54 protein-coding genes and 1 pseudogene (2 of these 55 cut by a window edge) are annotated in these 56,209 nt (G+C 63.2%); 23 read left to right on the plus strand and 32 right to left on the minus strand.

From position 1 onward, the window contains the following. Both BJ6T_RS29345 and BJ6T_RS29350 read right to left on the minus strand, forming a co-directional pair. A protein-coding gene (locus BJ6T_RS29345; RefSeq protein WP_014496175.1) for a TerB family tellurite resistance protein crosses the window boundary here: on the minus strand, positions 1-396 show its 5' portion. Its footprint begins 78 nt before the window's first position; only the first 396 of its 474 coding nucleotides appear in the window; its start codon is at positions 394-396; the stop codon falls past the left edge of the window. 554 nt (positions 397-950) lie between these two features. Continuing rightward, a complete protein-coding gene (locus BJ6T_RS29350; protein WP_014496176.1) occupies positions 951-1,331 on the minus strand; it encodes a nuclear transport factor 2 family protein in 381 nt (126 codons plus the stop codon). 175 nt (positions 1,332-1,506) lie between these two features. Here BJ6T_RS29350 and BJ6T_RS29355 point away from each other — a divergent pair, with 175 nt between their 5' ends. The 4 genes from BJ6T_RS29355 to BJ6T_RS29370 all read left to right on the plus strand — a co-directional run bounded on the left by BJ6T_RS29355 (position 1,507) and on the right by BJ6T_RS29370 (position 6,171). Continuing rightward, the gene (locus BJ6T_RS29355) at positions 1,507-3,264 is read left to right on the plus strand and encodes an MOSC and FAD-binding oxidoreductase domain-containing protein (protein ID WP_014496177.1); all 1,758 of its coding nucleotides are present in this window, start codon (positions 1,507-1,509) and stop codon (positions 3,262-3,264) included. Between the two features lie 64 nt (positions 3,265-3,328). Then, a complete protein-coding gene (locus BJ6T_RS29360; RefSeq protein WP_014496178.1) occupies positions 3,329-3,925 on the plus strand; it encodes a redoxin domain-containing protein in 597 nt (198 codons plus the stop codon). Between the two features lie 51 nt (positions 3,926-3,976). Next, the gene (gene pdxR / locus BJ6T_RS29365) at positions 3,977-5,467 is read left to right on the plus strand and encodes a MocR-like pyridoxine biosynthesis transcription factor PdxR (protein WP_039229468.1); all 1,491 of its coding nucleotides are present in this window, start codon (positions 3,977-3,979) and stop codon (positions 5,465-5,467) included. A gap of 74 nt (positions 5,468-5,541) precedes the next feature. Continuing rightward, a complete protein-coding gene (locus BJ6T_RS29370) occupies positions 5,542-6,171 on the plus strand; it encodes an FMN-binding negative transcriptional regulator (RefSeq protein ID WP_014496180.1) in 630 nt (209 codons plus the stop codon). A 1-nt stretch (position 6,172) separates the two neighbouring features. On the opposite strand, the gene BJ6T_RS29375 is transcribed toward BJ6T_RS29370, so the two are convergent. From BJ6T_RS29375 to nhaA, 3 genes are all read right to left on the minus strand, one after another. Then, positions 6,173-6,658, minus strand: a complete 486-nt coding sequence (locus BJ6T_RS29375; protein WP_014496181.1) for a hypothetical protein — start codon at positions 6,656-6,658, stop codon at positions 6,173-6,175. Then, positions 6,655-7,251: a hypothetical protein gene (locus BJ6T_RS29380; protein ID WP_141378712.1), complete on the minus strand. Its 597-nt coding sequence runs from the start codon at positions 7,249-7,251 to the stop codon at positions 6,655-6,657. Before BJ6T_RS29380 ends, BJ6T_RS29375 begins: the two co-directional genes overlap by 4 nt. A gap of 289 nt (positions 7,252-7,540) precedes the next feature. After that, on the minus strand, positions 7,541-8,776 hold the full coding sequence (nhaA, locus tag BJ6T_RS29385) for a Na+/H+ antiporter NhaA (RefSeq protein WP_014496184.1): 1,236 nt from the start codon (positions 8,774-8,776) through the stop codon (positions 7,541-7,543). A gap of 193 nt (positions 8,777-8,969) precedes the next feature. On the opposite strand from nhaA, the gene BJ6T_RS29390 reads away from it, so the two are divergent. From BJ6T_RS29390 to BJ6T_RS29405, 4 genes are all read left to right on the plus strand, one after another. Further along, positions 8,970-9,800: a class II glutamine amidotransferase gene (locus BJ6T_RS29390; protein WP_014496185.1), complete on the plus strand. Its 831-nt coding sequence runs from the start codon at positions 8,970-8,972 to the stop codon at positions 9,798-9,800. Positions 9,801-9,820: 20 nt separating this feature from the next. Then, positions 9,821-11,047 (plus strand): carboxylate-amine ligase, encoded by a 1,227-nt coding sequence (locus tag BJ6T_RS29395; protein WP_014496186.1) that lies wholly within the window; start codon positions 9,821-9,823, stop codon positions 11,045-11,047. Between the two features lie 63 nt (positions 11,048-11,110). Next, on the plus strand, positions 11,111-11,296 hold the full coding sequence (locus BJ6T_RS29400; protein ID WP_014496187.1) for a hypothetical protein: 186 nt from the start codon (positions 11,111-11,113) through the stop codon (positions 11,294-11,296). 346 nt (positions 11,297-11,642) lie between these two features. Then, positions 11,643-12,782 carry a hypothetical protein gene (locus BJ6T_RS29405; RefSeq protein ID WP_014496188.1) on the plus strand — a complete coding sequence of 380 codons (1,140 nt, stop codon included), beginning with the start codon at positions 11,643-11,645 and terminating at the stop codon, positions 12,780-12,782. A gap of 155 nt (positions 12,783-12,937) precedes the next feature. On the opposite strand, the gene gor is transcribed toward BJ6T_RS29405, so the two are convergent. From gor to rpiA, 3 genes are all read right to left on the minus strand, one after another. Beyond that, on the minus strand, positions 12,938-14,326 hold the full coding sequence (gene gor, locus BJ6T_RS29410; protein ID WP_014496189.1) for a glutathione-disulfide reductase: 1,389 nt from the start codon (positions 14,324-14,326) through the stop codon (positions 12,938-12,940). A 140-nt stretch (positions 14,327-14,466) separates the two neighbouring features. Continuing rightward, the gene (locus tag BJ6T_RS29415; protein ID WP_014496190.1) at positions 14,467-15,015 is read right to left on the minus strand and encodes a DUF2059 domain-containing protein; all 549 of its coding nucleotides are present in this window, start codon (positions 15,013-15,015) and stop codon (positions 14,467-14,469) included. Between the two features lie 2 nt (positions 15,016-15,017). Continuing rightward, the gene (rpiA, locus tag BJ6T_RS29420; protein ID WP_014496191.1) at positions 15,018-15,743 is read right to left on the minus strand and encodes a ribose-5-phosphate isomerase RpiA; all 726 of its coding nucleotides are present in this window, start codon (positions 15,741-15,743) and stop codon (positions 15,018-15,020) included. 164 nt (positions 15,744-15,907) lie between these two features. Between rpiA and BJ6T_RS29425 the strand changes: the two genes are divergently transcribed. From BJ6T_RS29425 to BJ6T_RS29450, 6 genes are all read left to right on the plus strand, one after another. Continuing rightward, positions 15,908-16,582 (plus strand): HAD family hydrolase, encoded by a 675-nt coding sequence (locus BJ6T_RS29425; RefSeq protein ID WP_014496192.1) that lies wholly within the window; start codon positions 15,908-15,910, stop codon positions 16,580-16,582. Between the two features lie 153 nt (positions 16,583-16,735). Next, positions 16,736-17,227: a hypothetical protein gene (locus BJ6T_RS29430; RefSeq protein WP_028169821.1), complete on the plus strand. Its 492-nt coding sequence runs from the start codon at positions 16,736-16,738 to the stop codon at positions 17,225-17,227. 122 nt (positions 17,228-17,349) lie between these two features. Continuing rightward, positions 17,350-18,402 carry a GTP 3',8-cyclase MoaA gene (gene moaA, locus BJ6T_RS29435; RefSeq protein WP_014496194.1) on the plus strand — a complete coding sequence of 351 codons (1,053 nt, stop codon included), beginning with the start codon at positions 17,350-17,352 and terminating at the stop codon, positions 18,400-18,402. Between the two features lie 298 nt (positions 18,403-18,700). Beyond that, on the plus strand, positions 18,701-19,240 hold the full coding sequence (locus BJ6T_RS29440) for a TRAP transporter small permease subunit (protein WP_014496195.1): 540 nt from the start codon (positions 18,701-18,703) through the stop codon (positions 19,238-19,240). Beyond that, a complete protein-coding gene (locus BJ6T_RS29445) occupies positions 19,237-20,838 on the plus strand; it encodes a TRAP transporter large permease (RefSeq protein ID WP_014496196.1) in 1,602 nt (533 codons plus the stop codon). The genes BJ6T_RS29440 and BJ6T_RS29445 overlap by 4 nt, the downstream gene beginning before the upstream one ends. Before the next feature lie 121 nt (positions 20,839-20,959). Beyond that, on the plus strand, positions 20,960-22,246 hold the full coding sequence (locus BJ6T_RS29450; protein ID WP_039228297.1) for a M20/M25/M40 family metallo-hydrolase: 1,287 nt from the start codon (positions 20,960-20,962) through the stop codon (positions 22,244-22,246). A 24-nt stretch (positions 22,247-22,270) separates the two neighbouring features. On the opposite strand, the gene BJ6T_RS29455 is transcribed toward BJ6T_RS29450, so the two are convergent. The 4 genes from BJ6T_RS29455 to BJ6T_RS29470 all read right to left on the minus strand — a co-directional run bounded on the left by BJ6T_RS29455 (position 22,271) and on the right by BJ6T_RS29470 (position 27,351). Continuing rightward, on the minus strand, positions 22,271-23,587 hold the full coding sequence (locus BJ6T_RS29455; RefSeq protein ID WP_225895035.1) for a sensor histidine kinase: 1,317 nt from the start codon (positions 23,585-23,587) through the stop codon (positions 22,271-22,273). 67 nt (positions 23,588-23,654) lie between these two features. Beyond that, the gene (locus BJ6T_RS29460; protein ID WP_014496199.1) at positions 23,655-24,329 is read right to left on the minus strand and encodes a response regulator transcription factor; all 675 of its coding nucleotides are present in this window, start codon (positions 24,327-24,329) and stop codon (positions 23,655-23,657) included. Positions 24,330-24,490: 161 nt separating this feature from the next. Then, positions 24,491-25,456, minus strand: coding sequence for an ABC transporter substrate-binding protein (locus BJ6T_RS29465; RefSeq protein WP_014496200.1), 966 nt, complete (start codon positions 25,454-25,456; stop codon positions 24,491-24,493). A 131-nt stretch (positions 25,457-25,587) separates the two neighbouring features. Then, positions 25,588-27,351, minus strand: a complete 1,764-nt coding sequence (locus tag BJ6T_RS29470; RefSeq protein WP_028169823.1) for a cache domain-containing protein — start codon at positions 27,349-27,351, stop codon at positions 25,588-25,590. Between the two features lie 464 nt (positions 27,352-27,815). Between BJ6T_RS29470 and BJ6T_RS29475 the strand changes: the two genes are divergently transcribed. Next, a complete protein-coding gene (locus BJ6T_RS29475; RefSeq protein ID WP_014496204.1) occupies positions 27,816-28,673 on the plus strand; it encodes a hypothetical protein in 858 nt (285 codons plus the stop codon). Positions 28,674-28,691: 18 nt separating this feature from the next. Here the strand turns inward: BJ6T_RS29475 and BJ6T_RS46000 are convergent. Further along, positions 28,692-29,074, minus strand: a pseudogene (locus BJ6T_RS46000) (IS5 family transposase); the annotation flags it as partial. Positions 29,075-29,391: 317 nt separating this feature from the next. Between BJ6T_RS46000 and BJ6T_RS29485 the strand changes: the two are divergent. Beyond that, entirely contained in the window at positions 29,392-30,366 is a 975-nt protein-coding gene (locus BJ6T_RS29485; RefSeq protein ID WP_014496206.1) for an ABC transporter substrate-binding protein, read from the plus strand. A 345-nt stretch (positions 30,367-30,711) separates the two neighbouring features. Beyond that, positions 30,712-32,268: a sensor histidine kinase gene (locus BJ6T_RS29490; protein ID WP_225895029.1), complete on the plus strand. Its 1,557-nt coding sequence runs from the start codon at positions 30,712-30,714 to the stop codon at positions 32,266-32,268. 62 nt (positions 32,269-32,330) lie between these two features. Here the strand turns inward: BJ6T_RS29490 and BJ6T_RS29495 are convergent, their stop codons facing one another. The 4 genes from BJ6T_RS29495 to BJ6T_RS29510 form a co-directional block, all read right to left on the minus strand. Beyond that, positions 32,331-32,735, minus strand: coding sequence for a YunG family protein (locus tag BJ6T_RS29495; RefSeq protein ID WP_014496208.1), 405 nt, complete (start codon positions 32,733-32,735; stop codon positions 32,331-32,333). Between the two features lie 520 nt (positions 32,736-33,255). Beyond that, positions 33,256-34,347: a TRAP transporter substrate-binding protein gene (locus tag BJ6T_RS29500; protein ID WP_014496209.1), complete on the minus strand. Its 1,092-nt coding sequence runs from the start codon at positions 34,345-34,347 to the stop codon at positions 33,256-33,258. Between the two features lie 193 nt (positions 34,348-34,540). Further along, positions 34,541-35,677, minus strand: coding sequence for an Mrp/NBP35 family ATP-binding protein (locus BJ6T_RS29505; RefSeq protein WP_014496210.1), 1,137 nt, complete (start codon positions 35,675-35,677; stop codon positions 34,541-34,543). A gap of 108 nt (positions 35,678-35,785) precedes the next feature. After that, on the minus strand, positions 35,786-36,223 hold the full coding sequence (locus BJ6T_RS29510) for a VOC family protein (protein ID WP_014496211.1): 438 nt from the start codon (positions 36,221-36,223) through the stop codon (positions 35,786-35,788). A 188-nt stretch (positions 36,224-36,411) separates the two neighbouring features. On the opposite strand from BJ6T_RS29510, the gene BJ6T_RS29515 reads away from it, so the two are divergent. The 5 genes from BJ6T_RS29515 to BJ6T_RS29535 all read left to right on the plus strand — a co-directional run bounded on the left by BJ6T_RS29515 (position 36,412) and on the right by BJ6T_RS29535 (position 41,146). After that, on the plus strand, positions 36,412-37,284 hold the full coding sequence (locus tag BJ6T_RS29515) for an NAD(P)-dependent oxidoreductase (RefSeq protein ID WP_014496212.1): 873 nt from the start codon (positions 36,412-36,414) through the stop codon (positions 37,282-37,284). Positions 37,285-37,306: 22 nt separating this feature from the next. After that, on the plus strand, positions 37,307-38,584 hold the full coding sequence (nhaD, locus tag BJ6T_RS29520) for a sodium:proton antiporter NhaD (RefSeq protein WP_014496213.1): 1,278 nt from the start codon (positions 37,307-37,309) through the stop codon (positions 38,582-38,584). Between the two features lie 150 nt (positions 38,585-38,734). Next, positions 38,735-40,330, plus strand: coding sequence for a sensor histidine kinase (locus tag BJ6T_RS29525; protein ID WP_028159846.1), 1,596 nt, complete (start codon positions 38,735-38,737; stop codon positions 40,328-40,330). A 44-nt stretch (positions 40,331-40,374) separates the two neighbouring features. Next, a complete protein-coding gene (locus BJ6T_RS29530; protein WP_028169824.1) occupies positions 40,375-40,578 on the plus strand; it encodes a DUF1289 domain-containing protein in 204 nt (67 codons plus the stop codon). 28 nt (positions 40,579-40,606) lie between these two features. Beyond that, positions 40,607-41,146, plus strand: coding sequence for a TIGR02281 family clan AA aspartic protease (locus BJ6T_RS29535; protein WP_014496216.1), 540 nt, complete (start codon positions 40,607-40,609; stop codon positions 41,144-41,146). A 113-nt stretch (positions 41,147-41,259) separates the two neighbouring features. On the opposite strand, the gene BJ6T_RS42715 is transcribed toward BJ6T_RS29535, so the two are convergent. Together BJ6T_RS42715 and BJ6T_RS29545 are read right to left on the minus strand one after the other, a co-directional pair. Next, entirely contained in the window at positions 41,260-41,622 is a 363-nt protein-coding gene (locus tag BJ6T_RS42715; protein ID WP_014496217.1) for a hypothetical protein, read from the minus strand. A gap of 44 nt (positions 41,623-41,666) precedes the next feature. Then, the gene (locus BJ6T_RS29545) at positions 41,667-43,130 is read right to left on the minus strand and encodes a hypothetical protein (protein ID WP_014496218.1); all 1,464 of its coding nucleotides are present in this window, start codon (positions 43,128-43,130) and stop codon (positions 41,667-41,669) included. 468 nt (positions 43,131-43,598) lie between these two features. Between BJ6T_RS29545 and BJ6T_RS29550 the strand changes: the two genes are divergently transcribed. Continuing rightward, positions 43,599-44,267 carry an outer membrane protein gene (locus tag BJ6T_RS29550; protein WP_014496219.1) on the plus strand — a complete coding sequence of 223 codons (669 nt, stop codon included), beginning with the start codon at positions 43,599-43,601 and terminating at the stop codon, positions 44,265-44,267. A 52-nt stretch (positions 44,268-44,319) separates the two neighbouring features. Here BJ6T_RS29550 and dusA read toward each other — a convergent pair whose 3' ends face one another. From dusA to BJ6T_RS29615, 13 genes are all read right to left on the minus strand, one after another. Then, on the minus strand, positions 44,320-45,279 hold the full coding sequence (gene dusA / locus BJ6T_RS29555) for a tRNA dihydrouridine(20/20a) synthase DusA (protein ID WP_014496220.1): 960 nt from the start codon (positions 45,277-45,279) through the stop codon (positions 44,320-44,322). A gap of 294 nt (positions 45,280-45,573) precedes the next feature. Further along, positions 45,574-45,756, minus strand: coding sequence for a hypothetical protein (locus BJ6T_RS29560; RefSeq protein ID WP_014496221.1), 183 nt, complete (start codon positions 45,754-45,756; stop codon positions 45,574-45,576). A 36-nt stretch (positions 45,757-45,792) separates the two neighbouring features. Then, complete coding sequence (locus BJ6T_RS29565; RefSeq protein ID WP_014496222.1) at positions 45,793-46,908, minus strand: WD40 repeat domain-containing protein; 1,116 nt, start codon at positions 46,906-46,908, stop codon at positions 45,793-45,795. An 8-nt stretch (positions 46,909-46,916) separates the two neighbouring features. Next, positions 46,917-47,225 (minus strand): hypothetical protein, encoded by a 309-nt coding sequence (locus BJ6T_RS47535; protein WP_014496223.1) that lies wholly within the window; start codon positions 47,223-47,225, stop codon positions 46,917-46,919. Further along, on the minus strand, positions 47,222-47,671 hold the full coding sequence (locus tag BJ6T_RS29575) for a hypothetical protein (RefSeq protein ID WP_014496224.1): 450 nt from the start codon (positions 47,669-47,671) through the stop codon (positions 47,222-47,224). Before BJ6T_RS29575 ends, BJ6T_RS47535 begins: the two co-directional genes overlap by 4 nt. Positions 47,672-47,685: 14 nt before the next feature. Continuing rightward, a complete protein-coding gene (locus BJ6T_RS29580; RefSeq protein ID WP_225895027.1) occupies positions 47,686-49,734 on the minus strand; it encodes a sigma-54-dependent Fis family transcriptional regulator in 2,049 nt (682 codons plus the stop codon). 120 nt (positions 49,735-49,854) lie between these two features. Continuing rightward, positions 49,855-50,349 (minus strand): hypothetical protein, encoded by a 495-nt coding sequence (locus BJ6T_RS29585; RefSeq protein WP_014496226.1) that lies wholly within the window; start codon positions 50,347-50,349, stop codon positions 49,855-49,857. A 298-nt stretch (positions 50,350-50,647) separates the two neighbouring features. After that, on the minus strand, positions 50,648-52,279 hold the full coding sequence (locus tag BJ6T_RS29590) for a molecular chaperone GroEL (protein ID WP_014496227.1): 1,632 nt from the start codon (positions 52,277-52,279) through the stop codon (positions 50,648-50,650). Positions 52,280-52,385: 106 nt separating this feature from the next. Beyond that, a complete protein-coding gene (locus BJ6T_RS29595) occupies positions 52,386-53,219 on the minus strand; it encodes an iron-sulfur cluster assembly protein (protein WP_014496228.1) in 834 nt (277 codons plus the stop codon). A 5-nt stretch (positions 53,220-53,224) separates the two neighbouring features. Beyond that, entirely contained in the window at positions 53,225-54,247 is a 1,023-nt protein-coding gene (locus tag BJ6T_RS29600) for an amidohydrolase family protein (protein ID WP_014496229.1), read from the minus strand. Positions 54,248-54,381: 134 nt separating this feature from the next. Further along, positions 54,382-54,753, minus strand: coding sequence for an MmoB/DmpM family protein (locus tag BJ6T_RS29605; RefSeq protein WP_014496230.1), 372 nt, complete (start codon positions 54,751-54,753; stop codon positions 54,382-54,384). A gap of 6 nt (positions 54,754-54,759) precedes the next feature. After that, positions 54,760-55,830 carry an aromatic/alkene monooxygenase hydroxylase subunit beta gene (locus BJ6T_RS29610; RefSeq protein WP_014496231.1) on the minus strand — a complete coding sequence of 357 codons (1,071 nt, stop codon included), beginning with the start codon at positions 55,828-55,830 and terminating at the stop codon, positions 54,760-54,762. 60 nt (positions 55,831-55,890) lie between these two features. After that, positions 55,891-56,209, minus strand: partial view of a 2Fe-2S iron-sulfur cluster-binding protein gene (locus tag BJ6T_RS29615; RefSeq protein WP_014496232.1) — the end only. The gene runs 722 nt beyond the window's last position; only the last 319 of its 1,041 coding nucleotides appear in the window; its start codon lies beyond the right edge, outside the window; its stop codon occupies positions 55,891-55,893.

Genomic DNA, 56,209 nt, shown 5'->3' on the forward strand with positions numbered 1-56,209 from the left:
CAGCAGGCGCAACAGCTTGATCGCCTGCACCTCATGGGGGTCCACGTCCTCGTCGGCAGCCGCGACGCGCTCCGACAGTTCCATCAAATGGGCCGACAGCGGCAGGTCCGAGACCGGACGCAACGTGTCGATCACCACATTGGCAAAGTCGGGCTCCTCGAGTCGTTCCGCCAGTTCGTCGAATATCGCAAACAGCCGGTCGTCACTGATGTGAGGCGCCAGTCCGCGATCCCTGATGAAGCGGATCACCTCGTCGCGCTCGACCGGCGAAACGCGCCGGTCTGCGACCGCGACGAGCGCGCCGGCAATGACCAACGCGACCGCGGCCTGCTCGTTCAGCCTGGACGGTTCGGTGATCTCGATCTCGGTCGGATTGGAATTGGCGGCGTCGGACATCGTAGCTCCCTTACGTTGCGAAATGACCGCGCGGAGCTGCGATGGGGACGATTGGTCGGAGGAAACAGAGAAGGCCCGACGATCGGCCGATCCATCGCATTCGCGCGGGACAGGTCATCCGACATCGCGAGGTTTTGCCGACGTGGTCGGCGTCCTCGCCAGAGGGGCCCGGATTCTTGTTCGCTCCAGACATAAAGATGGGTGGGCCGGAATCAAGGCGAACGGAGTGCGACCAGCCGCCGCATCGGGTTCCGTGTTGCTGAATCTGGTTAAGCAATAGTGCACGTCTCTCCGTGTCCCGGACGCGCTGCAACGCCCTTCGCGTTGCCGCGCAGAACCGGCACCCAGAAGGCCACGCATTCCGCCGCGATATGGGCCCCGGCTCAGCAGCGCACCGCAGAAGAGGCGCTGCGCTGCGTCCGGGGCACGAGAGCACCGTTTGGCGCGCAACTTAGTCAACATCGTCATTGCGAGCGCAGCGAAGCAATCCAGACTGCCACCGCGGAAAGACTCTGGATTGCTTCGCTGCGCTCGCAATGACGGAGGATGCCGACCTACCCCACCCGCTCCACCAGATGCGCGCGCGACGGTGCGGGATCGAACTTCTCGCCGAAATATTGCGTCTCGTGCGCCACAAGTCCTTCGCGAAACTCCATGATGCTCACGACATAGGACGGCACGCCGTCATAGGTCAGCACGAACTCGCTCACCCAGAGATCGCCGCCGCCGACGATCCGGCGGACCGTGAAGCGCTTCTTGTTGGGCTGCACGAACCGGCTTTCCTGAATCGTCCTGCGGCCGCGGATGCGCTCGCCGGACTGCGGATAGTCGAGCACGGCGTCCTCGCGGTAGATGTCATGCTCGGCCTCGAAATCATTCGCGTCCGACGCATCCCAATGGCGCTGAAGGGCCGCCAGTATCGCCTGATCATCCATCGCGATCTCCCGTCTTGCGGTGTCTGCTCCCCAGATCGAGGCGCAGACAGCCGGCGACAAGACCGGCTAGCAACGTCTAACAACGACTAACGGGCCAAAAATCCGACATGGATGCAGATTGGCATTGCAGCGACCTGGAATCCGCCAGAGCCGCGCCCTCATGCCGGGGAACCCCATGGCCCGTTTGCTCTCCCTCAATGTCGGCCTGCCGCGCGACATCGCGTGGCAAGGCAGGACCGTGCATACCGGAATCTGGAAGGCACCCGTCAGTGGTCCGCGCAGGGTGCGCCGGCTCAACATCGACGGCGATGGCCAGGGCGATACCGCCGGTCATGGCGGCGAGCAGCGCGCCGTCTACGTCTACCAGGAGGACTCCTATCAATACTGGCAGGAGCACCTCGGTCGAGCGAACCTCGTCCACGGTCAATTCGGCGAGAATTTCACCGTCGAGGGCCTCGCCGACAGGGACGTCTGCATTGGAGACCGTTACAAAATCGGCTCTGCCCTGTTCGAGGTGACGCAGCCGCGCGTCACCTGCTACCGGCTCGGCATTCGCATGGAAGAGCCGGACATGGCCGCGCTGCTCGTCAGGCACGGCCGGCCCGGCTTCTATTTTCGGGTGATCGAGGAAGGCGACGTCGAGGCCGGCGACGAGATCGTCCGGGTCGCTGACGGCCCCGAACGCATGAGCGTGTCCGAGATCAATGCGCTGCTCTATCTGCCGCCCCACCCGCGCGACCGCCTGGAGCGCGCGCTGAAAATTCCCGCGCTGAGCGGCGGCTGGCGTCATTCCTTCGAGGCGCTGCTCGAGCAGCAGCGCAAGGCCACGACAGCGGGAAACGCCGGGCTCGGCCCGGCGACGAGCCCGCCTCCGGCCTGGCGCGGCTTCCGGCCGTTTCGCGTGGCGCGCAAAATCGCTGAAAGCGGTAACGTGACGTCGCTGATCCTCGAACCCGCGGACGGACATCCCGTCGCCGCCGCCCTGCCCGGGCAGTTCGTCATCGTGCGGCTCGGCGCCTCCGCTGCGCCGGCGATGACGCGCAGCTATTCGCTGTCGAGCCGCTCCGATGCCGCGCCTTGGCGCATCAGCATCAAAAGGGAAGCCCACGGCGCGGCGAGCCAGTATATCGCCGACGAGGTCAAGATTGGCGACGCCGTGCAGATCGGCGCGCCGCGCGGAAGTTTCACGCTGCGGCAAGATGCGCGGCCCGTCGTCTTGCTGAGTGCCGGTATCGGCGTGACGCCGGTGCTTGCGATGCTGCACGCGCTCGCCGCGGAAGCATCGACGCGAGAGGTCTGGTGGCTGCACGGCGCCCGCAACGGTCGCGAACATGCGTTCGCCGCCGAGGTGCGCGGGCTGCTGGCAGGGCTGGCTCACCATCACAGCCATGTCTGCTACAGCGCGCCCGATCCGGGCGATCGCATCAATGTGGATTTTGACACGACCGGACATCTGGACCTCCGGGTGCTTCAAACCCTCGGCGTCCCATCAGACGGCGATTTCTATCTGTGCGGGCCGGCACCGTTCATGACCGATCTCTCGCGCGGGCTTGCCGCATTCGGCGTCGCACCGGATCGCGTTCACACCGAGATGTTCGGCGCCGGACCATCCCTGACACCCGGCATAGCGGCCTCCCCGCAGAAGCGGGCGCACTTGCCGGCCGGTGCAACCGGCCCGGGCCCGATGGTCTCGTTCGCCCGCAGCGGCCTCAATGTCTGCTGGGGACCATCATACGCCAGCCTGCTCGAACTGGCCGAAGCCTGCGACGTTCCCGTGCGCTGGTCGTGCCGCACCGGGGTCTGCCACAACTGCGAGAGCGGGCTCGTGGCCGGATCTGTCAGCTACGCGCCGGACCCACTCGACGCACCGGCGGACGGCAATGTCCTGATCTGCTGTTCACGGCCCCAGGGCGATGTCGTGATCGATCTGTGAGTGTCGGCACCCACGCCGGACATGCGAGAAGACATGCGAGAGTTCGAAGACATGGGAGAGTTCAATGCGACCTGACATGATGCCGGGAGTAACCTTCCCCGATTACGAGCTCAGCGACCACACCGGCAAGCATCGAAAGCTCTCCGAGCTCCAAGGTGGCGATCCGATGGTGCTCGTTCTCGGCCGCGGCGGCTTCTGCCCGAAGGACCGCCGCCAGGCCGAAGGCCTGCTGCAACTCCATCGCGAGATGGAGGTCGGCTATTGCCGGCTGGTCACGATCACCACCGACAACATCACCCAGACCAGCGAATATCGCAGCGGCGTCGGCGCGCACTGGCCTTTCCTGTCGGATTCCCGGCGGATCGTTCAGAAGGATCTCGACATCGCCGAATACACCGATCCCGTCCACAATCCGATGATCCCGCACGTCATCGTGCTGGAGCCCGGCCTGCGCGTTCACAAGATCTATAACGGCTACTGGTTCTTCGGACGCCCGACCGTCGAAGAGCTGCGCCAGGATCTCCGGGCCGTCAGCATGAATTGCCGTCCGGACTGGGACATCACCGCGCCCGGGCTGAAGGCCCTCTGGGATCAGGGCCGCAAAGAGCATTTTTACCCCTACGGCAAGGCTTACGTCGAAACTCTCGGCGAACGGGATTAGAACCACATTCCGGCATCGTCCGTTCGGACGAATGCCGACCCAGGAATGTGGATGATCCAGATGAAGACGATTCCCGGCGATCGCGCCGGCCGCATGGGCGCGCGCCAGATCTACGAAGCCCTGAGGGATCAGATTCTGGCGCGGGTCTACGGCATCGACGGCCTGCTGCCGTCGTCGCGGGCGCTTGCCGGGGAGATGGGCGTGGCGCGCTCGACCGTGACGGTCGCCTATGAACAGCTCGCCGCCGAAGGTTTCATCGAGACACGCCATGGCGCGCGGCCGCGCGTCGCCCGCGCCGTCGTCGAGCGCGGACGCGCGCGCGCCGCATCGCGGCCCTCGGCGCGCAAGCCGCTTCTGTCCGCCTTCGGCGAGCGGCTGCGGTCGGACCCGCCGCGCTGGACCGAGCCGCCGCGCGGGCTCATCGCCAACTTCCGCTATGGCGAGCTCTCGCCGTCGGATTTCCCGGTGCTGGCATGGAAGAAGGCCGTGACGGCTGCGATGGCCCGCAAGCCCGAGCGGCTGGCCTATGACGACCCCTGCGGCGCGCTGCGGCTGCGGACCGCGCTTCAGGGCTATCTGTGGCGATCGCGCAGCGTCCGCTGCGAGGTCGATCAGATCGTTGTCGTGAACGGCTCGCAGCAGGGCCTCGACATCTGCGCGCGCCTCCTGCTCGACGCCGGCGACCGTTTCGTGATGGAGGATCCCGGCTACCAGATGGCGCGGCACACGCTCGCCGCGACGGGCGCCGAGACGGTGCCGATCCCCGTTGACGCGGACGGACTGGAGACAGCGCGGCTCGACGGCATCGAGGCCCGGCTCGCCTATGTGACGCCGTCGCATCAATATCCACTCGGCGGCGTCATGCCGATCGGACGCCGGCACCAATTGCTCGCCTGGGCACGCAAGCACGACGCCTACGTGATCGAGGACGATTACGACAGCGAGTATCGCTACGACACCAGGCCGATCCCGCCGCTGCATGCGCTGGAGGGCAGCGACAACGTGATCTATCTCGGCACCGTCTCCAAGACGCTCTCCCCGACCCTGCGGATCGGCTACCTGGTCGTGCCCGCCGGGCTGCGATCCCTGTTCGCCGCCGCCAAGCAGATCATGGACCGGCACACGCCGCTGATCGAACAGCACGCGCTCGCTTCGATGCTCGAAAGCGGCGCCTATGACAGCCACGTCAGGCGCGTGCGCCGGCGCAACGCCGAGCGTCAGCAGGCACTGATCGGTGCGTTGCGCCGCCGGTTCGGAGATCGTGTCCGGATCGAGGGCACGGCGGCGGGCCTGCACGTGGTGGCGTGGCTAGACGATCTGCCTCGGAAGCGCGAGGATGCAGTGATCCGGGCGGCGCGCGCGAAAGGCGTCGGCATCTATCCCGTTTCTGCGTTGTTGGTCGGCCCAAGCCGGACGCCAAGCCGGACGCCGAGCCGGACGCGGAAGACCGTCGGTCTCGTCATGGGCTATTCGGCGCTGGAGATCGCGCAGATCGAGAGAGGCTGCAAGCTTCTCGCGCAGGCCGCCGCCGAACTGGACTGACGAAATCATGTAAAACTGGTCGTTTCATACAGGCCAGATTCCGGCTATCTCCGCATCAAGAACGGAGACACGCCATGTACATCCCGCCCGCCTTCAAGGACGACGACATCGAGAGCATCCGCGCGACCATCCGCGGCGCCCGGCTCGCCAGCCTCGTGACGGCGACCAGCGAAGGCCCGGTCGCCACGTCCCTGCCGCTCTTCCTCGACGAGAGCGAAGGCGAGCACGGCGTGCTCTATGGGCATGTCGCCCGGGCCAACCCGCAATGGAAGCTGCCGCCGATCGGCGATGCGCTCGCCATCTTCAACGGCCCCGACGCCTATGTGACGCCATCCTGGTACGCGACCAAGCAGGAGACCGGCAAGGTGGTGCCGACCTGGAATTACGTCGCCGTGCACGTCTACGGCCCGGTCGAATTCTTCCAGGAGCCGGAGCGCCTGCTCGAGGCCGTGACGCGGCTGACCAAGAAGCACGAAGGCGCGCGCGCCAAGCCGTGGGCGGTCAGTGACGCGCCCGCGGACTTCATCGCCGCGCAGTTGCGCGGGATCGTCGGCGTGCGCATCCCCGTGGTGCGGTTCGAAGGCAAGCGCAAGATGAGCCAGAACCGGCCCGAGGCCGATCGGGTCGGCGTCGCGCAGGGTCTCGCCGCAAGCGAGAACCACGGCGATCGCGAGGTCGCGGCGCTGATCCCGCTGCCAACCTGAGTCAGCTTGCGCAGGAATGCGCGACGACGCGCTCGCCCCTCACAACGGCTTCCGCCAGTTTGCGCCCGACGTCACCGAAATCGGACAGGGCAAGATAGCCTTGCGCGTAGGCTTCCTGCGTCAGGCGTTCGAAGCGCTTGTCGTCTCCGGTCGACCATTGCTTGGCAATGTAGTCTGCCCCGGCTTTCCCGAAAATCTTGGGGTAGTGTTCCATGTCGTTCTGACGACGATAATAGTAGTAGTCGATATGGGCGACGAATTGCTTCCGTCCCTCTCCCGCGCAACGCGATCCATAAGGGCGCTCGAACGCCAGAGCGGTCTCGCGGCGCAAGCCTGCGCGACCGTCCACGAAGATCGCTTCGTTGGAGCCATAACCCGGACCATCGACCGGTGCTGCTGGTTGCGGGGCTGTCTTCTGCGGAGCGAATGCCCAGGCGGCGACCTGCCAGATGACAAGCGCCCAGACGATGAACCAGGCGCGGCTCATTTGAAGCGCGCCGACGCCTGCTGCCGTGGCAGGCATACCGGAGACGGATCAAACAACATACCAGGCCCGGTGAACCAGAGAACGACGTCGCGGATATCCTCCGGGAAGTCTTCCTTGACGATGCCCTTTTGTTTGAACGCCTCGGCCAGCTGCGCCTTGACGCGAACGTCCAGCGGCGTGGAATACGCGGCGTTCGCCCGATCGCGCTTCTCTTCGCTGCAGAACATGCCCATTCTCGGATTTGGGCAGTCGTAGATCTTCACCCAGCCCCGCGCATAGGCCTCCGTAGCCGCCCTCAGGTTCGTCTTCATGGTGTCGTCGCACGGCGACATCGCGTAAGCGGTGCTTGCCTGCAGTGCGTCCATCCGCAGTGCGTCTTGCTTCGGGTCCTTGTCGCTTTGCAGGGTGTGCTCCGCTTCCCAATCCTTCCGCTGCCTGGCCTTTGAATGCTCATCGCCGAACGAGGAACTGAGCGTGGGCCTCAATTCACCGACCAGCGAAACGTGCGACACCGGAAATCCGCGAATCGCCCAGGAGACGCCCACGAACGTGGAGACGAACGCCATGCAGGTGAAAAGAACAAATCGGCTCATGATGCGACTCAAAATTCGCGCGCAACCTAACCGTGTCGGCGTTAAGAGACGTATTAATGCGCAGGTTCCCGCAATGCAGGGTAAATGAACGTCTAAAACACGCCTCAGAATGATCCGGACTTTGCAGAACACATCGCCGGGAACCAAACGGCGACGGCTTTGGTCTCGGCTGGTATGGCGAGCATCCGGAACCCGGCGTTTTGGCTGATCGCGTCAGCGTCGCGCGCCGGCTTGCGGCAAGCGAGGACCCCCGTGATCGCGAGGCTGCGGCCCTGATTCCGCTCCCGATCTAGTCTCCGATCTCCTTGCGCCGGCGCTGGGCATACTCAGCGCCCCATCCGAGGCCAAGCGTCACGGAGATGAGCGAGCCAAGCAGCACGCCGAATTTCGCGGCGTCGAGCAGCTTGTCGTCGTTGAATGCCAGCATGGCGATGAAGATCGACATGGTGAAGCCGATGCCGGCCAGAAGCCCGATGAGGCAGATGCCGGCCCATGTCACGTCAGGTGCGAGCCGGCATCCACCCACGCGCACTGCAAGCCAGGTCGCACCAATCACCCCGATCGGCTTTCCCGCACAAAGGGCGAGCGCAACGCCGAGCGTCACGAACTGAGCGCCACCGGCGAGCTCCATGCTCGTGAAGCTCACTCCCGCGTTCGCCAGCGCGAAGATTGGCATGATCCCGTAGGCGACCCAGGGATGCAGCGCCGTCTCCACGCGGATGACCGGCGGCACGATCTCCGGGCTGGCCGATCGCACCGGCGTGATCAGGCCAAGCACGACGCCTGCAAGCGTCGGATGAACCCCGGCCATGAGAAAGCCCGCCCAGACAATGAACGCCGGTACGATATAGGCATACGCGGAGCGAAGCCCGAGCCGCTGAAAGCCGAGTGCCAACAGAACGCCGAGCACCGCAACGGCAAAGCCATTGAGATCGAGCCCGCTGGTGTAGAATAGCGCGATGATGAGCACCGCGATGATGTCGTCGATGATCGCAAGTGCCAACAGAAAGACCCGGACGTTGCCGGGAATGGATTTTCCGAGCAGTGCCAGCACGCCGACGGCGAACGCGATGTCCGTTGCCGTTGGTATCGCCCAGCCATGCTCGCGCCCCGCAGCCGCGTTGAAGCTCAGATAGATCAGCGCGGGGACGGCGACACCGCCGAAAGCCGCCAGCACCGGCAGCATGGCCTGGTCGAACTTGCTGAGTGCGCCCTCATGGATCTCGCGACGAATTTCCATGCCGACGACCAGGAAGAAGATCGTCATCAACGCATCGTTGATCCAGAAGTGCAGCGATCTGGTGAAGACGAACTCGCCAAGCCGAAGCCGGACCGGCAGGTCCCAGACGTCATGATACGTATGGGCAAAAGGCGAGTTGGCCCACAGCAATGCGGCAGCCGCAGCCGCGAGCAACACCACGCCGCTGACGGCCTCGACATGCAGGAAATGCTGGAGCGTCGTGAGTGCCCGTTCGACGAAAAACGGAGATTTCGACAGGTCCCTGCCAGGCAGCTGATCGTTCATGGGCGCACGCTTTCCGCGTGGCGGCCCGACCATCGCTTGACCTGTCGCTGCGCAAATGCAGCGAGCACCCAAGGCTGTTCTACACAGCGACGGCCGTAAGGCAACCCCTGCTCGGTACAGGGTCTGCGCCTGGAACTCCGATGCGTTGAGGATCGTTGGTGACACTCAGGACATATCCCCGACAGGAACTCTCATGTGCCGCTGGATCGCATACCGGGGCGAGACAACTTCGTTCGAGCCCTACGTCACCGAGCCCGAGCATTCGCTGATCGCGCAGAGCATCCGCTCGCTGCAAACCACCGCGGGCTCGAACGGCGACGGCTTTGGTCTCGGCTGGTATGGCGAGCATCCGGAACCCGGCCTTTACCGCGAGACCCGTCCGGCCTGGTCGGACGAGAACCTGCGCTACCTCTGCCGCCATCTGCGCTCGCATCTGTTCTTCGCCCATGTGCGCGCCGCCACCGGTACGGCGGTGACCCGGCAGAATTGTCATCCGTTCGCCTGCGGCCAGTGGATGTTCATGCACAACGGCTTCGTCGGCAGCTGGAATCGCCTGCGGCGCAAGGTCGAGGCGCTGATCCCCGATGCCTACTACCCCTCGCGGCTGGGCACGACCGATTCGGAGGCCGTGTTCCTCGCGATGATGGGCGCGGGTCTCGACAGCGATCCCCTTGGCGCAACGCAAGCCGTGCTGCAATCGCTGGTCGGCCTGGTCAATGAGGGCGAGCTTCGTGAGCGCCTGCGCTTCACCAGCGCGATCGCAAACGGCCGGGATCTCTACGCGTTTCGCGTTGCGGTGAACGATGCCGCCAACACGCTCTATTATCGCGAGGCCGGCGGCGGCCAGGTCGTCGTCGTGTCCGAGCCGTTCGACAAGGAAACGGACTGGACGGAAGTGCCGCCGAATCACGCGCTGGTCGCGCGCGCGTCCGAAAAGGTGAGGATTGTTCCATTCGACCTTGCAATTTCCGGTGAGGTCGACGCGGAACCGGCCCGGGTCAAGCGGATTATTGCCCGCAGGTAATACCACTGCCGGGTGGCCCTATGATATTTGCTTCAGACGTTTTGAAACTGCTGCGCCTCGATTCATCCGATGACAAGCAGCACCTCGTCATTCGCTCGGCCGGCGGACGCGGCAAGGCGGCTGAATACTCCTTCGGCATCGAGGAGGAATACTTCCTCGCCGATCGCCGCAGCTTCGAGGTCGCGATCGAAACCCCCAACGCCCTGTTCGAGTCGGTGAACTGGTCCACCGGCGGCCAGGCGATGCGGGAGATGCTGCAATCTCAGCTCGAGGTCGCCACCAACGTTCACGTCGATGTCAATGACGCCCGGGAAGAGCTGCGGTTCCTTCGCCGCGAGGTTGCCAACGTCGCTGCGCAATACGGCTTCGTCATCATGGCCTGCGGCACGCATCCGACCGCGGTCTGGCGCATGTCGCAGCCGAGTCCGAAGCCGCGCTACGAGGAGATGATCGAGGATCTGCGCAGCATCGGCCACCGCAACATGATGTGCGGCATGCATGTGCACGTCCAGCTGCCCGATCCCGAGAAGCGGATGGCGGTGATGCGGGCGATGCTGCCGCATCTGCCGCTGTTTATCGCGCTGTCGGCCTCCTCCCCGTTCTGGAATTCCCACAAGACCGGGCTGAAAGGCTATCGGCTTGCCGCCTATTCCGAGCTGCCGCGCACCGGCCTGCCCGAACTTTTCGAAACCAGGCACGACTACGACGAATATGTCGGCGCGCTGCAATGCTCCGGCGTGATTCCCGACGAGAGCCATATCTGGTGGGCGATGCGGCCGTCCATGAGGCATCCGACCCTCGAGCTTCGCGCGCCCGACACCTGCACCTTCGTCGACGACGCCGTTGCCATCGCCTCGCTCTATCGCTGCCTGACGCGCCATCTTTATCTGCGGCCGCATCGGTCGAAGGAGGTCACGGTGGTCGAGCGCGCGATTGCAGTCGAGAACAAATGGCGGGCCCAGCGCTACGGCACCGATTGCATCTTTGCCTCGAAGGACGGGCCGGTGACCATCTCGGAGCTGCTCGCCCGGATCATCGACGACGTCGCCGAGGACGCAGCCGCGCTGAACTGCGTCGCCGAGGTCGAGCACTGCCGGACCATCGTGGAGCGCGGCAGCTCGGCGGAATTCCAGCTTCGCGCCTATCGCGAGAATGCAGAGGACATCGCGGCGGTCTCGCGCTGGATCGCAGCCTCGACGATCTCGGGCGCGAGCGCTCCGATCGGAAGCGTTCGTGCGCCGTCATAGCGCCCGCGCAAGCTTGGCGAACGACAATGCCGCTCCTGAATTCGGTGATCGTGGGAGGAACGCGTGAATCGCGTCACGTCTTGCGCTGGCTGCGGCCACGGACTTGTACCGCTGCTTTCGGCCAAGGGCCGCGCGGAGCTCAGCTGCCTCTGGTGCGAAGGCATCGACGCGCGAACGGTGGACATGGCGAAGTGGGCGGACAGCCCGATCGGCAAGCCCGAGCGGAGCACCCGTCAGCCGTTCGAATGAGCGGTTTCACATCCCCGGCCGCCGGCCTTTGCTGATCGGCGCGACCTGCGCGGCTGCACGCCCGCGCCGGGGCTTGCCGACAAATTAGACAAACCGCGCCCGTAGTCGGGGTTGCGGGCTCGGCGATGAGGCCCAGGCAAGCCAGCCTCACGCGCCGTCTAACCTCAGGTGCAATCTCGATTTTTCATCGCGACGTGCGGAGCCGCCGAGCCCGCGCGTCGTGCTGCATCCCGACTGGCCCAGAATTCGCAAGGCAGCGTCAGGCCTGATTCCCTGCTCCCACGAATTGGCGCAGCAAGATGCGTGCGCCCGGAGACAGGTGGAGCGGCAAAGATCGGAGAGTGCCATGAACGTGCATGCCGCCGGCGATCTCAAATTTACCGGCCTCACCCATCCGAACGGCGCGCCGCTACGCCTCAACGCTCAGGATTTCGTGGCGATCGATCGCGACAGGAATGCCAAGTTCGAGGCGACGTACCGGCCGCAAGCCCTCTACAACCGCGCGAACGAGGGCTTCCACGCCAACAACGAAACCTTCCTCCTGCACGAAGTCGCGACGAACCTCCCGATCTACCGCCCCGACACCGGCCCCACCGATTTCCATCTTCATCTTCCGCCGGGCGGCTTTCAGCTCGTTCTGGTCACCTCGGGCGCGTTCACCTTCGACTATGACGGGCGCTGGTACAATGTTGGCCCCGGCGCGGTGATGCTGCAGAGCGCGATCGTGCATCGCCAGCTGTTCTACACCTGGTCAGGGCTGTCGACTGAAGAGAACCTGAAAACACCGCAGACGGTGGTGCCCGATCCGATCTCGATGGGCTACTCGGGCAAGTTCCTCGAAGCCTTCATCACCGATCCCACCACCTTTCCAAACCCGACCATTGTCGGCCCGGGTCAGATCAATGAGGACGAAACACCGCGCGTGGCCTGGAGCCATGCGCTGCATGATCGTCCGGCCGATGCCGGCTTCTGGCTTCAGGATCCCCTGGCGCTGGACGCACTGTTCAAGCCGCTCACCGATGGTTCTGTCAAATCGGCCATGCCGGTTTATTTGCGCGATATCGGCATCGAGATTCCGAGCGGGCATCTCGTCACCGGCCACATCATCGCGACCGACCCGCGCGGCCACGCACTCTTGCCGAAGAGCACGTCTGCCGCAGCGGACGCGACCTGTTTTGCCAAGGGCGAGGTCGTGATCTATCGCGTCATTCGCGGCGCGGCCGAGTTCAAGAAGAAGTCCGGCGAGACCTTCGAGCTCGCCGCTGGCGACGTCGTGACGGCGGGCAAGGAGTCGATCAGCCTCATCGCCGTCGGCGAAAACACCCAGGTCCTCCGCCTCGGCCTGCTCAAGGGCATGAACGAGCTGCGCAGCTGGACGCCGACACAGCGCGACGAGATCGACGGCCTCGCCGGCCAGATCATCACGCGCAAGGACATCCGTCCCCTGCGCACGGAAGGCAAGCCGGTCGGGTATCTGTACGGGTAGGCCTGCGCCTGCGGCCATCCTTCGAGACGCCCGCCTGCGGCGGGCCCTCAGGATGAGGCTGTGCTTGCGGCGAGATTTTAAACCCTCATGGTGAGGAGCCCGCTTAAGCGGGCGTCTCGAACCATGCAGGCCGAGCTCGTGCGGCAGCCTCCAGTTTACTCCGCCGCTTGCCGTACATGCCGCGCCGTCGGCGTGCGCATGGTGACGAGCTCCTCGGCCGCGGTCGGATGCAGCGCGATCGTCGCGTCGAAATCGGCCTTGGTCGCCTCCATCTTCACCGCGATCGCGACCACCTGGGTGACCTCAGCGGCGCAATCGCCGACGATGTGACAGCCGAGCACGCGGTCGGTCGAGCCATCGACGACGAGCTTCATCAGCACGCGGGTGTCGCGGCCGGACATGGTCGCCTTGATCGGGCGGAACGTCGTCTTGTAGATGTCGACGTGGCTGAATTGCGCGCGCGCCTCGGTCTCCGTCAGACCGACCGTGCCGACCTCCGGCTGCGAGAACACCGCGGTCGGAATGTAGGAATGATCGACCTGCACCTCGCGCTTGCCGAACACGGTGTCGGCAAACGCATGCCCCTCGCGGATCGCAACCGGCGTCAGATTGTGCCGGTGGGTGACGTCGCCGATCGCATAGATGCTGTCGACCGAGCTCTTCGAGAAATGGTCCACGGCGATGCCGCCATTGTCAGGGTTGATGGCGACGCCGGCCTTCTCCAGGCCGAGATTGGCGACCGACGGATGGCGGCCGATCGCGAACATCACCTGGTCGGAGGCAAGGCTCGAGCCGTTCGACAGATGCGTGGTGAATTCCTCGCCGTGCCGATCGACCTTCGCCACCGTGCAGCCGGTGAGAATGGTGATGCCCTGCTTCTCCATCTCGCTGCGGACGTGGGCGCGAACGTCCTCGTCGAAACCGCGCAGGATGTTGTCGCCGCGGTAAACCACGGTGACGTCGGAGCCGTAACCGGCGAAGATGCCGGCGAATTCCAGCGCGATATAGCCGCCGCCCTGGATCACGATCCGCTTCGGCAGCTTCTTCAGATGGAACGCCTCGTTGGAGGAGATCACGTGCTCGATGCCGGGAATCGAGGCGCCGTGGTTGGGCGCGCCGCCGGTGGCGATCAGGATGTATTTTGCGGTGATCTTCCGGTCGTTCTCGAGCAGGCGGACGGTGTGCTTGTCCTCGATCACCGCGCGGCTCTTGACGACCTGCGCGCCCGACTTCTCGACATTCGTCGTATAGGCCGCTTCCAGCCGCGCGATCTCCTTGTCCTTGTTGGCGATCAGCGTCGGCCAGTCGAAGGTCGCGGGCGGAACGGTCCAGCCGAAACCGGCGGCATCTTCCAGCTCGTGACGGACATGCGAGCCGATCACGAACAGCTTCTTCGGCACGCAGCCGCGGATCACGCAGGTCCCGCCCATGCGGTACTCTTCCGCGATCATCACGCGCGCACCGTGACCGGCCGCGATGCGGGCGGCACGCACGCCGCCCGAGCCGCCACCGATGACAAAGAGGTCGACGTCGAATTCAGCCATTGTCCACTCCGACCTCTGGAGCATGATCCGGGCGGTTTTCCTCGCGACAAACGCGAAACGCGTTTGCGCGGAGATCATGCTCAAACAACAACCTAAAGCGCGATGACGCGCTTTAGGGATTTCTGATCAGATAGGTACTGTCAGATTTCCTTGCCACGCTTGCGCATCTCGGCGCGGAAGGCACCCATCACGGTCTCGGAGAAGTTCTGGGCCCAGGAGTTCATGAAGGCCATGCTCAGGCCGATGGCACGCGGCTCCGCATCGATCAGCTTCTGGCCCAGCGGCGACTTGTAGAAGGTGACGAGATCCTTCAGCTCCTGCTCGGTGAACTCGCTGGCATAGACCTGCGCCATGCCTTCGCCGATCTCGTTCTGGCGCCCGTTGAGCTGTTGGACGACGACCTGGGCAACCTCGTTGAGGTCCTTCTGGTAGTTCAGGTTCTGCTGGATCAGCGTGATCTTGGTCTTTTCGACCATGCCCGGCACCGCGCCGGCGTACATCGCATTGGCGTTCTTCATCTGCAAAATTTCCTTGGCCGCCGCAATCGCCGCCGGCGTGGCCTTCGGCTGGGCCGGCGCGGGAGCAGCCTTCTGGGCCGGCGCGGCCTGCTGCGCGATCGCCGGGACCGCCGAGACGGCCAGTCCCGCAGCAAGCGTCGCGGCCGGCAAGAATTTCAATACGCTCTTCATTCCTAGTCTCCTTTCGGCTTACGCCGTTCAATCACGCGAATTCCCTCGCCGCCCGCCAAAACGGCCGAGCTGGCCAAGCCGATGAACAACCCATGCTCGACCACGCCGGGGATCGCACTCAACGCCTTGGCGAGGCCAGGCGGGTCCACGATACGTCCGAGCTGAGCATCGACGATCCAGTGGCCGCCATCGGTGACGAAAACGTGGCCATCCTTGTCGCCGCCTTTGGCCTTGCGGACCGCCATTTGCCCGGAAACGCCGCATTCGGCAAATGCCTTCTCGATCGCGCGGCGCGTCGCGCCAAGCCCGAACGGGATGACCTCGACCGGCAGCGGAAAGCGGCCGAGCGTCGGCACCCATTTGCTGTCGTCGGCAATCACGATCATGCGATCCGAGGCGGCCGCCACGATCTTCTCGCGCAGCAGCGCGCCGCCGCCGCCCTTGATCAGGTTGAAGTCGGGATCGATCTCGTCGGCGCCATCGACGGTGAGGTCGAGATGGTCGATCTCATCGAGCGTGGTCAGCGGCACACCGCAGCGCTCGGCATCGAGGCGCGTCGCCTCTGAGGTCGGTACGCCGATCACTTTCAGCCCGGCCTGCACGCGCTCGCCGAGCAACTCGACGAAATGCTTGGCGGTCGAGCCGGTGCCGAGCCCGAGCTGCATGCCGTCACGCACCTCCTCGAGGGCGCGCGCCGCAGCCTGCCGCTTCAACTGGTCCATGTTCACGATGCGCCCGCCCCTGAATTGAGAGTGTGCCGCCGATGGGTTGCTTGCGGCGGCCTATGTAGCCTCGTTTTTCCCGCCGGAACAGGCCTCCGGGCCGATCTTATAAGGTGAACTTATGGCTACGGCCCTTGCGCCGATCCGGCCGGCCCGATAGCGCTGGGACCATGACCTCCCCTTACACCCTCGTCTTCGATCTCGACGGCACGCTTGTGGATACGGCGCCCGACCTGATCACCGCGCTGAATTTCGTGCTCGACCGCGAAGGGCTGCCACCCGTGCCGATGGCCTCGGCCCGCAACATGATCGGCGCCGGCGCCCGCAAGCTGATCGAACGGGGGCTGGAGGCCGAGGGCCGCACGGTCACCCCTGCGGACATGGACCGGATGACGGCGGATTTCATCGCCTATTACGCCGACCACATCGCGGTCGAATCCCGTCCGTTCGAGGGGCTCGAGGCCGCACTCGACCAGTTTGCGGCCCAGGGCCACCGGCTGGCGGTCTGCACCAACAAGCTGGAATGGCTGTCCAAGCGCCTGCTGGACCAGCTTGATCTCACCCGCCGCTTTGCCGCGATCTGCGGCGCGGACACCTTTGGCGTCCAGAAGCCCGATCCGACCATTTTCCGCGAGACCGTGGCGCGCGCCGGCGGAGCGGTCAAAGCCAGCATCATGGTCGGCGATGCCGGAACCGACGTCGGCGTCGCCCGGCGCGCCGGGGTGCCCGTGATCGGGGTCAGCTTCGGCTATACGGACGTGCCGATCGCCGAGCTGAAGCCGGACCGGTTGATCCATCACATGCGCGACCTGCCTGCCGCGGCCCACAGCCTGATGACTGCCTAGGAACCACAAGCCTCTGAGATAACTGCCATATTCCACGGAACCCTGCGTTAACCATCTATTATCTATGCGCAGCGCGCCGGTTGCTTGCTTGGAACGACGCTCGTAGGTTCGCCCGGGGATGTGGCGGTTCGTCGCAGTTAGAAGTGGGTGGTCATGCGTCGTTTCATCGCGATTGCGCTAGCGGGAGCGAGCCTTGGCGGCTGCTCCTCGATGTCTTGGGACATGTTCAAATCGGCGCCGCCGACCGTCCAGGTCCGGCTCGAATCCAATCCTCCGGGGGCTGACGCCACGACCTCGCTCGGTGCGGGCTGCAAGACCCCCTGCTCCGTCTCGGTTCCCGCCCCCGACGCCCCCTTCACGGTTGCTTTCGCGCTGCCAAAATACCAGCCCGCGAGCGTACCGGTGAACGTGATCAAGAATCCCGGGGATTTCACCACGCCCGCCTCGGTCACCACCGACCCGAATCCGGTGTTCGCGGAGCTTCAGCCGGCCGCCCCGCCAAAGCCGGTCCGCAAGCCGCACCGGCCCAAGAAGCCGAAACCGGCCGCGACCGCCGCTGCCCCGGCTGAGGCCGCCCCTGCCGCGGCTGCGGCCGCGCCTGCCGCGGGCTCGCCGTTCCCCGATCCGAACGCAGGCACGCGCTGATCCAGGCGCAAATCTACGTATACCACCCGATTGTCCTAGCCGCGTCCGATGCTTAGATTGCTTCCAAGGCACCGCTGGACGCGAAAGGTGCGCCCGTCGCCGTAAGTGACAAGGCATTTGGTATGAACGGACTTTCCGCGAGCCCTCTCGCAGCAGCGAGCCCCCGCGACGCGCTGTCGAGCGCGATGACCGATCCGTTCGGGCGGACCATCTCGTATTTGCGCGTATCCGTCACCGACCGCTGCGATCTGCGCTGCTTCTATTGCATGTCGGAGGACATGACGTTCCTGCCCAAAGCGGACCTGCTGACGCTGGAAGAGCTCGACCGGCTCTGCACGGCCTTCATCGCCAAGGGCGTGAAGAAGCTGCGGCTCACCGGCGGCGAGCCGCTGGTCCGCCGCAACGTGATGACGCTGGTGCGCTCGCTGTCCCGCCACCTTTCGAGCGGTGCCCTGAGCGAACTGACCCTGACCACCAACGGCACCCAGCTTGCGAAACACGCCCGGGAGCTCGCCGATTGCGGCGTCCGCCGCGTCAACGTCTCGCTCGACACGCTCGATCCCAAGAAATTTCGCGAGATCACCCGCTGGGGCGAGATCGACAAGGTGCTGGAGGGCATCGAAGCCGCGCGCGCCGCGGGGCTTGGCGTGAAGATCAACGCGGTGGCGCTGAAGAACCTCAACGAGGACGAGCTTCCCGACCTGATGCGCTGGGCGCACGGCAAGGGCATGGGGCTGACGCTGATCGAGGTCATGCCGATGGGCGAGATCGGCTCGGGCCGTATCGACCAGTACCTGCCGCTGTCGCTGGTGCGCGCGCGGCTCGCCCAGCAATTCACGTTGACCGATCTGGCCGAGAGCACCGGCGGGCCGGCGCGCTATGTCAGCGTTGCCGAGACCGGCGGCAAGCTCGGCTTCATCACGCCGATGACCCATAATTTCTGCGAATCCTGCAACCGGGTGCGCATCACCTGCACGGGCACGCTGCACACCTGCCTCGGCCACGAGGATGCTTCAGATTTGCGCAAACCTCTGCGTGCATCTGACGACGACATGCTGCTTGCGGATGCGATCGACCGCGCCATCGGGCTGAAGCCCAAGGGCCACGATTTCATCATCGACCGCCGCCACGACCGCCCCAGCGTCTCCAGGCACATGAGCGTCACGGGCGGCTGAGGGATTCGCGCCCTCCCCGCCATAAGCTTTTGACTCGGCGTCAATTTGCCCATTTTCCGATTGACGGCGCACAAGCCCGCTGGTTTGGTGCAGCCGCCTTTGCTTGCCCGGCAGCAATAAGCCGGCCCCGCCCTTTGGCGGTCGCGGTCAAGACGGCAAGGCGCGAGGGGAGGACTGACGCCGCAATCGCTCGGAATTTCATCCGTACGGTCGCGTGCTTTTCGCACGCCGGCCAGGCGATGCGTGCTGAAGCCTCCCGTAAAGTGTTAGGCCGCGACGGCGACGGAGAGAAAGTAAGATGCGTCCATTGCTGGCGGTGAGCAACGCCATCGACGCCCTCAATGAAAAGATTGGGTACGTCTGTAACATCCTGGTGCTGCTGGCGTGCCTGGTCAGCGCGGCCAATGCCATGATCCGCTATGCCTTCAGCAACTCCTCGAACGGCTGGCTGGAGCTGCAATGGTACATGTTCGCCATCCTGGTGATGTTCGGCGCGTCCTACACCTTCAAGCGCAACGAGCATGTCCGCGTCGAGATCTTCTACCTCACGCTCTCGGAACGCGGCCAGCTCTGGCTCGACATGATCGGCACGCTCTGCTTCCTCATCCCCTCCTGCCTCCTGCTCGCCTATCTGTCCTGGCCGTTCTTCATGCAGGCCTATAACGTCGGCGAGATGTCGGGCAATGCCGGCGGCTTGATCCGCTGGCCCATCAAGTTCGTGATCCCCGCCGGCTTCGTATTGCTGGCGCTCCAGGGTGTTTCCGAAGTCATCAAGCGTATCGCGGCTCTCCAGGGCTATGTGACGATCGACGCCAAGTATGAGAGGCCGACCCAATGATTACGCTGGAAATGATGCCGCCGCTGATGTTCGGCGGCCTGGTTCTGGCGATGCTGATCGGCTTCCCCGTCGCGTTCACGCTCGCGGCGGTCGGCCTCTCCTTCGGCTTCCTCGCCATTCATCTCGGATTCTTCGACCTCAACTTCCTCCAGGCGATTCCCGGCCGCGTGTTCGGCAGCGTTCTTTCCAACGAGCTGCTGCTCGCGATCCCCTTCTTCACCTTCATGGGCGCGATATTGGAGAGATGCGGACTAGCCGAGGACATGCTGGATTCGATGGGCCAGCTGTTCGGCCCGGTCCGCGGCGGCCTCGGCTATTCCGTGATCATCGTCGGTTTCATCCTCGGCGCCATCACCGGCACGGTGGCGGCGCAGGTCATCGCCATGGCGCTGATCTCGATGCCGGTGATGATCCGCTACGGCTACAACATGCGCTACATCACCGGCGTGCTCGCGGCCTCCGGCACGATCACGCAGCTGGTGCCGCCCTCGCTGGTGCTGATCGTGCTCGCCGACCAGCTCGGCAAGTCGGTCGGCGACATGTATCTCGGCGCCTGGGGCCCGTCGGTGTTCCAGATCATGCTGTTCGCCGGCTACACCTTCATCCTCGGCCTGATCAAGCCGAGCCACGTGCCGCCGGTGCCGAAGGAAGCGCGCACGCTGACCGGCTGGGCGCTGTGGAAGAAGTGCCTGATGGGAATCATCCCCTCGGCCGTGCTGATCTTCGTCGTGCTCGGCACGATGATGATGGGCCTAGCGACCCCGACCGAAGCCGGCGCCATGGGCGCGGTCGGCGCCATCGTGCTCGCCGCGATCCACCACAAGGACTTCACCTCGAACGATCGCAAGGTGCTGGTCGCGGGCGTTGTCGCCGCCGGCATCGGCACCATCGTCGCGATCCTGTACAGCGAGAACTTGATCTTCAAGCTCGCCTTCGCTGTGACCTATCTCGCGGTGGCGTGGATCTGCTTCCAGGCCGCGCGCATTCCCGACCTGCGCGACCTCATCAAGCAGGGCTACGAGTCCACCATGCGCCTCACCTGCATGGTCACCTTCATCCTGATCGGCTCGACCTGCTTCTCGGTGGTGTTCCTCGGCGTCTCCGGCGGCGTCTGGCTCGAGCATCTCCTGACCTCGCTGCCCGGCGGCGTCTGGGGCTTCCTGATCTTCATCAACCTCTTCATCTTCTTCCTGGCGTTCTTCCTCGACTTCTTCGAGATCGCCTTCATCATCCTGCCGATGATCGCGCCGATCGCGCAGAAGATTCTCGCCCCCGTGGTGGGACCGGACGCGGCGCTGATCTGGTTCGGCGTGATGCTGTGCGTGAACATGCAGACCTCGTTCCTGCATCCACCGTTCGGCTTCGCGCTGTTCTACCTGCGCGGCGTGGCGCCGAAGGAAGTGAAGAGCTCCGACATCTATTGGGGCGCGATGCCCTGGATCGGCCTGCAGATGATCATGGTGCTGCTGGTGATCATCTTCCCGTCCGTGGTGACGGGCCTGCTCGACAAGCCGCTCAACGTCGACCTCGACAAGGTCAAGATCGAGGTGCCGCAGATCGACCTGCCGCCGCTGGATCTCGGACCGCCGCAGAAGTAGCGGCCATGACCATCGCCGTCATGTTCCGCCTCGGCGGTTCATGACGCGCGCACCGCCGCGCGTGACATGCGCCGGAAACACGGGCATACCGGGCCATCCTCCAACTGATGGACCGCCGCGCATGTCCCGATCGTTCCCTGTTCCGTCGCTCGCTCCCTTGATCGCATCGTTCTGGCTGGCATGTGCCGCAACGTTTGCGCATGCGGAACCGATGACCGATGTGCATGCGCTGGCGCAAAAGGAACAGCAGCCGCTGCTCGACACGCTGCGCGATCTCGTCAGCATCGAATCCGGCAGCAAGGACATCGACGGCCTGAACCAGATCGCCGAGCGCGTTGCCGGCCAGCTCAAGCAGCTCGGCGGCACGGTGGAGATTTTGCACCCCACCGACGTCTATCGCCTCGACGACACGCCCGAGACGATCGGCCCGGCCGTGCACGCCGTGTTCAAGGGCACCGGCAGCAAGAAGATCATGCTGATCGCCCACATGGACACGGTGTACCTGAAGGGCATGCTGAAGGACCAGCCGTTCCGCGTCGACGGCGACAAGGCCTACGGCCTCGGCATTGCCGACGACAAGCAGGGCGTCGCGCTCATTCTCCATACCGTGGCGATGCTCCAGAAACTCAACTTCAGGGACTACGGCACGCTCACGGTGCTCACCAATGGCGACGAGGAGATCTCCTCGCCCGGCTGGCGCAGCACCATCACCAAATTCGCCGCGGACCAGGACGTGGTGTTCTCGTTCGAGGGCGGCGGCACCGACGGCACGCTGCGCCTTGCCACCAGCGGCATCGGCTCGGCCTATCTCACGGTGCACGGCAAGTCCTCGCACGCCGGCGCGCGGCCCGAGGGCGGCGTCAACGCGCTGTATGAGCTCTCGCACCAGGTGCTGCAGATGAAGGACCTGTCCAAGCCCGAGCAGGGCCTGAAGCTGAACTGGACGGTCTCGAAGGCCGGCACCAACCGCAACGTGATCCCGGCCGATGCCTCGGCCCAGGCCGATGCGCGTGCGCTCAAGGTCGCCGATTTCGACGAGTTGCAGAAGGCGCTGCAGGAGAAGATCAAGAATCGCCTGCTGCCCGACTCCGGGGTCGAGCTGAAATTCGAGGTGCGCCGCCCGCCGCTGGAGGCCAACGACGCCTCGCGCCGCGTCGCGGCCTACGGCAAGACGATCTATGGGGAGATCGGACTGTCCCTCAAGGTCGACGAGAAGGCGACCGGCGGCGGCACCGACGCCGCGTTTGCCGCGCTCAAGACCAGCGGCGCCGTGGTGGAAGGCATGGGCCTGTCCGGCTTCGGCGCGCACTCCAACGATGCCGAATACGTCCAGATCAACAGTATCGTGCCGCGGCTCTATCTGGCCACGCGCATGATCATGGACCTGTCCACCGGCAAGCTGAAATAGCGCGCCCCTCGCGGGGCTCGACGATCAGCTCTGACCAAGGGAGGGAGCAGCAACGGCTCCCTCCGCCAGCCGAAACCGCAGCGTGAACTCCGCGCCGCCGCCTGGAAGATTTTCCACCGCCACCGTCGCGGCATGATCGTCCGCGACCCCGCGCACGATCGAGAGCCCGAGGCCCGCGCCGTCGCTGCGCTGGCGGTCGGCGCGCCAGAAGCGCTGGAAGATCAGCTCGCGCTCGGCCTCCGCGATGCCGGGGCCGCAATCGCGCACGCGCACCGAACCGTCCTCGCGCACCTCGACGTCGACCGCGGTATCCTTCGCCGTGAACTTGATGGCGTTTTCGGCGAGGTTGAAGATCGCGCGCTGGAGCATCTCCGCATTGCCGTGGATCAGCACCGGCGCGTCGGCGCCCTTCAGCGCGATGTCCTTGTGCTGCGCGATCGCGAGCGGCGCGATGGAGCCGACCACCTCGGCGCAGACGGCGCGCAGATCCGCGGTCTCGCCGGGATCGAGCACCAGGGTGTCGAGTTCGGCGATCTCCAGCAGTTGGGCGACGATGCGGCTCATGCCTTCGATGTCGTCGTGCAGCGCCTGCCTTGCGGCGCCATCGCCCAGCGTCTCGATCCGCGTGCGCAGGATCGTGAGCGGCGTGCGCAATTGATGCGCGGCGTCCGCCGTGAACTGCCGCTGCACCCGAAAACCGTCCTCGAGCCGGTCGAGCGCCTGGTTGACGGCGGTGACCAGCGGCATGATCTCGCGCGGGATCTGCTCCGTCGGCAGGCGGATGTCGGTGCGCGCCGGCCCGATATTGCTGGCCTCCTCCGACGCCTTCCACAATGGCGCGATGGCGCGGCGGAAGATGATGATGTCGGCGGCGAGCAGGATCAGCAGGATCGGAATGGTGATCCAGCCGACCCGGCGGAAGAAGTTCGAGATGATGTCGTCGATGATGACGTCGCGATGCGCCAGGTCCTCGGCCACGCGGATGCGCACGATCTTGCCGTCGATGATGCGGGTGACGCCGGCGCCGGAAATCGTCTCGGAAAGAGTCGGCGGCGCCGACGCTGCCGCTCCCGTCTTGCGGCGGGACGAAAACAGCAAATGGCCTTCGGCATCGCGGATGTCGTAGAGATAGCGGCCGTAGGCTTCCGAATAGAGGCCCCGCAGGCTGTCCGGCAGGTTGAACGTCAGCAGGCCGTCCGGCGCCGCGACGATGCGCTCGGCCAGCACCTCGGCCTGTGCCCGCATGGCTTCGCGGTGCAGCTGGTCGACTTCGGAATTGAGCAGCCAGAACAGCACCAGCGGCAGGAAGATCGCGACCATCGCGACCGCCACGATGTGCATGAACACGATGCGCCAGATCAACGATTTGAATGTCGGTGATCTGCCATAGGCCCCGGCGGCCGCCACGCTATTTCTCCTCGGACATGAGATAGCCGACGCCGCGGATGGTGTGGATCACGACCTTGGCGCCGTGCTCGGCGAGCTGCTTGCGCAGCCGCGAGACGTAGACCTCGACCGCGTTGGAGGCGACCTCGCCTTCGAGCCCGAAGATGTGGTCCTCGACGTTCTTCTTCGGCACCACCCGCCCCTGCCGGCGCAGCAAAATCTCCAGCACCGAGGTCTCGCGCGCGGAGATGATCCGCGGCTGGTCGTCGACGAAGATCTGGCGGCTTTCGGTGTCGTAGACGAGATTGGCGAGGCGCAACGAGCGGCCGAGCAGCTGGCCCGGCCGGCGCAGGATCGCCTCCAGCCGCGCCACCAGCTCCTCCATGGCGAACGGCTTTGCCAGATAGTCGTCGGCGCCGCTGCGCAGGCCGCTGACGCGGTCCTGCAGGCCGCCGCGCGCGGTCAGCACCAGCACCGGCAGCGGCTCCATCTGCCGGCGCAGCTCGCGCAGCACCGACAGGCCATCGCCGTCGGGAAGGCCGAGGTCGAGAATCATCGCAGCGTAGCTGATGCTGCTGACCGCCTCGCGCGCCTCGGCCGCGGTGCTCACGATGTCGCTCTGGTAGCCGGCGGCCGACAGCCCGGCGGCAACGAGCCGCGACAGCTCGACATTGTCCTCGACGATCAGAAGGCGCATCGCAGTCCCGCCGGATGTTCCGGTGCAATCACGGCTCTCGCCGCATCTTCGCTCTCTTCCACCATTCCGGCCGCCTCGGCCAGCGAAAAAGCACATGGCAGGGCGGCCCACGCCCCCTGTCAGGTCCGTGTAAGCCGACCTGGGCACGTTCCCATGATGGCTTACTCGATCACTTCGTCTGCGCCGGCAATGACTGCTGCGGAGAACGGATGGCCGAGCAGTTTCGCTGCCTTCAAATTGACAACGAGCTCCACCTTCGTGACGAGTTGAACCGGAAGATCAGAAGGCTTCTCACCCGACAGAATGCGTCCGGCATAGATACCCGCGCGACGGTGCGACTGCATGAAATCTCCGCCGTAGCTCATCAAACCTCCAGCCACGGGAAAGTCTCGGGTCTGCGTGATTGCGGGCAATTGATATTTCATCGCGAGAGCCGCCAGCCGGACACTGCGAAATGCAAAATAGGGGTCGGAGGTAAACACAACTCCGCTCGGCCCGTCCTTGGCCCCGTCCCTGGCCACGGCAGCGAACATGGATTCGAATTCATCCTCCTTGCTTGCGCTGTAGATCTGCAGTTGAACCCGCAGGGCTTCTGCGGCCGCCTGAAGCTTCTGCAATTGTGATGGTGCGGTCGGACTTGTCGGGTTGGCGACCACCGCCAATCTGGTCGCCGTGGGCAACAGGTCGCGCATCAGCTCAAGCCGCTTTGGCGACACATCGACGCTCAGGCTCGATACCCCCGTGATATTTCCGCCCGGCCGCGACAGGCTGTCCACCACGCGCAGCTGAACGGGGTCGCCGCCCATCTCGAACACGATCGTCTTGGTCGTACCCGTAGCCTTCGCGGCAAGTGCCACGGGAGCCCCGCCAGGAGCCACGATCAGGTCCACATTTCTGGCGACCAATTCGGCAGCCAGGGCAGGCAATCGAGAATATTGTCCGTTAGCCCACTGAAAGTCGATCGCCACATTGCGACCCGCGACGAAGCCGGCTTCCTCCAGTCCCTGTCGGAAAGCCTCTAGTCGGCTGGCAAAGAGCTCGGGTGACTCCGGGCAAAGATAGCCGATGACAGGCATGGAGGGCTTCTGCCCATACGAGACGGTCGTCCACGTCGCGGCGCCTGCCATCCAAAGAAGAAAATCACGCCGTCGGGGGCGTCTGCGTAGCGTTGCTGCTTCAGGGTTGGCGCACCTCATGCCCACGGACCCGCTGCCGTCAGCCGTTTGCCGGAGCATAGCGCCGGATACGCGAACAGTCTCTAGCGGATTGCGCCAGGCATCCTGCGGCCACTCGGCTGGAGAGCCTCGAAGGATATTCCGAAGACTGGAATGGCTTCGTCAAATCCTTTGATTTCGCGGCCCCCGAGATCCTCAACGGGCCGCCTGCCCTTGACGTCGGCGGCGACTTTGGCGTCGATCAGGATTTCCTTGTCTGCGGCAGATGCGCACAGCCGGGCCGCAAGATTCACGACGCTCCCGATGGCGGTGTAGTCGAGCCGGTCCTCGTATCCGATCCGGCCGACAGTCGCCGGCCCGCTGGCAAGGCCGATTCCGAAACCAACGTGGTAGCCACGCGATCGCCAGCCGGCGATGAGGGCTTGCACGTTCGTCTGCATGTCGACGGCGAGATCGATGGCTCTCAATGCAGGCTCTTCGACCGGGACAGGTGCGTTCACCAGCACCATCAGTCCGTCGCCGGAGAAATTGATCAGCGTTGCTTCGAATTTCGCGATGACCCTGCCAAGGCTTTCATAATATTCCGACAATACGCTCATGACCTCCTCGGGCGTGGCGCCTGCTGAAAACGCGGTGAACCCCCTCAAATCGCAGAAGACAACGACGACTTCCGTACGGCGGCCGTCCAGCACGCTGTCATCGCCGGCTCGATCGACGAGATCGGCGACCTGGGGGGCAAGGAACCGCTTGAGCTTGGCGATGCGCTCCTGGTGCTGCTGCGCCAGCGCCAGCTCGGAAGCCATTCTGTTGAAACTGTTTGCAAGACGCTGGAACTCGTCCCCGGTGTCAATCGAGATGCGGTGGTCAAAGGACCCGGCACCAATCCTCTCCGTGCCCTCCTCGAGCAACTTGATCGGCTCCGTCATCCGGTGCGCCAATGCATAGGCAAGAATCCCTGCGAGCATGGTGCTGATTGCGAGGAGCATTGCCGTCCGCCACAGGGCGGAATAGATCGGCGCGTAAGCTTCGGACAGCGGCTGCACGACCACGACTGTCCAGTCGGGGCCCTGTACGGGAGCAGCGCTGGCAGCAACATAGTGTCCTTGTGCATCCCGGCTCGTTGCGAAGCCCGCTTTCGACCCTATCGCGTCCCGCACGGCCCGAAACGGTTTGGAGGTTGCTTCCTCCGCCCCGCGGAGCACGAGGCTGATGTCGGGATGGGCGATCAGGCGACCCGATCGGTCCAGGACGAAGGCGGAGCCGGTCCTTCCGACCTTGATCGCCGAGATCACGTCCCAAATCAGCTTGAGGTTCACTTCGGCTATGACTGCGCCGACAGCCGGCCGGTTGCCGGCCATCCCGACCGTCAAGTACGGTTCGGAGCCTCGATTGTAGCTGACGTCGCTGAACCAGATCTGAGCCGCGCGGGCACCAACCAAGGCGGGATCGGCTGATCGGTCCGTGCGGCTCTCGATACGATTGAGGCCGATCCGCGAGATGTAGAGACGCTCCAAGCCGTTGCCGTCGAGAAGTGTGAGACTGACGATGGCGGGCGCTTGTCGAAGCAGGCGCAACGCGTCGGTCCGCCGGCGTTCGTCGAACTCGTCACTCCATGGAAGCTGAACCAGCCAGCCAAGCTGACTCGTGATGCCGTGGATGAAATCGTGAATTTCGGCGGCCGCGGATGCGGACTGGAGGCTAAGCCACTGGTCGAGCCTCGCGCGCTGATCGCGATAGCCGAACCACGCCTCAATGACGCCGTTGAATGCAAGTGGGATCGCGACAGCCACGAAAAGCGCGAGCAGATATTTATGAAAAAGGCCGCGAAACCGATCCTGAGGAATCATGATCCGGTCCCCTGATAATCACATAAATACAATGAGCCAGAATAACATGCCGCTCCGCCGTCGGGTGGAGTTCATTCGAATCCCGAGCGTACCGGTGCACCCTTCGCGCTTTTTAGGGCGGAGCAGCCGCGTCTGGCGACAAATTGGCGCCATGGCTGAATTGTCCGCCGATGCCAGCCTCCGGCTGACTGGCCTTCGCGCCGCACGGCGGCTTTTGACCACCCTGAACGGACTTTGCTGCCGGGCAGACGTAGCATGCGCCCCAGCCACGTTGATCTAGGTCAAGCATCACCCTCGTCTTTTGGCCTCACGTCGTATTCAGCCCCATTTGAGGCGGCGACGTCGCCCTTCAGTTCGCCGGCACCCGGCACTTCAAGGTCGGCGTCGCATTCTTCCAGTGACCTCCTCTCCCTCCTGATCCCCGCAGAAGGCTTACCGGGGGTTCGTCGACGAGGACCTTGCTCATGATAACAATTCCAGAACTGACGTCCCAGGCGCTCGGTGCGTTCCTCATCTCGGAGACAAAAGGCCGCTTCGGCTCATCGCATGCCAACTTGCCGGAATTGCTCCCCTACGCAGCGAAGCTGGCCCTGGAATGTATCGGCAACAGCGATGCATTGTATCACAACGTAGAGCACACCCTGTTGGTCACGCTGGTTGGGCACGACATTCTGATCGGTCGCTCTCTTCTAAGGCAAACAACGGCCAGCGATTATGCTCACTTCATCCTGGCGTGCCTGATTCACGACATCGGCTACGTTCGAGGCGTAATTCATGGAGACCAGGACGGAGCCTATGTTGTTGATGGTACCGGCCGAACGGTTGAGCTGCCGGTCGGCTCCTCCGATGCAGCGCTCGCGCCCTACCACGTCGATCGCTCAAAATTGTTCGCCGCGGAGCGTTTGGACGCAGTCGACCAGATCGACGCCGCTCGCGTTGCCCAGGCGATCGAATATACCCGCGTTCCCTATGCAGACACACCAACGAGCGAACCCAAGGATGATCTGGACCAGGAGGAAGGCTTGCTGCTGCGTGCCGCTGATCTGATCGGCCAGCTCGGCGATCCCAACTACATGAAGAAATCAAATGCGCTCTTCTACGAATTCGAAGAAATCGGGCTCAACAAATCGCTCGGATACGCCACACCCGCGGACGTGGTGCACAAATATCCGCAGTTCTACTGGACCAAGGTCGCACCACAAGTCCCGGCGGCGATCCGTTATCTGAACGTAACCTCGAGCGGAAGACAATGGATCAGCAACCTGTATGGCAATGTCTTCCGCGCCGAGCGAGAGGTCAGACTATCCGGTCCGCAGTTGTAGATCGGTGGTCTTGAACGGTTCTACCACAGCGTGGATTTTGCTCGTCAAGCCGCCGCGTGACCTCCCATCGATTGGCGCTGGTTCCTTGTGATGCAGGCCCCATGCTGATGCACGCGGACAATCCAGGTGTCGATCATCTGGACTGCGGCATCATGGGCAGCAGCAAGTGCGTCCATGACGCAGCCCCGGACCCCAGCCCGCCGCCAACGGACGAAGCGGTTGTAGCATGTGGAGTACGGACCAAACGTCTCGGGCAGATCACGCCAAGGTGCTCCAGAGCGCAAGACCCAGAAGATGCCATTAAGGACACGACGGTCGTTAACCCGAGGAACGCCATGCGGCTTGTTCGGCAGCATGGGCTTGATGGCAATCCATTCATAATCGGCGAGTTCGTAGCGCATGATTCGAGCTCCAGTTTGGAAGCTTGAATCACAGGGGTCTGGCCAGACGCAACGCGTCCGGGCGGGCCCCGGTTGGACGCTTACGGGGTAGAAGCGAACATCAGCCGGCCGACCATCTCCGCTGAAACCGTCGAAAATGACCCATACCAGACATCGGGGGACCGCGCAGCCTCTACCGAGGAGGCTCACGATCAACGAAATATGCCCTCGGATACTTGGACTCATCTCGGGCTGACGGCTATTTCACCGGCTCAACCCATTCAAAATTCCGAGTTGCGGGCGCATATTGTAGCGGTAGCGCGCCGCGAGGTGACTTAATGAAACGCCGCGATTTTGTCACTCTTCTCGGCGCTGCGGTAATGGCCTTGCCCCTCGCAGCCCACGCGCAGCAACCAGCGGTGCCGCGGGTCGGCTACGTCTGGAGCGGCGTTCGCGGGACGGACGTGTACTACCAGACCGGATTCCGTCAAGGACTAGCAGAACTTGGATATGTAGTGGGGCGCAATCTGCTGCTCGAAGAACGCTACGCCGACGGAAAGCCGGAGCGCGTTCCTGCGCTGATCGCTGAACTGCTCACGCTCAACGTCGATGTTCTCGTGACTCCAGGCACACCCACTTCGCAGGCTGCGCAACGTGCAACATCCACCGTGCCGATCGTCTGCATGAGCGGAGATCCCGTCAGAGCCGGTCTTGTGGCAAGCCTTGCCCGGCCAGGCGGCAACATCACTGGGCTGTCTCAACTCTCCGGCGATTACGGCGTCAAGTGGCTGGAGCTGCTGAAGGAGGCGGCACCGAAAATGCGTCGTGTCGCCGTGTTGTGGAATCCTGACAATCCGACGACTGCCAACCAAGTCGAACTCATGCAAAACGCGGCACCCAGGCTCAGTCTCGAGTTGACAGCCCTCTCGGTGCGGCTCGCGGAAATCGAGAACAGCTTCGCCGCGCTGGGAGAGAGCGGCCTCGATGGCGTCGTCGTCACCGACGATCCATCGCTGATACCCCTCGTTCCCCGGCTGATCGCGCTCACCGCAGAGCGGCGCTTACCAACGATCTATCCATTCCGCGATTCGGCTCAGAGAGGAGGACTGATGTCGTACTCGGCCAATCTTTTCAAACTATGGCAACGCGCCGCGGGCTATGTTGATCGCATTCTCAAAGGGGCACGTCCGGCGGAGCTTCCCGTCCAGCAGACGACGGAAGTGACCCTGAATATCAACCTCAAGACCGCTAAGGCGCTCGGTCTCGACATTCCAATGACGCTGCTCGTCCGCGCCGACGAGGTGATCGAATAGATAAATTGCTGCGCGGTGCATGAGTCCGTTCCTGGCCCCAAGCAGCGGTTGGTGGATGTGTGCTGTTCCGCTGCTGTCAGGGGAGAAGCAGACATCCGGCAAACAGGCCAAAAATGACGCGAATGACCCGAAGCGGACCTTTAAGTGCCGCCCGGTCCGGACCAGCAGCAGGCCACTGAAACCCTGCAAGCGCGTCTTCGGCAAGTTGAAAACATCGTCTCGAAAACATACGCTCCGTCCAGACGAAACTCAGGGCAGCTTCGTGCCGCGCGTTCCAGCCGCTGGGAAGATTCGCTCCGATGATGAAGCCCGCCGTCATTATCCCGGAGGATCAGTCTTTCGCCCTTGCGACCTTCGCCCGGCCGGGCGCAGAAACGGCTTGCCCTTGCGGTCATGCTCGCTTTCCTGGGCGTCGTCTTAATCTTGGCAGGGGCGCTCTCGAACGTCCAGCTGGCGCGGATCGATAGCTTCGTCCCGGCCTACGGCACGGCGATGTTCGTGAATGACATGATCACCGCGGTCCTGCTGTTCAACCAGTTCGCCACCCTGCGTTCGAGTGCCCTCCTCGCAATCTCAACCGGGTATCTCTTCACGGGGCTCATGCTTGTCCCCTGGATGCTGGTCTTTCCAGGGGCGTTCGCGCCAGTTGGCCTGCTTGGCGCGGGGCTACAGAGCACGGATTGGCTCAACGCTCTGAGGTACGCCGGTTTTCCTACGTTCGTCATCGCATATACCCTTTTGAAGGTGGCCGATCCGCCCAAGCGATTGTGGGAGGGCTCAGTGGGCGCGACGATTCTTTCGAGTGTTGCGATGACGTCAGCCGTTGTGTGTGCCGTGACAGTTCTTGTCACAGTGGGTGAGGCATACTTGCCCCGCATCATGCTCGACCCGGTCCATTTTTCTAACCTCGCGCTTTATATTGCCAGTTGTCTAATCCTGTGGAACGCAGTTGCGCTCACTTTGCTCTGGATGCACCAGCGTTCGGTGCTCGATCTGTGGCTGATGGTGGTTGTTTGCGCGTATGCAATTGAGATCTATCTGGTCTCGTTTCCCGGTTTTGCCCGGTTCAGCGCCGGCTGGTATGCTGGCCGGGTCTTCGGGTTCTTGTCCAGCATTCTTGTACTCTTTGTCCTGCTGTATGAGATAACGACGCTTCACGCGCAGCTGCTCGGCGCGGTCCTGGCGCAACGTCGCGAACGTGAGGCGCGGCTGATGACCGGCGACGCCGTCTCGGCTTCAATTGCCCACGAAATCAAACAGCCATTAACGGCGATCATAGCTAGTGCGAACGCGGGATTGCACTGGCTTGATCGTGTCGAGCCTGACCTCGATAGTGCCAGGAATGCATTTCGGCGCGTCGTGACCACCGGACACCATGCGGACGCCGTGATCGAAAATATCCGGGTGCATTTCAAGACGGGTGCACGGACCCGGACTTCGCTCGATATCGACGATGTCATCCAGGAAGCTCTGGCCGTCGTCCGTGACCAATTGCGGAGACATCGGGTCGCCGTTCAAGCCGACGTTAACAAACGGCTGCCGCGGATAAGAGGCGAACAGGTTCAGCTCCAGCAAGTGCTGGTGAATTTGATTACGAACGCAATCGACTCCATGGCCACGAAGAATGGGGAGCGGGTCCTATCCATAAGGTCTGAAGTCCATCACTCCAGATACGTGATGGTATCTGTAGAAGACACGGGGGAAGGTCTAGAGCCCGGCGGCGCCGTGGATCGGATATTCAACCCGATGTTCACGACCAAAACGGATGGCATGGGCATGGGGCTGTCAATCTGCCGGTCGATCATCGAGGCGCATGAAGGACAAGTATGGGTGACCGCCGATAAAGGCCGCGGCGCCATTTTTCACTTCACGGTTCCGGTAGACTCGGACAGCCCATCCTAGTAGCCGCTTGAGTCCGACTTTTGCCCATCGTGACATACTGTGCTGCCGCACGAACTTGGTCGCTATAGGAGCAAAGCAGACTTAGTCAGCAGTCGCGTGACGCCGCCGGGCTTATAGGTACACGGCCTAGTACAGTGCCGCAGAAAAGCGGCTCTGAGTTCGGCCAGTTGGTCGCTCGTTGCTCCCAGCTCTGCGTCGGCTCGATCCGTGAGCAAGTCGACGTAGGTAATCGGCCGATCGAACTGGCTCGCCGTGAAGTCATAGCGCCGGCCTTCGATCCGATTGTAGAAATGATCGGCCGCCGGCAGAGGCGTTTTCAGCAGCTCGCCGCCGAAAAGTTCGTGAACGAGCAGCGCCGTGACGTTGCACTGCCCTGCCGCCGGATTGTTCGGCGTCCATTGGCTGGAAGTCGACAGCGACCATGCCTTGCGCAGCGCGCGTTGAACCTCATCGGGATCGAAGCTCATCGTCACCTCACGGGATCGGCACCGAAGCCCTAATTTCGGATTATGCGATTATTGCTTTTTGCCACTGTTTTGCCCGACGTGTCAAACGGGTTCCTTGCTGGGTCGAGCTCCAACTCCACCACTCGTCATTGCGAGCGTACGACTTGTCCGCCGAAGCCTCGGCAAAGGCGGAAGCAATCCAGAAACCCTCCGCGGTCACGGTCTGGATTGCTTCGTCGCAAGGGCTCCTCGCAATGACGGTGTGGGAACAGACGCGCGGCAAATGACGATGTTATGCCAGATGCCGCGATCAGGCAAAATCGCCGCGTTGGCCCCGACTGCGCGACGATTGCCCCTTCCTGCTGATTTGCCCCGACGCGTCAAGCTGTTGGCAGGATCCAGAGGGCAACCTGCCCTCACCCCGCTTCTACTGTACATGGGGTTGTTTTTCATATTTTCGTTTGGGCGGCCGCTGGCGGCAAAGAAAAAGCCCGGCCTGCGAACGAGGCCGGGCTCTGTCGCCTTGCGACGTTTCGAAAGATCAGCCGCGGGTGCGCGAGCGGATCATGAAGCTGTCGTAGGTGTATTCGGCGACCTGCCACCACAGATATTCGTCGGAGCGGTAGGCCTGCATGGCGTCGATCGACTTCTTGAAGTCGGGGTTCTTGGCCGAGATCTCGCCCCACAGCTCGTTGGTCGACTTGAGGCAGGCCTCGAGCACTTCGTTGGTGAAGGGACGAAGCTGGGTGCCGCCGGCGACCAGACGCTTCAGCGCCGCCGGGTTCTGCATGTCGTAGCGCGCGGCCATCCAGCTGTTGGCGTTGGCCATCGCGTTGGTGAGGATCGCCTGGTAGTTCTTCGGCAGCGAATTCCACTTGTCCAAATTGGTGAAGGCGTGGACGGTCGGACCGCCTTCCCAGAAGCCGGGATAGTAGTAGTACTTGGCGACCTTGGCGAAGCCGAGCTTCTCGTCATCGTAGGGGCCGACCCACTCGGCGGCGTCGATGGTGCCCTTCTCCAGTGCCGGATAGATGTCGCCGCCGGCGAGCTGCTGCGGCACGACGCCGACCTTCTGGAGCACCTGGCCGGCGATGCCGCCGATGCGCATCTTGAGGCCGGAGAGGTCCGCAACGGTCTTGATCTCCTTGCGGAACCAGCCGCCCATCTGGGTGCCGGTGTTGCCGCAGGGCTGACCGATCACGTTCGACTTCTTGAAGAACTCGTTGCCGAGTTGCTCACCGCCGCCCTGGTACCACCAGGAGTTCTGCTGGCGTGCGTTGAGGCCGAACGGCACCGAGGCGTAGATCGCCCAGGTCGGGTCCTTGCCGACATAGTAGTAGGAGACGGTGTGGCACATCTCGACCGTGCCGTTCGAGGTCGCGTCGAGCGCCTGGAGGCCGGGGACGATTTCGCCGGCGGCGAACACCTGGATCTGGAATTTGTTGTCGGTCATCTCGGCGACGTACTTCGCCAGCTGCTCGCCGCCGCCATAGATGGTGTCGAGCGACTTCGGGAAGCTCGACGTCAGGCGCCACTTGATCTCGGGCATGGACTGCGCGATCGCCGGCGAGGCCACCGCGGCGGTCGCCGCCGCGCCTGCTGCCGACACTTTCAGGAAATCACGACGCTTCATCTTCAGGTCTCTCCTTGTTGGGGTGTTTCCCCTAAACTTCCTCGTTGTCGCCGCTCGTTCCGGCGACGCGCTCTAGGTCGCGTCGAACCGAAGGGGCTTGACTGCCGTGGCCTTTAACACGGAAGCCCCGCTTTCGGAACGCGACAATGGCATGACGGGGCTCTACGAAAGTCGCATGCCCCCAAAAGCCGGCTCAGGCCGCGGCGATAACGCCTTTGAGCTGGTCCCGGACCTGCCCCGCAATAGCGCGATAGATCGCCGCATGAGGACCGTCCGGCTCGCTGTCGACCACGGGATTGCCGGCATCCGAGGTGGCGCGAATCGCCATGTGCAGGGGGATCTCGCCCAGGAACGGTACCCCGAGCTTCTCGGCCTCGTGGCGCGCACCGCCATGGCCGAAAATGTCCGATTTCGTGCCGCAATGCGGGCACTGAAAGTAGCTCATGTTCTCGACGATGCCGAGCACGGGCACGTTGACCTTCCTGAACATCGCAAGCCCCCGCCTTGCGTCGATCAGGGACAGGTCCTGCGGGGTCGAGACGATCACGGCGCCCTTGAGCGGTACATTCTGCGCCAGCGTCAGCTGGGCATCGCCGGTGCCCGGCGGCATGTCGACCACGAGCACGTCGAGGCTCCCCCATGCGACGTCGCGCAGCATCTGAGTCACCGCCGACATCACCATGGGACCTCGCCAGATCATCGCGGTCTCCTCCTCCACCAGGAAGCCGATCGACATGATGGCGAGGCCGAAGCGCCGGAGCGGAATCATCTTGCGCTCGCCGTCCAGCTCCGGCTTCTCGTGCAGGCCCGTCAGCCGCGGCACCGAGGGGCCGTAGATGTCGGCATCGAGCAGCCCGACCTTGAGGCCGACGTCGCGCAGGCCCAGTGCCAGGTTGAGCGCGGTGGTCGACTTGCCGACGCCGCCCTTGCCCGAGGCGACCGCGATCACGGCCGCGACGCCCGGAATCTCGGACTGCCGCGCCATCGGCGATTGGCCGCCCTGCGGCGGCTTGTGGGCGTGGACCGGCTGCACGCCCGGCGTGCCGCGGCTCGGCGTTGGCGGCGGTGGTGGCGCTGCACCCGGCTTGCGCTCGGCGGTCAGCGCCACCATCACGGTGGTGACGCCGGGAATGGCGCGCACCGCGGCCTCGGCCTCGGCCCGGACGGATTCCCAGGCCCGCGCCTCGGCGGCATCGACGTTGATCGAGAAGAACACCTTGCCGTCGGCCGCGCTGATCGCGCTCAGCACATTGGCATTGGTGAGCGCGACCCCGCGGGGCGACTTGATCCTGGCGAGGCTGTCGAGAACCTGTTGCTGCGTCACGCTCAAAGCGCATCTCCTGAACAGAGCATGATCCGGAAAAGTGTGGAGCGGCTTTCCGATAAGATCATGCTCAAGGCTTGAGGATGCCCCATTAGAGCGGAAACGGCCAAAAGGCTACTGCCTGCCGATATCGTCAGCCATCTCCGCGGGGGCAGCCCCCTGCTCCGCAGCGGCCTCGTAATTGAGCTCGATCATGACCCCGTTGGGGTCGTGGACGAAGATCTGCCAGAGGTCGCCGCCGGGCACCTGGCGGGAGTCGAATTTCATGCCCTTGGACGCCAACCGCTGCTTCATGCCGTCGAAACCGCGGCTGACGAAGGCGACGTGGTGGACAACGCCGGAATCCGGCTTTTGTGGCTCCGGGGTCGGGGAAATATCGACGAGGTGCACCACCGCCTTGCCCTCGCTGTACATCCAGGCCCCCGGGAAGGCGAAATCGGGCCGGGCGCCCTTTTCCAGGCCCAGCACGTCCTCATAGAAGCGGACCGTCTCGGCCAGATTCCGGGTCCGGATGTTGAAATGATCGAGGACACCAACGCTCACGCCGCCCATGCTTTCGCTCCCTTTTTTATGTAGGACCTTAAGTCCCGCCATCCTAGCACAGGCGGCTGCCAAACGAAGCCGTTGCCCTCTGGCCTCAAGGGTTTATGGTGCGCGCCTAATCCGCCCTCATAGCGGAACCAGGCGCCCCCTCGCCCGGCAAAAACCGTAAAACCCAAACTACGGACAAGGTACCACACATGGCTAAAGTCGCTTTCCTCGGTCTCGGCGTGATGGGCTTCCCCATGGCCGGACACCTCGTGAAAAAAGGGGGCCATGAGGTCACCGTCTACAACCGCACCGCGGCCAAGGCGAAGGAATGGGCGGACAAGTTCGGCGGCAAGACCGCGGCGACCCCGAAGGCCGCGGCCGAGGGCCAGGATTTCGTAATGTGCTGCGTCGGCAACGACAATGATCTGCGCGCGGTCACGATCGGCCCCGACGGCGCATTCGCCGGCATGAAGAAGGGCGCGAGCTTCGTCGACCACACCACCGCCTCCGCCGAGGTCGCACGCGAGCTCGACGCTGCCGCCACCAAGGCCGGGTTCAAGTTCATTGATGCGCCGGTTTCCGGCGGCCAGGCCGGCGCCGAGAATGGCGTGCTGACGGTGATGTGCGGCGGCGCACAGGACGCCTATGCCGGCGCCGAGCCGGTCATCACGGGCGCCTATGCGCGGATGTGCAAGCTGCTCGGGCCCGCCGGCTCCGGCCAGTTGACCAAGATGGTCAACCAGATCTGTATCGCGGGCCTGGTCCAGGGCCTCTCCGAAGGTATCCACTTCGCCAAGAAGAGTGGCCTCGACGTCGCGGCCGTGATCGAAACCATCTCCAAGGGCGCCGCGCAGTCCTGGCAGATGGAGAACCGCTACAAGACCATGAACGAGGACAAGTACGATTTCGGCTTCGCGGTCGAATGGATGCGCAAGGACCTCTCGATCTCGCTGGCCGAAGCCCGCCGCAACGGTGCCAACCTGCCGGTCACCGCGCTGGTCGACCAGTTCTACGCCGAGGTCGAGAAGATGGGCGGCAAGCGCTGGGATACGTCGAGCCTGCTCGCGCGCCTTAACCGCTGACACCTGTCGAACTGATCCCGCCTTGCTGATCGCGATCGCCGTCATCTTCGTTCTCGCCTATGCGGCGATCGCGCTCGAACACCCGCTCCGGATCAACAAGAGTGCCACGGCGCTGATCGGCGCCGGGCTGCTCTGGGCGATCTACGCGGCCACGATCGGCGACCACGCCATGGTCGGCCGGCAGATCGACGAATCCGTCGCTTCCACCGCCCAGATCGTGTTCTTCCTGATCGGCGCGATGACCATCGTCGAGGTGATCGACGCCCACGACGGTTTCGAGGTCATCACCTCCCGCATCAGCACGACCAGCCAGGTCCGCCTGATGTGGCTGATCGGCTTCGTGACCTTCTTCCTCAGCGCGATCCTGGACAATCTCACCACCACCATCGTGATGGTCTCGCTGATCCAGCGGCTGATCGCCAGGCGCGACGACCGCCTGCTGTTCGCCTCCCTGATCGTCATCGCCGCCAATGCCGGCGGCGCCTGGACCGTGATCGGCGACGTCACCACGACCATGCTGTGGATCGGCGGGCAGATCACGCCGCTGAAGATCATGGGCTCGGTGTTCCTGCCCTCGCTGGTCAATCTGCTCGTGCCGCTCGCCTTCATCAGCCTTCTGGTGAAGGGCAAGTCCATCGCGCCGCCGTCCAAGGACGACGGAGTTCAGCTCGTCGGGTCGTACGAGCGCAATCTGATGTTCTATCTCGGGCTCGGCGTATTGATCGCGGTGCCCGCCTTCAAGGCGGTCACGCATCTGCCGCCCTTCATGGGCGTGCTGCTCGGGCTCGGCATCGTCTGGCTGGTCGGCGAGGTCGTTCACCGCGACAAGGACGAGCATGTTCGCCGTCCGCTGACGCTCGCGCATGCGCTGACGCGGATCGACATGAGCTCGATCGTGTTCTTCCTCGGCATTCTGCTGGCGGTCGCCTGCCTCGAACATGCGGGCCTCCTGTCGATGCTGGCGCGCTGGCTGGAGGCGACAATTGGCCGCCAGGACGTCATCGTCGTCGTGCTCGGCCTGCTGAGCGCCGTCATCGACAACGTGCCGCTGGTGGCGGCGACCATGGGCATGTACGACCTCGGCCACTACCCGCCCGACAGCTTCCTCTGGGAATTCATCGCCTATTGCGCCGGCACCGGCGGCTCGATCCTGATCATCGGCTCGGCCGCGGGCGTCGCCGCCATGGGGCTCGAGCGGATCGAGTTCCTCTGGTACGCCCGCCGCATCGCCATCCCCGCGCTCGCGGGCTATCTGGCGGGCGCCGTGGTCTACGTCGCCCAGCATGCGGCGCTGCACTGACCGGCACTACGCGCGTTCAAAGCGCACGTTCAAAATTAACGCCGGGTTAACGTAATTCTTTAGCTCCTTAAGTCACCTCTTAAGGATTTCTTGCCAGAGATAGACAATGCAGAAGGCCCGCCTTTGCGTGGGCAGGAATGTTGTTGTTCGATGAGTAAACCCGCTGAAAAGCCAGAGGTCGTGCAGCTTCCGGCCGAGCCGGTGAGCGCGCCATCGGCGAGCAGCCGCCGGGCTGCGTCGCAGCGGGTACGCGAGGCGCGCGACAAGTTAACGTCGACCAGCGGAACCCGGCCGGCTTTCGACGCCGAGATGCTGCGCCAATATGCCCAGACGCGGCTGTCGGCCTCCTATGTCGTGATGCTGCTGGTGGTCGCCACCGGCGTGCTGTTCGGGCTGTGGATGCAGCCGATCCCGGCCGCGGCCTGGACCGCCGGCATGCTCTGCATCCACGCCGCGATGATCCGCAGCTGCCACCGTTTCCTGGCTGAGGCCTCCTCGCCCGCGGCGACGCGCGCCTGGCGGACGCACTTCGTCGTGCTCGACCTGCTCTATGGCCTGTGCTGGATGGCGATCCTGATCCATCCCGTGCTCGACATGGTCACGGAAACGCTGATGATGTTCCTGATGCTGCTGGTGATCGCGGTGTCGAGCATGCTGGCCGCCAATCTGCCGATCGCCGCCCTTGCCGCCACGGCGCCGGTCGCGGTCGCGATGGCGCTGAGCTTTGCAATCACCGGCGCGCTCGACAATTACATCCTGGCGGCGCTCGCGCTCGCAGCCGAAGGCTATTTCGTGCTGCTGGCGCACCGCCTGCACTCCTCGACCTTCGCCACGCTCGAGGCACGCGCCGAGAAGGACGCGCTGATCGGCGAGCTCGAACAGGCCAAGGCGATCTCGGACGAAGCGCGCCACCGCGCCGAATCCGCCAACGTCGCAAAATCGCGCTTCCTCGCGCAGATGAGCCACGAGCTGCGCACGCCGCTGAACGCGATCCTCGGCTTCTCCGAGGTGATGAAGAGCGAAATTTTTGGTGCGCACGCGGTGCCGGTCTACAAGGAATATTCCGCCGACATCCATAATTCCGGCGTGCACCTGCTCAACCTCATCAACGAGATCCTCGATCTGTCGCGGATCGAAGCTGGCCGCTACGAGCTCAACGAGGAAGCAGTGTCGCTGGTCGGCATCGTCGCCGACTGCCATCATTTGATGAAGCTGCGCGCCTCGAGCCGCGGCATCACCATCCACGAGGTGTTCGAGCAGGCCATGCCGCGGCTCTGGGCCGACGAGCGGGCGATCCGCCAGGTCGTGCTCAACCTGCTCTCCAACTCGATCAAGTTCACCCCGCAAGGCGGCGAGATCTGGCTCAAGGCCGGCTGGACCGCCTCGGGCGGGCAATATCTCTCGGTGAAGGATTCCGGCTCCGGCATCCCCGAGGACGAGATCCCGATCGTGCTCGCCTCGTTCGGCCAGGGCTCCAACTCGATCAAGTCGGCCGAACAGGGCGCAGGGCTCGGCCTGCCCATCGCCAAGAACCTGATCGACCTGCATGGCGGCACATTCACGCTGAAATCGAAGCTGCGCATCGGCACCGAGGTGATCGTCACCTTCCCGCCGGAGCGCGTGATGAGTGCGCTGGCGCCGATGTCGGACGATTCTCCGCCGCTCCAGCCGGACAGTTCCGCGGTGCCCGACGAGAAGCGGCGGCCGCGCCACAAGCCGATCATGAGCGCAGGTACGGGCTCTTAACGAGATGCTTGCAGACATGCCCGACGATCCCCCACTATGGCCACATGAGCAAAGAAACTCCGTGCGTCGCCGTCTGCATGATCGATCCCAAGACCAAGCTGTGCTTCGGCTGCGGCCGGACCTTGCCGGAGATCGCGCGCTGGCACGCCATGGAAAGCACGGAACGGCTCGCGGTGATGGCGCTGTTGCCGGCACGCATGGCGGACGCGGGTTTGCAGCCGATCGCGGGATCGCCGAAACGCGCCTGACCGCCCTGCGTCGCCTCGGAGGCGCGCAATGATCCGCTTCCTGCTCGTTCTCGTCATGCTCGCCGGCACGGCCGGTGCCGTCGTCGCCTATGGCGATCCCGACCGGATCGCGCGCGCGAGCAACAAGGTCTCGCACATGTTTCGCGCGCAGATCGCCTCCCCGGCCCCGGCCGTGCAGATCCAGCGCGGCCAGGGCGGCGAATTCGCACTGCGTGCGAAGATCAACGGCGTTGCCGCACCAATGGTGATCGATACCGGCGCGACCTCGGTGGTGCTGACCTGGGAAACCGCGAAAGCGATCGGACTGCCGCTCGAGATGCTCGAATACGACGTCGATCTCGAAACCGCGGGCGGCCACACCAAGGCTGCCCGCCTTACGCTCGACCGTCTCTCCGTCGGCCACCTCGTCGAAAAGTCGGTGCCTGCCCTCGTCGTGCAGCGCGGGCAGATGAAGACCAATCTGCTCGGCATGAGCTTCCTCGACCGCCTGGAGAGCTGGGGCGTGCGCGCCGACAAGCTGATGCTCACCGGCTACCCGGAATTGCCAGACCGCCGCGCGCTCCGATAATGCGCTTCGCTGCGCGCCCCATGCGCACGTTCAGGGCTCAATCGGCCGGGACTGCCTGAGCCGCACAACGTGATCGGCGCTTGTCAGATCGCCCTTGGCCGCTCTGGCGCCAGTCAAACTGACGGAGCCGCTCCATCCAGGCAGCCCCGCTTGATCCAGTCCGCGATCTCATCGATATCGGCATCAGCAAAGAAAGAATTCGCGTTGAGCGGCATCCGGCCGAACCGCGCATTCGGGTCGTTTGCATCGAAATCCGGCGTGTCGCCCCGCAGGGCGTGAATCATGATCGAGTTGTCGGGATCGCCAACGACGACGACACGCTGCCCCTTGACCTTGCCATCGGTGACGAACGTGGTGTGGGTCATCTCGCGCCACCAGCGGCCGTGGCCGGACAGGTCCGGGTCTGCGCCCACCTTGGTGCAACAGGCGTCCATGAAATTCTGGAAATCTGCATAGGTCGTGATTTTGCCTGCCATGTCCGATCTCCAACTGCTTCGTCGCTTCAATTCGGAACCAAACATCACTGACGTTGAAGCACGCGGGCCAATGCCTGCACCATCGGGTCATTGTCGAGGGCGGTCCTCGCCGGCGACGCAGCCTGATTGGTTTTTCGTGATGCCGTCTTGGCGCTGGCCCCTGTCGATAACGGCGCTGCGATGCGCCGGAATGCCGCGGATGCCAGCATTTGCTGCGCTGGGTCGTGTGCATCGAGTGCCATGAACGCGACGAAGTCCCGGCCGAGCTGATTTGACACGGCCTGATGGCATTCCATGCAGCTGGAGCCGTTCCGCTGCTGGTAGGTTTCCATCGTCGTGTTCGCCAGGGTCGAACCAACTCCCAGCGGGAACGGTCCTCCTGCGTTGGTCGGACTTGGTGTCCCCGGCGCGCTTGGCCATTGCGTCATGATGAGCATGTAATTGGCCCAGACCGTTCCCTTGATCTCGGGGAGATTCCAATACGCCTGGTTCATTTGCATCGTATCGGGCTGGATCGGTTGCAGTCGAACGACCTGCATCGGATCCGGGTTATCGCTTGGAGGATTGTCGTCGGAAATCATCTTGGGGGCCGGCGTCGGCGCGAGTCCCGGAGGCGGAGATCCGGAGTTGAACGAGTAAGGAATCCGCGCCGCCTTGGCGTCCGGCTCATCAATTTTTGATGGAACGTTATCGATATGCTCGAACGAGCTCCAGATCCATTGCGGCCGGAGCTTCGTCTTGATCACGATATGGAGGCCGACGAGCGCGATGTCCCGCTCGTTGCAAACGATGCTTCCGCCGCGCGTCGTCGCGACCGGATCAAACACCATGGCTTTGGCGATGTAATAGCGGCTGCGGTCGATCCCATCGCTTGGCATGAGCACCCGCCAAGCAGCCTTCAGTTCAATAGAACCATCCCGAAACGCCCCGGGTTTCGCTGAAGTGGGCAGGTTCTGCTTGATGTACCATTTGTTGTTGTCGTCGACGATTGAATCGAACTGCTCGCGGTTAAAGCGAACCTCGTAGCGCGTGTACATCCGGCTCTGGTCAATCAGCGGATTGGCAAGGCGGGCCAGCGTGAAGGCGGCCTGATTGAAATCCGCGAAATGGCTGAATGCGCTGAGCGTCTTGGTCTGGTTGGTGACCGCGCCTCCGCAGGGGTTCGTGCCGTCGTAGCTGGTCCATGATGCCGGTTTCGGCGCGCCCGGCGCAAAGACCTCGTAGCGCGCCTTGTAGGTTTCCCAGACGCGGGGGCCCGCGTCGCCCAGCTTCTTGGTCCGATCGGGCTGCCCGCGGTTTGGGGCGCCATCCAGAGCCGGCCAGTTCAACGCGACGAAGGCGCGCCAGCTGAAATTGTCAAACCGCGGGAACGGATTGCCAGGCGCGTCCGGGACATCATCGATGCGGTCTGGCAGCACCTGCGGCGTCACATCCTGCGCCGACGCATTCCGCGGACCAAAAAATATCGAGACGCTCACCAGGATCACTACGGCCATGAAAATTGGCATCGCTGGTCCCTCATCAAATCGACCCGCACGACGGGTCCGAGTCCAACGCCTCCGACGCGAAAACAACCGCGAACGTCACCGCATGAAATGCTGCGAGAGCCGAAGGATCGTCGAACGAGTAGATAATATAGCAATAAACAATCGTAGATTGTAGAGTGCATCTTGTCTAACACTTTGTTGTCGCAACCCTCGCGATCCACCCGTCATTCGACGTCGAGTATTGTCGCCTCGTCATCGTGACGGACAGCGGCCGATCTGGCGCCTCGTAAGGCCACCTTTGCGCCAGCGCGCTGCGCAACATCGGCGCGGCTGCCAGCCAACCGCCTAACCCCGAGCCCCGCGAACAATCCTCGGTGTGGCATTTCCTCTATTTACAAACCGTCCAGTCGGTTTATAACAATCCCATTCCCGGATCGGGGTTGGACAAGGCTGCTCCGTGAGGTGCGGCCAAGTGGGAGATTGAGAGTCATGACTGCCAGAGCCGCCTTACGCCGCACGATGCGCGCCCTGCCCTTTGCCGCGGTATTCGCCGCGAGCAGCGCCTGCGCCGCCGACCTGTCGCCGCGCTATGCCGCGCCCTCCTCGGCCTACACGGCGCCGCAGCCGGTGTATTCGTGGACAGGTCTCTATGCGGGCTTCAACGCCGGCTACGCAGAGAGCGGCGACGACGCGTTCAATAATCTCGTCGGCATCAGCGCCGGCAAGGTCAAGGGCGCCGTCGGCGGCGTGCAGATTGGCTACAACTACCAGCTCTCGCCGATGTTCGTGGTCGGCATCGAGAATGACTTCGAGGGCGGCGACATCAAGAACCACGACGCGCTCAACAGCGCCGCGGTGAGCATCCCCTGGTACATGACCGGCCGCGCCCGCGCCGGCATCGCGACGATGGATTCACGGCTGCTGTTCTTCGGGACCGCGGGTCTTGCCACCGGCGAGTTGAAGGACGGGCCGATCAACAAGATGAAGATGGGCTGGACCGCGGGCGGCGGCGTCGAATGGGCGTTCCTGCCGAAATGGTCGGCCAAGGCCGAATATCTCTACACCGAGTTCAAGCACGACGATCTGCCGGACTGGAACGCCGCCAAATTCCACACCTTCCGCGTCGGCGTGAACTATCATTTCGATCTGCTCCGCTGAGGCGGATCGACGAGGAGCCGGATTTTGCGATCCGGCCCTTCACCCGTTTGGGCTAGGCCGCGGCCTCCGCCGGAGCACGCGCACCGACACGCGCGATCGCATCGCGCAGCACGTCCACGCCGGCGCCCGGCTTCACCCCCTGCTCGGCAAGATGGCGGCGAAAGGCGCGCGCGCCGGGCACGGCGTGGAACGCCCCGACGAAATGCCGCGTGATCGCATGCAGCCGCGTGCCCCGCGCAAGCTGCTGCTCGATATAGGGCATCATCGCTTCGAGCGCGTCCTGCATCGTCGCATGCGGCGCCGCTTCGCCGAAGATGTCTTGATCGACGGCGAGCAGCCGCCATGGCTCCTGATAGGCGGCGCGGCCGAGCATCACGCCGTCGACGTGCTCGAGATGCGCTTTCGCCTCGTCGACACCGGGGATGCCGCCGTTGATGATGATGGGCACATCAGGCATCGCGCGCTTGAGGCGATAGACGCGGTCATAGTCGAGCGGCGGGATGTCGCGGTTCTCCTTCGGCGACAGACCGTTGAGCCAGGCCTTGCGGGCATGCACGATCAGCGCATCGCAGCCTGAGGCGACCACTCCGCGCGCAAGCGTATCGAGCGCGACCTCCGGATCCTGATCGTCGATGCCGATGCGGCATTTGACGGTGACGGGAATGGAAACCGCGCCCTTCATCGCGTCGACACATCGCGCCACAAGCTCCGGTTCCGCCATGAGGCAGGCTCCAAAGCGGCCATCCTTCACACGATCCGACGGGCAGCCGACATTGAGGTTGATCTCGTCATAGCCGAACTCTTCGCCGATCCGCGCGGCCTGTGCGAGCTCGCGCGGATCCGACCCGCCAAGCTGAAGCGCCACCGGATGCTCGACCGCGTCGAACCCGAGCAGCCGCTCCCGGTCGCCATGAATGATGGCGCCGGTCGTCAGCATCTCCGTATAGAGCAGCGCCCGCCGCGTCAGATGGCGATGGAACACCCGACAGCGGCTATCGGTCCAGTCCATCATCGGAGCCACGGAAAACTTTAATCTTTGTAAATTCAACAGCTTGATCTTGATTTCAGCTCGCGCAGCCCACAGTACCGCTTTCGAGCTATCCCGCGCAGGTCATTGCTATACATTCATTGCCCAGGCATGCACCACTTTCAACAGAAAGAATTTCGCTTCTTGGCAGGGAGAGCACCGGGAAAGGACGACCAACCTTTGCGGTCAGTTCGGCCGCTCGGCGTGGTTGACGAAAATGGCTCTGCCATGGCCTACCGCACTCGCCGCCGCCGCGATCGTGTGCAGTAAGACGACACGTCACTGTGTTGCTGCGCTTCGCTCGAACGGCCTGTTTTCGGCGATGAACCTCGCCGCCAGCACCAAAGCGCCCATCGAGAACTCTTTTCCGTGCGCAGCGATCATGCGCTCCGATAGCTCCGCCAGCTCTTTGAAGAACTGATCCTTACTTTCGGCTTCATTTGGCACTCGAGCTACAGTCATGGATTTCCTCCTGGTGCTCTCCGCCCCGGCTCGCTGTTACTTGAAGATTTGCGGCGGAAACGTCACGATCGCCGCTTCTCCGCCGCAGGTTCCGACTGCAAGATGCTGGCCATCGGCGGACCATCGAAGGGCTTGGACGGCGCCGCCACCGGGCGGTTTGACAACCAATTCGTCGGGATGTCCGATCCTCGCGACGACGACCCTGCCGTCGCTGTACCCTGCCGCGATCAGGGGACGCCCGGGGTGCACATCGACCGCCTCGACGAGGATGAATCCGCCACGACCGGTGCTGAGGCTCGTCGGCTGTTCGCTTCCGTCGTCGAGGCTGAGAACGTCCCATGCGATCATCCGATAGGCCCCGCTCGTCGCAAGAACGCGGGAGTCTGCACTCCACGAAAGAGATCCAACGCTTGCAGGATAGCTCGGCATCCGAACGGTGCGCACATCGGAAAGGCGCAGCAACACAATTCCGGCTTCTTCGACGCACATTGCCAACCAGCTTCCATCGGGACTCCACGCCAAGCTGGAGATGAAACCCAACGCAAATGTAGCGGTGGGCTCCGGGCGGAGTCCGAAGGCACGCACAAGCAGACAACCGTCAGCTCCTATCGCGAAGCTCCGACCATCCGGCGAAACGGCCATCGCGGATGAACGCCCCCCCGCACGCTCCTGGAGCCATCCGACATCGCCGTTGGAATCGCAATATATGACCGACCCGCCGGAGGCAGCCAGAACGCCGCCAGCGTTCACCGGGGCGACGAGATCGATCGGGGGCCCTAATTTCGCGGCTTGTCGAGTGACACCGGACGCCGACACGTGCAGCAACTGACTGCCATCGCTTGCGATGAAGCCATCAGGCTCGATCGAGGCGAGATGAAGAGAGGCATCGCTGATGACGACTTTCGTCAACGGCGGGGCCGGATTCCGCCGCGGGGATATCGTCGGCCGGCCGCCGTCCAAGGCCATACGATAGCGATCCTTCGGCGGTTCGCTATCGGCCAGCGGAGCAATTGCCAAAGAGCCATCGGCAAGCGCGAATGCCACTGCCTGTCCGGCAGCGTCGAAGGTCGCGTCCGTAACGGGCGCACCCACGTTCCAATGCCGACCAAGCAAGGCATAGAGCGTTGCCGTCTCAGCTTCCATCGTGTCCATCCGTCGCCTCACCTGCCGGTAGCAATACGCCTGTCGAGTTCTTCAAGGCGTCGTTCCAGCGCGGCGCATTGGACGTCGCATGCCAGCATTCCGGCCTTTGCTTCTTTCAAGCGCTCGTGCGCTTCCTCGATAGCATGGGCGAACGCATGCGAACCGCCTGTCGCCGCAATCTCCTGCTCAATTCTCTGGATCTCGAATTCTGCTCCGCCAGCAAGCTGCTGGTTCAGAAGGGTCCATGATTGCGCGGCCGATATCTGCTGAACGACGAGCAACCGCTCCTTCAGCATTTCGACAAGGACCTCCGGATCGACATTCATGCGCCCGACTCGATTTGATCTAGGATCCGCTGGAGGCCCCGGACATCGGATACGAAGTGTCGCTGCGCGTCGTTGACGTGAGATTGCAGCGAGTCCCACAGATCGACCCTCAGCAACCGCGCCGGATCGCCCGCCATCGTCTCGATGGTCTGCAGGCCAAACTGATGCCGCAATCCGATACCCTGCAATACGAAATCCGACAGCTCGCGTGCATGCGTTTCGACGAAAGGTCGCAGTAACGGATGTACGCCGTAGCTCATGCCGCGCTTTGCGAGCTCCGTCTCGATGAACTTGATGAAATGCCGCACCAGCAAGCTTTGGCTTTCGCCAACGAGGTGAACCACGAAAGTGACGTCGCGGTCGGCGCGCGCGAGGATCTGCGAGGCCAGCGTCGCCGCGGGTAACGGACCTTCCCCGCCCTTTTGTTCATCCCAGACAGCCGCCATGCCAGCCCCGATCGCTAGGTTCGGGAACGGTATTGGTGCAATTTTCGGTATAGCGTAGCGCGCGAAAGCCCCAGCTTTTCCGCGGCGGCGGCAATATTGCCGCCGGCGTTTGCGACGGCCCTCTCGATGGCACGACGCTCCATCTCGTCAAAGCGCGCGACCTCGTCACCCTCCGATCCCGTCGCCCTATTCTCCGACTGCACGGAGATTGAGGGAGGTTGAGCCGGAGTGACCTCCAAGAAATCCTCTGGCAAGTCCCTGGGAGTGACGATGCCGGTTATCGTCATCAGCACGAGGTTCTCAATCAGATTGCGCAACTCGCGAACGTTTCCCGGCCAGGAATAGCGGCGCAGTAACTCCATAGTGGCCGCCTCGAAGCGCAACGGCTGGGTGCTGTAGATCGTCGCGAATTGTCTGTTGAAGTGATCGATCAGTATCTCGACATCGCCCAGCCGCTCGCGGAGCGGTGGGATGGTGAACCTGACGACGCCGATCCGGAAGTACAGATCTTTGCGGAAACGTCCCTCGGCCACTTCCTGCTTCAGATTCCGATTGGTCGACGCCACAAGCCGGACGTCCACCGCACGCGCCTTGCTGTCACCTAGTCTGTACACCGCACGCTCTTCCAACACACGGAGCAGGTAAGGTTGCAGGTCCATCGGCATCTCGCCGATCTCGTCGAGGCTAAGCACACCGCCATTGGCAAACTCGAATCGTCCTGGCCTCCCCTCCCGTGTGGCGCCGGTATAAGCGCCCGGTGCATGCCCGAATAACTCGCCGCCGAGCAACTCTTTCGAGACCGCACCGCAATTGAAGGCAACAAAAGGCTCCTTGCCCGTCTTCTGACTGGCGGCATGAACCAGGCGGGCGAAGAGTTCCTTGCCGACGCCCGTTTCGCCCTCGAGCAGGATTGCTGTCCGGCCGAGCGCGGCTCGTTCAATTTTCTGCACCACCTCAAGCAATGCCTCGCTACATCCGACGATTGCTTCTTTTGCCGACATCAGGGCTGCGCGGGTTGTCGGCAACATTTCGGATGCAGCAGGATTTGTCCGCGGCTTCGAAGCAAGCACGAGCATTGCGCCCTTCACGACCCCGTCGACGACCAGTGGCTCGATCCGCTGCTCGCGCAACTCCTCGGGTAACCCCTCGGCCAAGTCTTTGCCCAGCAGGCCTTCGCGACTTGGAAGGATCTGCGACCCAATGTTCAATTCACGAGACTGCGCGATCCGCCGCCAGCGGGCCGACGCCATATCGTTGTGATGGATGACCCGACCAAAGCGATCCAGGATCACCACGCCGTCGGCACTGCCCATCCCTGGCATTCGAGAAATGCTTGCCTCGAGCAGGCGTATTCTTTCGAGCCGAAGCTTTTCCGAGAGTGCAAGCTCAATATGATTGGCCGCGATCACCGCCAGCGCGACATTGTGACGATGAAAGATCGCCTGGGGTCCGGAAAAGTCGATGATGCCTATGATGCTGCCGTCGATCGGGCTACGAATGGGGCTACCAACGCAGGTCCAGGCCTTGATGCCCTCGGAAAAATGCTCCGCGGCGTGGACATGAACCGGTTTTCCCGTGACGAGCGCCGTGCCAATGCCGTTAGTCCCGGTCACCGTCTCTCCCCAGGCTGCGCCGACTTCGAGGCGGATATCGTGCCCGGCATCGATCGTTCGTTGATCGCCGCCGACGTCGAGGACGACACCATTCCTGTCGGTGATGACGAGCATTGTGGCCGCATCTCCAAGCACTTCCGCGACGCGGCGGAAAGTCTGGGCGCTGGAGCCGAGCAGATCGTCATTCTTCAGACGCAGCTCATAGAGGTCATCCGGCGAAGTGATGAAGCTGCTGCCCTTGCAGTGTGCATTGACTCCCGACTTGATGCTGCGCTGCCATGATTCTTCGATCACGCCTCGCACCAGAGCATTCTCGCGCTTCGCGTCTCCAAACGTCAGGAAGTTTTCCCACGCTCTGTTGGTCTCCCGTTCATCGTACGGCCGCCCCTGCTCCGCCTCCGCGGCATCCGGAATTTTGTAGCCTTCCAGGGAAAACGGCGGCTTAGCCATGAACGTTTCCGTCAGCATTGGAGCACCGAACCTATATTGGCAAACAGCAGCTTGATCGGCAGAAAACGACATGGGCCGGACCAACGAGATCGATGTTCTCGGCGGCCCGGCTTACGAAGATCATTCGACGGTTCTGGCAATAGCGTCCAAGCCGAGACGGCCTGAGATGATCTGCTCCAGGCGCGCTTCCGACGTCTCGTCGGGAACGCTCACTCCCTCGAGGTCGATCAGGACCTTGCACAATTCGTCGTCGAGCGGCTCGAAGATCCCATTCTCGCGTGTCGCCAAAGCGAAACATCGCGATTGGCCGCTGCCGCGCAATTCACCGACAAAATGGAGCTGTCGCCCCGACGCGAGATCGGCAATCACGACGCGGCCGTTATAGCTGATCCGCACATAGGGTTCGACCTCTTTCGGACGAGCCGGAGGCGTGGACCAGAGCTTGCCTGATGGCTGGGGCTCAATGGGCGGCGTCGGATTGCGCAACTCCTGCCAACGCCCGAGCGTCAGATGGTTGGCGAGCGAGTTGATCTTCGTGCGGTTCTTCTGAAGGAAGTCCTTCGCCTTGAGCTCTTCGCGATGCGGACCATCACGTTTGGAGATGATGTAGGCCATGTCCCGTTTCCTCCTGCCCCGCTGGTCGGACCGTGGAGGCTTGTTGCATCGCCTCCTTCGGCCCATGCCGGAGCTTCCAAGATTGTAACTCGTTCTAGACCGTTGTCACCGTCCAATCACTCCGCGATAGTCAGGGCGTCGCCACCACCTGGCGCTTCACCCCGACCTCGACGACGGAGCCGGAAATTACGGCTCGGAAGCACAGCGCCGCAAAAAAGACCCACCTGTGATAGTGCATCATCCGAGCGCCGGATCCTTAGGCACCGCCCTGGCGCAACGCGAACCGCGTTCAAGTGGTTCAGGCCCGCCCAAGCTTCTCTGCCCCGCCGCCCAACGCAGGTCCCTGCGTCGGATCAAGATACTCCGGCACATCGGCAACCAGCGTGTTGGTCGTCAGCACCAGCGTGGCCACGGAAGCGGCGTTTCGAAGCGCGGTATACGTCACCCTGACCGGGTCGACGATGCCGGCCGATACCATGTCGATGAACACGCCGTTTGCAGCGTCGAACCCGACCCCGGCCCGCGAACTTTGCAGCTCGGCCACAACTTTCGCTGCATCATGGCCAGCATTTCGGGCGATGAAAGCGGCGGGACGCGACAAGGTTTCGCGCACCAGCTTGATGCCTTCACCCAGGTCTCCATTGATGTTGCCGAGGGCGCGCGCCACCACCGGCGCACACTGCGCCAACGCCGTCCCACCGCCCGGCACGATCCCCTCCTCGGCCGCGGCTCTCGCAGCACTGAGCGCATCGTCGATCAACTGGATCGTACGCTTCTGCTCGACCGGCGTGACGCCGCCCGCGAAGATCACGGCGGTCCCACCCGAAAGTTTAGCCAGGCGCTCCTTGAGCTTGTCCTGCTCGATGTTCGGCGGTGCCAGATCGTGCTGCTTGGCTACCTGCTGACGACGCGCGGCGATCGCCGCGTCGTCCCCGCCGCCGCGGATGATCACCGTCTCGCGCGCACTGGCCCGAGCCTGCCGCGCAGTGCCGAGGTCCGCAAGGCTTGTCTCTTCCAGCTTTCCCCCGAGCTCGCGGGCGATGACCCGTCCGCCGGTTATGATTGCGAGGTCGTCCATCATGGCCTTGCGCCAGTGACCATAGTCGGGCGGATTGACCACCAGGATCTTGCCGCGGTTGCCTTCGCCAAGCAGCGTGACAACCACTTCCGGTGCAATCTCTTCGGCAACGATGACGAGCGGTTTCCCGGTCTCCGCGACCCTCGCGCGCACCGCTGACAGCTCGCCCGGCGTCTTGATTTTCAGGTCCGTCAGCAGAATGTAGGGCTGATCCAGCACCACTTCCATCTTCTCGGCGTCCGTTACCATATGGTGGGAAATGTAGCCACGGTCGAATGACATGCCCTCGACGACCTCGAGCGTGGTGCTCGTCGTCAGCCCGTAATCGGAACTGATGACGCCATCCTTTCCGACGCGCTCCACCGCCTCGGCGATCAGACCGCCCAGATGAGAGTCGGTCGACGCAATCGTTGCCACGGCCTGTAGCGTGTCGCGGTCCGATACTGGAATTGCCGCACTCCTCAGGCTCTCGACGACGACTTCGACGGCCCGGTCGATCCCCTTGCAGAGATCGACCGCCTTGGCGCCGCGCTCGAGGGCCGCAACGCCTCCTTGAATGAGACCGTTCGCAAGCACCATCGCCGTCGTCGTACCGTCGCCGGCGACCTCGTTGGTCTGCATCGAGACCTCGCGCACCACCTGCGCGCCCATGTTCTCGAAGCGATCCGGCAATTCGATCTCGGAGGCAATGGTGACACCATCGCGCGATACGATGGGCGTGCCGATCGGCCTGTCGACCATCGCGTTCATGCCCTTGGGACCGAGCGTCGATTCGATCGCGGCGGCCAGCTTCTGAACTCCACGCGCAAGAGCGCGGCGAGCTTCTATGTCATGCAGCAGAACTTTTGGCATTGCGTTTCACTCCCACGTGGTCGTTTCTTGGATGATCAGGCCGGGCGAACTTGATGTCCGCTCCGTTTTGTCGACACTTACAGGTCGCGCGTGCATCAGCGCGACCTCACGCAAGCGCCGAAGAATGCTTGTTCATTGCAATCGATCCGACAGACCGTACAACGCAACCACTGCCGCAACCTCCACACGGAGCTGGTGTCTGCTGCGCGCGATCCTCGTCGAGCTCGCGATAGCGCACAGCAAGAAGGCCCCGACATAACGAGCTGTTGAACTCCATATTGATGCGCACTCCCCGCAACCGCTGCAGATACGAGACCATTTCGTGGCGCTTGATTGGGGCCCCATCGTAGGTGACAAAGGCGGGGTCGGCCGGGAGATCGGCGAGGCGCCGCTCAACCAGAAGCTCGCGATAACGCGGCTTCTGGCGCGCAACTTCTTCCGAGCCGAAGTTGATCGTATCAAAGGCGCCAAGATTCATCCGGCAGATCGCTGGATCCTCGTAACCCAGCCCGCGCAACGCCAGGATCATGACCTCCTGGCGCCGCTCGAACGCCTTGCGGCGGAACTTCTCCCGCAGCTCGTCAAGTGAACCGGCACTTGCGAAATCCTTGAGCGCCTCGCCAAACGACCTGCCTTCACGGACACCGCGGTTGATCTGCTCGGCGACCATGTGGTCACGAAGCTGAGGGCGCGCCTCGCAGACCCATGGCAACGAGGAAACCGCCCGACGCATGTCATCGGCCATGAGGAACGCGAAGTTCGCCGAACACCAGTAGGTCGGCAGGCGAAACACGATGTCGACTCCACCAACATGATCGACGGTGATCCGTTCGACAAACCCGAGCTCGGTGACCGGTTCGTCCAGCTCGGGATCCGTGACCAGCGCGAGGCGCTCCCACACTTCGCTGATCTTGCGATCATGCTGATGGAGTGCGTTCATAGGCCCTACTCCGCTGCCGCCGCGTGAGCCTTCTGCCCAAGCTTCGCCTTCTGCGCCTCGACGTCGACTCCGTAGAGGCGAGCGGCATTGAGGCCCAGAATCTTTCTCTTTGCCTGCGGGGTGAGGTCGACGCCGTGCTCCTGCTTCAGATCTTCCGGAAGTTCGAAATTCCAGAACTTCTCGACCAGCCAGCGCGGCGTCCAGATCGCGTAATCGCTCCCGAAAAGAAGCTTGTCCTCGCCGACCCAGAACAGCAATTCGCTGATCACTTCGGCAAAATAGCGGGGACGTCCGTGGATGAACGGCAGAGCCACCGCGAGGCCACCGTAGACGTTCGTCTCCTGTACCGCGATCCAGCAAAAATCGTCGAGGCGCGGCAGACCGCAGTGCTCAATGATGAAGTTCAACCCCTGGAAGTCGGTCGCGGCATGGTCGACGTCGTGAACATCGAACGCATCCTTGTCTAATGGAATGATCGTCGGGCCCTTGTGAACATGGATGTTGGTGATGCCGAGCTTCTGGCAGAGTTCAAAGCATCGATAGGCGTTGGGGTCTGTGAGCTTCCACCCACGCGAGTCACCCTTCCACTCGGCGGTGTAGAGCTTGACACCCTTGATGCCGAACGTCTCCTTCATGTAGTGGATGTACTCGAGCGCCTTCTCGCCATCCCGTGGATCGAAGGCGCCGTTGACGATGAAGCGGTCCTTGTACTTCTTCGCCATCTCGGCGTTGCGATCGATGGTGTTAAACCCGTTCTTGTAGAACTCTGTGAGGTAGGTCGACTGAACGACCGCCATGTCGTCAGGACCGTCGACGAACAAATCGTTGTACATCTGGTCGGCGCTGTATTTCTCGAACTGCTCCTTCGGCCAGAGCTTGTCCTTCGGGCTGAGCGAGGTGTGGTAGGCGTAGAAGCAGTCGATGAACTGCTTGCCGTGGACGTTGAGCTGATTCGCCGGACTTCCGTCCCAAAAATGGGTATGGCCGTCGATGACGAACACTTCCTCGCCGCTGGGAGTTATGAACATGATGCTCTCCGGAAATTCCTGGTTGGCTCTGGTCGATCAGACGAAGCGCGGTGGTCCGGCGGGACCACTTCGAGAGGCGGCGGGGCCATAGCCGCCAGGGATGCGGCCCCGCCCAGTCAGGGAGACAATGGAACTCACTCGATGTATTCGAAGACCTCGTCCATGTTGCCGAACAGCGTCACCGTATTGTCGTCGATGCGCACCATCCGCCCATAGTGGGTCGAGGTATTCACTTCGAAAATCTCGGCCGTCATTTCCTTCCCGAGGATTTCGCTGATCTCATCCATCTTGAAGATCAGCTTGCCCTCGCCGTCGATGCGAATCAGGGCCGGCTGATAAGTCACGGTCACGTTCGGCTTCTTCCCCATGAACTCAGCGATGGCGCGCGCCTCGACGCTGTCATTCATGGTGACGCCGCACTGATGGGAAATCGTCTGTTCGAAGACGAGGTCTCCCATTTTCTGGAAGATATTTTGGTTGGTCGCACTTCTTGAAGCAACGGACATTGCAATTCACTCCTTGGGAAGGACGAGGCCGAGCTCGCCGAGAATCTTCTTGATGCGTTCGACCGACTGCGCGCGCGCGTCGGCATACTGCACCGGCTTCGAATGAGGCTGCGACCAGATCGGCTGAAGGCCGGCGGCCGCCTTGTTCGCGAGCGCGACATGCTTGTTCACCCACCCCTGGAACAGCTTCTTGTTGTGGGCGCCATGCTGATTGTCGGTCACCAGAAGGTGCATCAGGTCGATCGTATTCGCGAGATTGCGCTCGTAGTCCGCTTCCGCGGACGAAATCACCGGCGGCGTGATGAAGTCGCCGTTCGACGAGGCCACCTGCATCAGGAAGCCGCTGCGAAACAATTCGCCGACCAGTGGCTCGAACACGATGTTGGTGGCGAAATACTGCTCGAGATAGTCGGCCGAGCCCATGATCGACTCGATCGCTTCCCGCGTTCCTTGCCAGCCCTTGTCTTCCAGCCAGACGCGCTTGCCGGCCGTGTCGTCGAAGCCCGGAATGTCCATTCCGATCTCGGCGAGATACAGCGTAATATCCTGTGAAAGGCGAAGCTTGTAGGACGAATTCGTCAGCGTCGCATTGTTGATCATCTGGGTGTAGCCGTAACGCTGAGCCTGCATCAGCGACGTGCCGAGACCGAACTCGGCGTGCTTCCACGCACCGAGATGGTTCTGCAAGATCTTGAGCCAGGCCTTGTCGAAGCTCTTCGGCGCCCCGGACTTGCGACCGTTGGCGATCACGGCTTGGACCATGGCCTCGATTTTGGACTGGCGCTGGTAGTGCGTGCGTTCCCACTCTTGGTCCGGGGCGCGGAACGCATGCCAATTCGCGCTGAGGGCTGTGGTGTTGTCCTTGGTGTATGCGCCCTTGCCGTTCGGGAAGGAGATGATCCAGTCCTGCAACAGGTAGCGTTCCGGATCCGGTTGCACGTCGACTGTCACGTCTTCGTAGTGCGTGGCTCGCTTGCTGCGGGGTTCGAAATAGCGGTATCTGCGGCTATCCGAATCCGGAAACACCGCAGAACCTGCTGCACCGGATTTGGCTGATACGGTTTGAACGGCAGTCATGGTCGTCTTCCTCCTCCTGTTGTTGGGCTCTAGAACTGCTTGTTTGGCGATCGAGGTGTCTTAGTTGTTCGCCGGCGTGAACTTGTCGAAGAAGATGCGGTCCGACTCGACATCGCTCATCTGCAACACCGGCGTCAGCGCCTCGATCATTGGCGATGGTCCACAGGCATAGACGTCAACGTCTTCACCATAGTCCGCGCCGCGAAGGTGCTCTCCGACTGCCTCATGCACGAAGCCCTTTGCCCCGCCCCAGGCCGTGTCATCGGCCGCATGGGAGAGAACCGGAACGAAGGTGAACTCAGGATGCTTGGCGGCGAGCTCCGCGAAATGCTCGAGATAGAAGAGATCGTTCTGCGTCCTGGCTCCGTAGAAGAAGCGC

The organism is Bradyrhizobium japonicum USDA 6 (assembly GCF_000284375.1).
In the GTDB taxonomy this organism is placed as follows: Bacteria; Pseudomonadota; Alphaproteobacteria; order Rhizobiales; family Xanthobacteraceae; genus Bradyrhizobium; species Bradyrhizobium japonicum.

Bases quoted from the DNA above. Each gene is read 5' to 3' on its own strand.
- BJ6T_RS29350 (WP_014496176.1), bottom strand. From the start codon at position 1,331: ATGGATGATCAGGCGATACTGGCGGCCCTTCAGCGCCATTGGGATGCG.
- BJ6T_RS29355 (WP_014496177.1), top strand. From the start codon at position 1,507: ATGGCCCGTTTGCTCTCCCTCAATGTCGGCCTGCCGCGCGACATCGCG.
- BJ6T_RS29360 (WP_014496178.1), top strand. From the start codon at position 3,329: ATGCGACCTGACATGATGCCGGGAGTAACCTTCCCCGATTACGAGCTC.
- pdxR (WP_039229468.1), top strand. From the start codon at position 3,977: ATGATCCAGATGAAGACGATTCCCGGCGATCGCGCCGGCCGCATGGGC.
- BJ6T_RS29370 (WP_014496180.1), top strand. From the start codon at position 5,542: ATGTACATCCCGCCCGCCTTCAAGGACGACGACATCGAGAGCATCCGC.
- BJ6T_RS29375 (WP_014496181.1), bottom strand. From the start codon at position 6,658: ATGAGCCGCGCCTGGTTCATCGTCTGGGCGCTTGTCATCTGGCAGGTC.
- BJ6T_RS29380 (WP_141378712.1), bottom strand. From the start codon at position 7,251: ATGAGCCGATTTGTTCTTTTCACCTGCATGGCGTTCGTCTCCACGTTC.
- nhaA (WP_014496184.1), bottom strand. From the start codon at position 8,776: ATGAACGATCAGCTGCCTGGCAGGGACCTGTCGAAATCTCCGTTTTTC.
- BJ6T_RS29390 (WP_014496185.1), top strand. From the start codon at position 8,970: ATGTGCCGCTGGATCGCATACCGGGGCGAGACAACTTCGTTCGAGCCC.
- BJ6T_RS29395 (WP_014496186.1), top strand. From the start codon at position 9,821: ATGATATTTGCTTCAGACGTTTTGAAACTGCTGCGCCTCGATTCATCC.
- BJ6T_RS29405 (WP_014496188.1), top strand. From the start codon at position 11,643: ATGAACGTGCATGCCGCCGGCGATCTCAAATTTACCGGCCTCACCCAT.
- gor (WP_014496189.1), bottom strand. From the start codon at position 14,326: ATGGCTGAATTCGACGTCGACCTCTTTGTCATCGGTGGCGGCTCGGGC.
- BJ6T_RS29415 (WP_014496190.1), bottom strand. From the start codon at position 15,015: ATGAAGAGCGTATTGAAATTCTTGCCGGCCGCGACGCTTGCTGCGGGA.
- BJ6T_RS29425 (WP_014496192.1), top strand. From the start codon at position 15,908: ATGACCTCCCCTTACACCCTCGTCTTCGATCTCGACGGCACGCTTGTG.
- BJ6T_RS29430 (WP_028169821.1), top strand. From the start codon at position 16,736: ATGCGTCGTTTCATCGCGATTGCGCTAGCGGGAGCGAGCCTTGGCGGC.
- moaA (WP_014496194.1), top strand. From the start codon at position 17,350: ATGAACGGACTTTCCGCGAGCCCTCTCGCAGCAGCGAGCCCCCGCGAC.
- BJ6T_RS29440 (WP_014496195.1), top strand. From the start codon at position 18,701: ATGCGTCCATTGCTGGCGGTGAGCAACGCCATCGACGCCCTCAATGAA.
- BJ6T_RS29445 (WP_014496196.1), top strand. From the start codon at position 19,237: ATGATTACGCTGGAAATGATGCCGCCGCTGATGTTCGGCGGCCTGGTT.
- BJ6T_RS29450 (WP_039228297.1), top strand. From the start codon at position 20,960: ATGTCCCGATCGTTCCCTGTTCCGTCGCTCGCTCCCTTGATCGCATCG.
- BJ6T_RS29455 (WP_225895035.1), bottom strand. From the start codon at position 23,587: ATGCACATCGTGGCGGTCGCGATGGTCGCGATCTTCCTGCCGCTGGTG.
- BJ6T_RS29460 (WP_014496199.1), bottom strand. From the start codon at position 24,329: ATGCGCCTTCTGATCGTCGAGGACAATGTCGAGCTGTCGCGGCTCGTT.
- BJ6T_RS29465 (WP_014496200.1), bottom strand. From the start codon at position 25,456: ATGGCAGGCGCCGCGACGTGGACGACCGTCTCGTATGGGCAGAAGCCC.
- BJ6T_RS29470 (WP_028169823.1), bottom strand. From the start codon at position 27,351: ATGATTCCTCAGGATCGGTTTCGCGGCCTTTTTCATAAATATCTGCTC.
- BJ6T_RS29475 (WP_014496204.1), top strand. From the start codon at position 27,816: ATGATAACAATTCCAGAACTGACGTCCCAGGCGCTCGGTGCGTTCCTC.
- BJ6T_RS29485 (WP_014496206.1), top strand. From the start codon at position 29,392: ATGAAACGCCGCGATTTTGTCACTCTTCTCGGCGCTGCGGTAATGGCC.
- BJ6T_RS29495 (WP_014496208.1), bottom strand. From the start codon at position 32,735: ATGAGCTTCGATCCCGATGAGGTTCAACGCGCGCTGCGCAAGGCATGG.
- BJ6T_RS29500 (WP_014496209.1), bottom strand. From the start codon at position 34,347: ATGAAGCGTCGTGATTTCCTGAAAGTGTCGGCAGCAGGCGCGGCGGCG.
- BJ6T_RS29510 (WP_014496211.1), bottom strand. From the start codon at position 36,223: ATGGGCGGCGTGAGCGTTGGTGTCCTCGATCATTTCAACATCCGGACC.
- BJ6T_RS29515 (WP_014496212.1), top strand. From the start codon at position 36,412: ATGGCTAAAGTCGCTTTCCTCGGTCTCGGCGTGATGGGCTTCCCCATG.
- BJ6T_RS29525 (WP_028159846.1), top strand. From the start codon at position 38,735: ATGAGTAAACCCGCTGAAAAGCCAGAGGTCGTGCAGCTTCCGGCCGAG.
- BJ6T_RS29530 (WP_028169824.1), top strand. From the start codon at position 40,375: ATGAGCAAAGAAACTCCGTGCGTCGCCGTCTGCATGATCGATCCCAAG.
- BJ6T_RS29535 (WP_014496216.1), top strand. From the start codon at position 40,607: ATGATCCGCTTCCTGCTCGTTCTCGTCATGCTCGCCGGCACGGCCGGT.
- BJ6T_RS42715 (WP_014496217.1), bottom strand. From the start codon at position 41,622: ATGGCAGGCAAAATCACGACCTATGCAGATTTCCAGAATTTCATGGAC.
- BJ6T_RS29545 (WP_014496218.1), bottom strand. From the start codon at position 43,130: ATGCCAATTTTCATGGCCGTAGTGATCCTGGTGAGCGTCTCGATATTT.
- BJ6T_RS29550 (WP_014496219.1), top strand. From the start codon at position 43,599: ATGACTGCCAGAGCCGCCTTACGCCGCACGATGCGCGCCCTGCCCTTT.
- dusA (WP_014496220.1), bottom strand. From the start codon at position 45,279: ATGATGGACTGGACCGATAGCCGCTGTCGGGTGTTCCATCGCCATCTG.
- BJ6T_RS29560 (WP_014496221.1), bottom strand. From the start codon at position 45,756: ATGACTGTAGCTCGAGTGCCAAATGAAGCCGAAAGTAAGGATCAGTTC.
- BJ6T_RS29565 (WP_014496222.1), bottom strand. From the start codon at position 46,908: ATGGACACGATGGAAGCTGAGACGGCAACGCTCTATGCCTTGCTTGGT.
- BJ6T_RS47535 (WP_014496223.1), bottom strand. From the start codon at position 47,225: ATGAATGTCGATCCGGAGGTCCTTGTCGAAATGCTGAAGGAGCGGTTG.
- BJ6T_RS29575 (WP_014496224.1), bottom strand. From the start codon at position 47,671: ATGGCGGCTGTCTGGGATGAACAAAAGGGCGGGGAAGGTCCGTTACCC.
- BJ6T_RS29580 (WP_225895027.1), bottom strand. From the start codon at position 49,734: ATGGCTAAGCCGCCGTTTTCCCTGGAAGGCTACAAAATTCCGGATGCC.
- BJ6T_RS29585 (WP_014496226.1), bottom strand. From the start codon at position 50,349: ATGGCCTACATCATCTCCAAACGTGATGGTCCGCATCGCGAAGAGCTC.
- BJ6T_RS29590 (WP_014496227.1), bottom strand. From the start codon at position 52,279: ATGCCAAAAGTTCTGCTGCATGACATAGAAGCTCGCCGCGCTCTTGCG.
- BJ6T_RS29595 (WP_014496228.1), bottom strand. From the start codon at position 53,219: ATGAACGCACTCCATCAGCATGATCGCAAGATCAGCGAAGTGTGGGAG.
- BJ6T_RS29600 (WP_014496229.1), bottom strand. From the start codon at position 54,247: ATGTTCATAACTCCCAGCGGCGAGGAAGTGTTCGTCATCGACGGCCAT.
- BJ6T_RS29605 (WP_014496230.1), bottom strand. From the start codon at position 54,753: ATGTCCGTTGCTTCAAGAAGTGCGACCAACCAAAATATCTTCCAGAAA.
- BJ6T_RS29610 (WP_014496231.1), bottom strand. From the start codon at position 55,830: ATGACTGCCGTTCAAACCGTATCAGCCAAATCCGGTGCAGCAGGTTCT.